Origin of the sequence: Thauera aminoaromatica, assembly GCF_000021765.1 — a bacterium.
GTDB classification, from domain to species: domain Bacteria; phylum Pseudomonadota; class Gammaproteobacteria; order Burkholderiales; family Rhodocyclaceae; genus Thauera; species Thauera aminoaromatica.
The window spans coordinates 229840-284857 of the sequence record NC_011662.2; the positions used below are offsets into that span (position 1 = coordinate 229840).

Here is a 55018-nt window from a genome sequence, read left to right on the forward strand (position 1 = left end):
GTGGGATGGATCAATATGAAGGGATCTGCATAGGATGGAGGGCCGCAGCGGCGTGGATGCCGCCGCGCACCACGGACATGGACCAGAGCGCATGAAGAGCCGCGTGATCGAACGCTGGGTCGAGGCCCACCTCGCCGGACGGCGCATCAGCGCCAACTCGCTGATCATCTCGGTGTATGGCGACCTGATCGCGGTGCACGGCGGCGTGGTGTGGCTGGCCGACCTGATCCGGCTGATGGCGCCCTTCGGGCTCAACGAGCGCGTGGTGCGCACCAGCGTCTATCGGCTGGTGCAGGACGACTGGCTGGAGTCGGGACAGGTCGGCCGGCGCAGCTACTACCGCCTCGCCGCATCCGGCATGCGCCGTTTCGCGCCGGCGTGGCGGCGGATCTTCGAGCCCGAGGGGGAGGGCTGGAGCGGGACCTGGCAGGTGGTGATGCTGCCCTCCGCGCTCGAGGCGCGGGTGGCGGACAACCTGCGCCGGGAGCTGTCTTGGGCGGGCTACGGGGCGCTCAACGCCGGCGTGCTGTTGCGCCCGACCGACGACGCCTCGACCCTGCGCAACATCCTCGACGGCTGCGGCCTGCGCGACCGCGTGGTGCCGCTCACCGCGCGCGGCCTGGACGGGGTGACCGGCGCGGCCACCGACGAGCTGGTGCGCGAGTGCTGGGACCTGCAGGCGATCGCCGCCACCTACGACGGCTTCATCGAGCACTTCCGGCCGCTGCTGCGCGCCTTCGGTGCGGGCGAGGCCGAGCCGGAGCAGGCCTTCCTGGTGCAGACCCTGTTGATGCACGAGTTCCGCCGCGTGCTGCTGCACGATCCGCAGCTGCCGGTGCAGGTCATGCCCAACCGCTGGCGGGGGGACGCGGCGCGCGAGCTGTGCGCGCGACTGTATCGGCTGAGCTGGCGAGCGGCGTGCCGGCACCTGCAGGCGAGTTGCGCCACGCCCGAGGGGCCGCTGCCGCCGCCGTCGGCGCAGTTCTTCCGCCGCTTCGGCGGTCTGGAGCTGCCGCCGGCGGCGACGGACGAGGTCGCGGCCGAGGGCTGAGCGGGCGCTGTGAGGCGCCCGCCCGCATGGCCGCTCAGGCGTTGCCGAGGCGGGGTGCGCTGGCGAGGCCGGCGGGCTTGCCGCCGCGCACGGGGTGATGCTTGAGCGCGATGCCCTGGGTGAAGGCGGCGCGACGGATCAGGGTGTATTTGAACCACCAGCCGGCGCCGGCAGCCAGCAGACCCGCCGCGGCGAGCGCGCTGCCCGCGCCGGGCACGCCGGCGAGGATGCCCGCCGCGGCGAGCAGCGCGAGCCCAGCCGGCAGCAGGTGGCCGACGCGCACCATGCGCGCCGCGATCGCCTCGAAGGCCTGCACGCTGGGGGCCGGGGCGCGATCGGCGCGCAGGCCGTCGAGGTAGCGTCTCCACAGCAGCAGGCGGGCGCACAGGGCGAGCACGAGGGCCATCGCGGCGGCGATCTGCAGCCCGCCCGCCAGGGTGGTGGCGATCAGGCCCGCGCCCTCGGCCAGTCCGGTGCCCAGTACCAGCGGCGCGCAGCGCGCATGGCGCCAGGCGGGGATGCCCTTGTCGGCGGCGAGGATGCGCGCCTGGGCGTAGACGAAGGCGAGGCCGCACAGCCCGGCGAGTGCCTGCGCGGCGGGGTGGGCGGTGTAGAGGGCGAGCACGCCCGCGCCGAACAGCGCCAGTGCGACCGAGGCCTCGCGCGTCATCCACGAGCTGCGGATGTGACGGAAGACGTTGAGCGCGCGCCACGGTCGGCCGATCTCGAACCAGACGCACAGCAGCCCGAGGGCGACGAGGAGCAGGCCGGCGGCGAGTTGCGGGCGCACCTCGACACCGGCGAGGCCGGCGAGCCCGGCGAACAGCACGAGCCCGCCGCCGCTGCCGCCGCAGATGAAGTTGCCGGCGGCGCGCCAGTCCCAGTGCTGCTGCAGGCGGGGTGCGGGCTGGCCGGGGAGGGGGGAACGGTTCGGTTTCATCAGGCGTGATCCCAGATGTAATAGACGCTCGGCCCGGTGCCGAGCTCCTCGTGCATGTGGAAGTGCTGGGTTTTTGCGAGCAGGCGGCTGACCGCGCTGTCGGGGTCGTCGATGTCGCCGAAGACCATCGCGCCCGAGATGCAGGAGTTGACGCAGGCCGGGGTGACCTCGGGGTCGCGCCCGGGGATGCGTCCGCTCGCCGCGGCGGCGTCGATGCGTTCCTTGCAGAAAGAACACTTGGTCGCCACCGAGATGCGCGACGGGTCGAAGCGGATCGCCTCGGAGGCGATCGGCTGCTCGCCGTAGGCGAAGCGCGCTTCGTGCACGATCGAGCGCGCCTCGTAGGGACAGGCCATCACGCAGTTGGCGCAGCCGATGCACACGTCGTAGTCGATGGTGACCAGGCCGTCGCGGCGCTTCTGCGTCGCCTCGGTGGGGCAGACCGCCGCGCACGGCGGCTCGGCGCAGTGCATGCAGGCCGTCGGCAGGAAGCTGCGGCGCACGTCGGGGAACTCGCCGGTCTCGAGGTCGAGCACGCGGCGCCACTGCACGCCGGGCGGGGTGGCGTTGGCGTTCTTGCACGCCGCGGTACAGGTCTGGCAGCCCACGCAGCGGCGCAGGTCGATGCTCATCACATAGCGGGTCATTGCACGGTGCTCCCTTCGAGACGGCGGATCGCCACGCGCACGATGTCGGCGCCCGAGCCGGTGGCGTCGGTGAGTTCGAGCGACATCGGCGCCACGGTGTTGAGGCTGGGCATGCCGAAATCCTTGGCGACCGGGGTGGCCCAGTGGTCGAACTGGCCCGGGATGACCAGGGTGTCGGGGCGGATGCCGTGGGCGAGCACCGCCTTGCCGTAGGTGGCGCCGATGTGCGAGCGGATCTCGACGCGGTCGCCGTCGGCGATGCCGAGGCGCCTGGCGGTGTTGGCGTTCATGATCACCCCGGCGTGGCCCCGCACGTTCTGCGCCACCTCGCGCATCAGCGCGATGCTGACGTTGCCGCCGGTGTGGTACTGCATGCTCTTGGTGGCGAGCAGCCACAGCGGGTAGTCCTCGGGCTTCGCGCCGCTGTCGACCAGGGCCTGCTCCCAGCGCCCGGGAACGTCGTGCCATTCGGGCAGGGCGGTGTATTCGGAGAGCTGGGTGTCCCACCAGTGCATGTCGTGCTCGTGCAGGCGGTTGCCGAGCTCGCGGCCGATGCGCAGCAGGCGCTCCTGGTAGGGCAGCTCGTAGCGCAGGCCCTTCTCGGCCAGGGTGGGGGTGAGGTACCACGAGCGCTGCGGCATCGGCACGGTGTAGAAGCCGTGCTCCTTGAACCAGGCGAGGTCGTGGGTCTCCTGCCCCTGCGAGAGATCGGTGCTCGCCGCGCGGCAGATGGCGTCCCAGATCGTGTCCACGTCGTGCGTGCGCGTGGGGTCGAGGCTGAAGTCGTAGCCCTCGCCGGCGAGCGGCGAGACGCCGCCGGCGCCGCGGTTGATCGCCTTGTTGTAGGGCTCGAGCAGGCCGGTGCGGCGCGCCAGCTCGGTGCTGATCCAGGTGAAGTCGCGCGCCTCGCCCTGCGGCTCGACCGCCGGCTGGCGCAGCACCACGCCGCGCGCGGTCCAGAACTGCTCGACGAACTTGGTGCCGCCGACCTTGATCATCTGCAGGGATTCGAGGTCGGTGGCCTCGGGCAGCAGCAGGTCGGCGAAGAAGTTGGTCTCGTCCACCGTGTAGGCGAAGGACACGGTGAAGGGGAAGGTGGCGATCGTCTCCACCAGGCTGGGCGTGTCCCAGAACGAGATCGCCGGGTTGGAGCGGTAGATGAACCAGATGTCGGGCAGGGTCGGCTTGGGCATGTTGAAGTCGCGCGGCACCTCGCGCTGGAACATCCACGCCAGCTGGGTGGGGCCGAGCGCCTGGCTCCATGCCGAGTTGCCGACGATCGGCACCAGGGTGCGGTGGGCGTTGCGGCCGGTGGGCCGGGCGACCCAGTGCTCCTTGTCGGTGGGGTTGAATTTCTGCGCCATGAAGCCGTCCTCGCCAGCGGCGACGCTAAGGTGGCGGTCGTCGTGCGGGCGGTTCAGCCGCACCGTGGTGCCGAGGGTACCGCCCGGCACCTCGAGCGCGCCCACCAGGGTGGCGAGCACCGTGCGCGCCCAGCAGCACTCGAAGGCGCCCCAGCCGTTATTCACCGACTTGCCGAGGGTGACCGCGACCGGGCGCAGCGGCAGGGTGGCGCCGTCCACCTCGATGGTGGCGCCGACCTGCGCGTTCTCGAGGTACTCGCCCGCGATGCGGCGGATGGTGGTCGCGGGCACGTCGCAGATGCCCTCCGCCCACTCCGGCGTGTATTTGCGCATGTGCTCGACCAGCATCGTGTGGGCGGGCGTGCCCTCCACGTCGACGAGCGCATGGCGGGCGTCGTCGGCATCCACGGTCACCGCCGCGGCGACGCGGAAGCGGCCTTCGAGCGCGGGCTCGACGCCCGGGGTGTCGAAGGGCACGGCGCGGCCGGCGGCGGGATCCCACACCAGCGGCTTCGCGCTGTCGGGGGCGCGCAGATAGAGACCGTCGGGGCCGACCAGGTAGGGCGAGGACGTGCGGTCGCGCAGGAAGGGCAGGTCGAGCTGCCCGAGGCCGTGCTCGCACACCAGCACGTGGATCAGCGCGAACATGAAGGCGGGGTCGGTCTTGGGGCGGATCGGCACCCACTCGGACGCACAGGCGCCGGTGATCGACAGGTGGGGCTCGACCTGCACGCGCTTGTAGCCGCGCACGCGCGCGTCGGCGTGGCGGGTGACCGCGCACGGGCCGCCGGAGGCGTCGACGTTGCTGCCGATCGAGATCACGTAGCGGCAGTTGGGCGTGTCGGCGGCGACGGTGAAGGCGCGGTGCCAGAACTCGCCGTAGAGGTGCTCGGAGTGCACGCACTTGACGCCCTGGCCGGAGCCGAAGCTGAAGTCGATCGGCCCCCAGGCGGCGAGGAAGGCGGGCAGGGTGCCCATGTACATCGCCGGCGTGCCGCCGTGGCCGAAGCTGGCCGCCACGCGCGGCAGGCCGGAGTCGTCGACGAGGCCCTTCTCGCGCACCCCGGCGAGGCGGGCGGCGATGGTGTCGAGGGCCTCGTCCCAGGAGATCGGCACGAAGCCCGGATCCTCGTTGCGCCCCTTCTTCGGGTTGGTGCGCTTCATCGGCTGCAGGATGCGGTGCGGGTTGTAGGTCTTCTGCACCAGGCCGTGCGCCTTCACGCACACGCGGCCGCGTGCGGGATGAACCTCGGCGGCGGCGAAGTTTGGTTCGATCTCGGTGGCCACGCCGTCGATCACCTTGACGGTCATGAAGTCGGGGCCGGCGACGCAGTTGTAGCAGTAGCTCGGAATCTTGCGTTCGTTGCGGGCGGTGGCGGCGGTCATCGCGGACTCCTCGCTCAGTGCATGCGTTGCGGGTGGGTGTAGACGCTGTGGCGGTGGCCGCGCGCGAAGCCGACCAGGGTGACGCCCGCGGCCTCGGCCAGGCGCACCGCCATGCCGGTCGGCGCCGAGAGCGCGGCGATCGCGGCGATGCCGACGGTGGCGGCCTTCTGCACGATCTCGTAGCTGGCGCGGCTGGTCATCAGCACGAAGCCGTCGTCGAAGCCGCAGCCGCGCGTGGCGATCGCGCCGATGAGCTTGTCGAGCGCGTTGTGGCGGCCGACGTCCTCGCGCACCAGCGCGACGCTGCCGTCGCGCCGGCACCACGCCGCCGCATGCACCGCGCCGGTGAGCTGGAACAGCGGCTGCAACGCGGCGAGCTCAGCCTGGGCGCGCTCGAGCGCGCCGGGCTGGATCGCGGTGTCGGCGAGGCGGGCGGGCGGCAGCGGGCGCTGCAACTGGGCGAGGCTCTCGATGCCGCACAGGCCGCAGCCGGTGCGCCCGGCGAGCGCGCGGCGGCGTTCGCGCATGGCGGCGAAGCGCTCGCTGGCGAGCGCCATGCGCACCTCGCAGCCGAGGGCGTGCTCCACCACGTCGATGTCGTGGAGCTCGCGCGCGCTCGCGGCGATGCCCTCGCTGAGCGTGAAGCCGAGCGCGAAGTCCTCGAGATCCTGCGGGGTGGCGAGCATCACCGCGTGGGAGAAGCCGTTATAGACGAGGGCGACCGGCGCCTCTTCGGCGACCGCGTCCTCGCCGAGGATCGCGGAGTCGGTGCCCCGGCGTTCGACGCCGTAGCTGCGGTGCGCGCCGCTTGCGGGGGAAGGGTGGTCGAGCATGGGGACCTCCTGTCGGGAAGGAGCCGCAAGAGGGTCGTGCAGCGGCTTGACTTAATGATACAAAAAAATATCAAGAAATCAATATCTGCGTATCACAAAATTATAAAGTCAAGTTAAATCATGACGTTGCAGATAGTTAGATATCCACGAATAAGATTGCTCGTGTTGCTTCGCTATGGGGGATTTTGCATAGGATGGGTGCGGCGGGAGCCCGGGCGGTCCGTGCTTGCCGTGCGAGGGGCGGGCGTTCAGTGGCTGCCGAGGCGGTGATTCACGGCGGCCAGGTCGGACGGCGTGTCGATGTCCAGCCAGCTGGCGTCGTTGTCGACAGCGAGTTCGACCAGCGCCCCACGGTGGCGAGCGAGCAGTGCGCGTGCGCCTTCGTCGCCGGCGAGGGCGCGCAGCTCGTCACCGAAGCGCGCGGCGAAGCCCACCGGATGGCCGCGGCGGCCCCGGCAGACGGGGGCGGCGATGGCGGCGCCGGCGCGCAGCGCGTCGGCGACCAGGCGGTGCTGGGCGGTGGGCACCAGCGGCATGTCGCCAAGTGCGACCAGCCAGCCTGCGGCATCGGCGGTGGCGGCCACGCCACAGGCGATGCTGACGCCCATGCCGGGGTGCTCGGCGCCACAGCGAACCACCTCGGCACCCGCCGCACGCAGCTCGTCCTCAAGCGTGCCGGGCTGGGCGGGAACGACCGCCACCACCAAGTCGACGGCCGGCAGCAGGCGGGCGCAGGTGGTCGCGGCCACGCCGCGGCCGTCGGCCAGGCGGGCGACGAGCTTGCCGCCGCCGAAGCGGCTGCCGGCACCGGCGGCGAGCAGGATGCCGACGATCAGGCCGCGCGTGCGAGCGGGCATGCGGCGGACTCCGTCGCCGGGCGTGCGACTGCGGCCGTCAGGCTCGTGCCGTTGCGGCGCGCGGTGAGGTCGGCGACGATCGCGAGCGCGATCTCGGGCGGTGTGCGGCTGCCCAGCGGCAGGCCTGCCGGTGCATGCAGGCGGGCGATCTGCGCGTCGCCGAGGTCGAACAGGCGCAGGCGCTCGCGGCGGGCGGCGCTGGTTGCGCGCGAGCCCACTGCGCCGATGTAGAAGGCGTCGCTGTGCAGCGCGTCGATGAGGGCGAGGTCGTCGAGCTTGGGATCGTGGGCGGCGGCGAGGATCACGCTGCGGCGGTCGGGGCGCATCGCGGCGACCGCGTCGTCGGGCATCTCGGTGGTGATCTCCACGCCGGGCAGCGTCCAGCTCGCGCGGTATTCCTCGCGCGGCTCGCTGAGCGTGACGCGGTAGTCGAGGGCGAGCGCGAACTGGGCGAGATAGGCGGAGAGCTGGCCGGCGCCGACGATCAGCATGCGCCAGCGCGGCCCGAAGGCCGCGGTGAGCCGGGAGCCGTCGAACACCACCGCGGTGTCCGGGACGGAGTCGAGCAGCTCCACGGCGCCCGTGGCGAGGCTCAGCCGGCGTGCGAGCAGTTCGCCGCGCTCGATGCGCGCGAGCGTCTCGGCGAGCCGGCTGCCGGCGTGCAGCGGCTCGAGCACCAGGCTCAGCGAGCCGCCGCAGGGTAGCTGGAAGCGCCGGGTCTGGTCCGCGGTGATGCCGTAGGTGACGAGCTCCGGGCGCTCGAGCCATTGCGTGCGCAGGCGATCACTCAGGTCGTCCTCGATGCAGCCGCCGGAGACCGAGCCGGCCAGGCGTCCGTCGCCGCAGATCGCCAGCAACGCGCCTTCGGGTCGCGGCGAGGAGCCCCAGGTGCGCACCACCGTCGCGAGCGTGACCGGCAGTCCGGCCGCCTGCCAGGCGACGGCCTGGCGCAAGGTCTCGAGATTGACGCTGTCCATGTCGGTTCCTCGGGAAAGGAAAATGTTAGGCACGCTAACTATTGGAGTTCAAACAATTACACTTCGAAGTGTAGCAGGGTGCCGGGCCCTTGCAAATTGAAAGGCACAGCAGCGGGACGTCCGGTTTCGTCTCGGCCAGGCCTTATGCCCCGGGGGCGCGGGCTCGCCGCGGACGACGCGCTTGCGCTAACCTCGCACGAGGCCGTCACGATGGCGGCAGACACGGAGAGCGGACGGCAGATGCGCAGGATCAGGCTGAACTACGTACTCGGCGCGGACACGGGGTCGGCGCCGCTCCACAATCCCCTGCTCGACCTCCTGCAGGCGGTGCGCGAGCAGGGCTCGATCTCCGCCGCCGCGCGTGTGCTGGACCTCTCCTACCGCCACGTTTGGGGCGAGCTCAAGCGCTGGGAGCTCGAGCTCGGCCAGCCGCTGATCCTGTGGGAGAAGGGCCAGGCCGCGCGCCTGTCCGAGTTCGGCGCCAAGCTGCTGCTCGCCGAGCGCCAGGTGCAGGCTCGCCTGTTGCCGCAGATCGAGGCGCTGCGCGCCGACCTCGAGCGCGCCTTCGCGATCGCCTTCGACGATTCGGTGCATGTGCTGTCCTTCCACGCCAGCCACGACGAGGCGCTCGCCGCGCTCGGCGAGGAGGCGCGGACCCGCGGCCTGCACCTGGACATCCGCTTCACCGGCAGCGTCGATGCGATCCGCGCATTGAACGAGGGCCGCTGCACCATGGCCGGCTTCCACGTGCGCCTGCCGGCGGTGCCGGGCTCGCGGGGGTCGTCGTCACACTCGCAGCGCACCTACAAGCCGCTGCTGCGCCCCGGCCTGCACAAGCTGATCGGCTTCGCCCGCCGCAGCCAGGGCCTGATCGTGGCACGCGGCAATCCGCGCGGCCTGCACGGCCTCGCCGACCTCGCGCGCCCCGGCGTGCGCTTCGTCAATCGCGCGCGCGGCACCGGCACGCGGGTGATTTTCGACGAGCTGCTCGGCGAGCTCGGCCTCGCGCCCGCCGCGATCGAGGGCTACGCCAATGACGAACCCTCGCACGCCGCGGTCGCGCAGGCGGTGGCGAGCGGTCAGGCCGACGCCGGCTTCGGCATCGAGGCGAGCGCGCGCGGCCGCGGACTGGACTTCGTGCCGCTGGTCGAAGAGGCCTACTTCCTCGCCTGCCTCAAGTCCACCCTGGAGCACGACGCCACCCGCGCCCTGCTCGCGCTGCTGCGCACCGCCGCATGGCAGCAGCGCCTGGCCGACCTGCCCGGCTACGCGCCGATGCAGAGCGGCGAGGTGCTGTCGATGAGCCGGGTGCTGCCGTGGTGGCGCTTCGGGGGGCGTGGAAACGCTCGCGAAGGAAAGCAATAAGCTGATGTTTGAATTGCAATTTTCCGTGAAACATTAGCGCGGAACCTGGCCGCTCGCGTCCGAAGCGCGTAGAATCCTGCCCCTTGTTCACGCATTGCAGCACGGAGCGCGCCATGCTCTATCCCACCCGTTTCGATGTCATCGTGGTCGGCGGCGGTCACGCCGGGACCGAGGCTGCGCTCGCCGCGGCGCGCATGGGCGCGGCCACGCTGCTGCTCACCCACAACATCGAGACGCTCGGGGCGATGAGCTGCAACCCCTCGATCGGCGGCATCGGCAAGGGCCACCTGGTGAAGGAGGTCGATGCGCTCGGCGGCGCGATGGCGGCGGCCACCGACGAGGGCGGCATCCAGTTCCGCATCCTCAACGCGTCCAAGGGCCCGGCGGTGCGCGCCACCCGCGCCCAGGCCGACCGCGTGCTGTACAAGGCGGCGATCCGCCGGCGGCTGGAGAACCAGCCGAACCTGTGGCTGTTCCAGCAGGCGGTGGACGACCTCACGGTGGTCGGCGACCGCGTCACCGGCGTGGTCACCCAGATCGGCCTGTGCTTCGAGGCGCCGACGGTCGTTCTGACCGCGGGCACCTTCCTCAACGGCCTGGTGCATGTGGGGATGCAGAACTACTCCGCCGGGCGCGCGGGCGACCCGCCGGCGATCTCGCTCGGTGCGCGGCTCAAGGAGCTGGCGCTGCCGCAGGGGCGCCTGAAGACCGGCACGCCGCCGCGGCTGGACGCGCGCACGATCGACTTCTCGGTGATGACGGTGCAGCCGGGCGACGACCCGGTGCCGGTGTTCAGCTTCCTCGGCCATGCCTCGCAGCACCCGCGCCAGCTGCCGTGCTGGATGACGCAGACCAACGAGCGCACGCATGACGTGATCCGCGCCAACCTCGACCGCTCGCCGATGTATTCCGGCGTGATCGAGGGCGTGGGGCCGCGCTACTGCCCGTCGATCGAGGACAAGATCCACCGCTTCGCCGACAAGGACAGCCACAACATCTTCCTCGAGCCCGAGGGCCTGGAAACGCACGAGATCTACCCTAACGGCATCTCCACCTCGCTGCCCTTCGACGTGCAGCTGCAGATCGTGCGCAGCATCCGCGGCCTGGAGAACGCCCACATCCTGCGCCCCGGCTACGCCATCGAGTACGACTACTTCGACCCGCGCAACCTCAAGTCCAGCCTGGAGACCAAGTCGATCGGCGGGCTCTTCTTCGCCGGCCAGATCAACGGCACCACCGGCTACGAGGAGGCCGCCGCTCAGGGCCTGCTCGCCGGCGCCAACGCCGCGCTGCAGGTGCAGGGGCGCGAGCCTTGGTGCCCGCGCCGCGACGAGGCCTACCTGGGCGTGCTGGTGGACGACCTGATCACCCGCGGCGTGTCCGAGCCCTACCGCATGTTCACCTCGCGCGCCGAGTACCGCCTCAGCTTGCGCGAGGACAACGCCGACCTGCGCCTGACCGGGAAGGGCCGCGAGTTGGGCCTGGTCGACGACGTGCGCTGGGCCGCCTTCTGCGCCAAGCGCGAGGCCATCGAGCGTGGCACGGCGCAGCTGAAGGCGGCGTGGGCGCGGCCGGAGGCGATTCCGGCCGAGGACCAGCAGCGCGTGCTCGGCAAGGCGCTCGAGCGCGAGCAGCGCTACTTCGAGCTGCTGCGCCGGCCGGAGACCAGTTACGCCTCGCTGATGAGCCTGCCCGGCGCGCCGGACGAGCGCGAGACCGACGCGCAGGTGATCGAGCAGATCGAGATCGCCGCCAAGTACCAGGGCTACATCGACCGCCAGCAGGACGAGGTCACGAAGCAGATGCAGGCCGAGGCCACGCGCTTGCCGGTTGGCCTCGACTACGCCCAGGTGCGCGGCCTGTCCAAGGAAGTGCAGCAGAAGCTCAACCAGCACAAGCCCGAGACCATCGGCCAGGCCGGCCGTATCCAGGGCGTGACCCCGGCGGCGATCTCGCTGCTGCTGGTGTGGCTCAAGCGCCGCGACTTGGCGGCGCGCGCGGGCGCTGTGGCGCCCGAGCTTGCGGCGCCTGCGGACGCGGGCGACGACGTGGCACGGAGGCCGGCGGCATGAGCGCGCTCGTATGGCGGCCGGAAGGCAAGCGCACAGCTTCCATGGGGAAGAGCTCGCATCGCGACGGGAGAGAATTGCAGTGAGCGGGCGCCTGCAGCCTTACGCCGCCCGGCTCGCCGACGGCATCGCCGCGCTCGGCCTCGCCCTCCCGCAGGAGACCATCGACCGCCTGCTCGCCTTCGGCGAGCTGCTGCTGAAGTGGAACAAGGTCTACAACCTCACGGCGATCCGCTCGCCGCAGGAGCTGATCACTCACCACCTGCTCGACTCGCTCGCGGTGCTGCCGCAGCTGGAGGCGGTGAACCGGCTCGCCGACATCGGCTCCGGGGGCGGCCTGCCGGGCGTGGTGCTGGCGATCGTGCGCCCCGGGCTGGTGGTGTCCTCGATCGAGACCGTGGGCAAGAAGGCGAGCTTCCAGCAGCAGGCGAAGATCGAGCTCGGGCTGGACAACTTCAGCGTGCTGAACCAGCGCGTCGAGCAGGTTCGGCCGCAGTCGCTGCCCGGCGGCGCGCCGGAAGGCGCGATCTCGCGGGCCTTCTCCAGCCTGGCGGATTTCGTCGCGCTGTCCGGCCACCTCGTCGCCGAGGGCGGCGCGCTGTACGCGATGAAAGGCGTGAATCCGGTCGACGAGATCGCCGCGCTGCCTGCGGGCTGGGCGGTGGCGGAGACCCATGCGCTCACGGTGCCGGGGCTGGGCGCCGAGCGTCATCTGCTGGTCATCCGGCGGGCGTGACACTGCGGCCCTGAGAAGCGTCGTGCATGCTGCATCGCCGCATTGAAGTACACTCCAGGGTTTGCACCGTGTGTGCGAGCCTTCCAACCGGAACAGCCTGAACCGACATGGCCAAGATATTCTGCGTCGCCAACCAGAAGGGCGGGGTGGGCAAGACCACCACCTGCGTCAATCTCGCCGCCGCCCTGCACCAGGCCGGGCAGCGCGTGCTGCTGATCGACCTCGATCCGCAGGGCAACGCCACCATGGGCAGCGGGGTCGACAAGCGCGACCTGAAGAGTTCGGTGTATCACCTGCTGGTGGGCATGGTCGACCTCGCCGGGGTGCGGGTGGCCTCGCCCACCGGCGGCTACGACGTGCTGCCGGCCAATCGGGACCTCGCCGGCGCCGAGGTCGAGCTGGTCAACCTCGACCAGCGCGAGAAGCGCCTGCGCAACGCGCTCGCCGCCTTCGTCGACGACTACGACTTCGTCCTCATCGACTGCCCGCCCTCGCTGTCGATGCTGACCCTCAACGGCCTGTGCTGCGCCACCGGGGTGATCATCCCGATGCAGTGCGAGTACTACGCGCTCGAGGGGCTTTCGGACCTGGTCAACACGATCAAGAAGGTGCATGCCAACCTCAACCGCGACCTCAAGATCATCGGCCTGCTGCGGGTGATGTTCGACCCGCGCGTGACCCTGCAGCAGCAGGTCTCGAACCAGCTCGAGGGTCACTTCGGCGACAAGGTCTTCCGCGCCATCGTGCCGCGCAACGTGCGCCTGGCCGAGGCGCCCAGCCACGGCATGCCTGGTGTGGTGTTCGACAAGTCCGCCAAGGGTGCGCAGGCCTACATGGCCTTCGCGCACGAGATGATCGAGCGCGCGAAGATCTTCTGAATTCCGGAGCCGACATGAACAAACCCAGACTCAAGGGCCTCGGCCGCGGACTCGACGCGCTGCTGGCCGCGAACCAGGAAGAGGAGGCCGAGAAGGGCGAACTGCAGTCCTTGCCCACGATCGCCTTGCAGCCCGGCAAGTACCAGCCACGCACGCGCATGGATCCGGGTTCGCTGGAGGAACTCGCGGCCTCGATCAAGGCCCAGGGCGTGATGCAGCCGATCATGGTGCGTCCGGTGGGCGAGGACGCCTACGAGATCATCGCCGGCGAACGGCGCTGGCGTGCTTCGCAGATCGCCGGGCTGGCCGAGGTCCCCTGCCTGGTGCGCGAGATACCCGACGAGGCCGCGCTGGCGATGTCGCTGATCGAGAACATCCAGCGCGAGGACCTCAATCCGCTCGAAGAGGCCGGCGGCATCCAGCGCCTGATCGACGAGTTCGACATGACCCACCAGCAGGCCGCCGACGCGGTCGGCCGCTCACGCCCCGCGGCGTCGAACCTGCTGCGCCTGCTCAATCTCGCCAAACCGGTGCAGGAGCTGTTGATGGCGGGTGACCTCGACATGGGTCATGCGCGCGCGCTGCTGCCGCTCGACGCCGCCAGTCAGATCCAGCTCGGCAACCAGGTCGCCGCGCGCCAGCTTTCCGTGCGCGACACCGAACGGCTGGTACAGCAGATCCTGAACCCGCGCCAGAAGAAGCCTGTGCCGCCGCCCGACCGCGACCTGCTGCGCCTGGAAGAGGAGATCGCGGACGCGATCGGCGCGACGGTCAAGATCAAGGCCAACAAGAACGGTGCTGGCGAGCTCACGATCCGTTTCGGCAGCCTCGACCAGCTGGACGGCGTGCTCGGCAGGCTGCGCTGACTCATCCCGGACGCAGACCGGCGCCGCCCTGCGGCCGGCCTTTCCTCACACTGATCACCGCGTTTGCCGAGGCGGATGCGCGCCCCTCCATGCGTTTCCTCCGGGGCCGCGTGACCGCAATGGCGAAGGCTCGTTATGTTATGTCTTCTATAAGATACAACAGCAATGCATTTACCCTTGTTGCAGCGCATCCAAGGTTTGACTTTGCTGCGGTAAACCCCTACCATCCGCGGGATTTCAGGCGGTCGCCGGCGTCTCAGACGCGCACGCGATAACACCGGATGCTTAAAGCTGTCATACTGCAGGTGATCGCGACGCTCGTCGCAGCGGCCCTATCGGGCGCGCTCTTCGGCGTCAGCGGAGCGGTCTCCGCCGCAGGAGCAGGACTGGCATGCGTGCTGCCGAGCGGTCTGTTCGCGTTGCGCCTCGCGGCGATCACGCGCAGGTCCGGTACGGCGAGTGTGACTGCCTTCGTCGCAGGCGAGTTCCTCAAGATCGCCTCGATCGTGGGATTGTTGGTGCTGGTGTGGGCCGTCTATCCTGACCTCCATTGGGGGGGCATGCTGGTCGGTCTCATCCTGGCGCTTAAGGCGAATTTGTTTGCATTTTTGGTAAAGACCTGACCATGGCTACAGAAGGGCACGCCCCCACCGCATCCGAGTACGTCATTCACCACCTGACGCACCTCAACAACACCGGACACGCGCAAGAAAACATCATCGACTGGAGCGTCATCAACCTCGATTCGATGTTCTATTCGATCGTGATCGGTGCGCTCACCGTCTTCCTGCTCTGGCTTGCCGCGCGCAAGGCGACCTCGGGCGTTCCGGGGCGCTTCCAGGGAATCGTCGAGATCCTAGTCGACATGGTGGCCGACCAAGCCAAGGGTATCGTCCATAGCGCCGAGTCGCGCCGCTTCGTCGCGCCGCTCGCGCTGACCGTGTTCGTGTGGATCTTCCTGATGAACGCGATGGATCTGCTGCCGGTCGATCTGCTGCCGCGCATCTGGGAAGGCATGTACGCCGCCGGTGGTGGCGACCCCGCCCACGCCTACATGCGTGTGGTGGCGACCGCCGACCTCTCCGCGACGCTCGGCATGTCCACCGGCGTGTTGCTGCTGTGTCTCTACTACAACATCAAGATCAAGGGTGTCGGTGGCTGGGTGCACGAGCTCTTCACCGCTCCCTTCGGCAGCCATCCGCTGCTGTATCCGATCAACTTCGCGATGCAGATCATCGAGTTCGTCGCCAAGACCGTCTCGCACGGCATGCGACTGTTCGGCAACATGTACGCCGGCGAGCTGATCTTCATCCTGATCGCGCTGCTGGGCAGCACCGCCACCGTGTTCGGCTTCCTCGGTCACGTGATCGCGGGTTCGATCTGGGCGATCTTCCATATCCTGATCATCACCCTCCAGGCCTTCATCTTCATGATGCTGACTCTGGTGTATGTCGGTCAGGCGCACGAGAGCCACTAAGAGTTTCGGTTTCACCTTCAGCGTAGTACCTGGTTTTTAAACTTACTTCCCCACTAAGGAGTCGTCATGGAAAACGTTCTGGGTTTTGTTGCTCTGGCTGCTGGTCTGATCATCGGTCTGGGTGCGATCGGTGCTTGTATCGGTATCGGCATCATGGGTTCCAAGTACCTCGAGGCGTCGGCTCGCCAGCCCGAGCTGATGAACGCCCTGCAGACCAAGATGTTCCTCCTGGCCGGTCTGATCGACGCCGCGTTCCTGATCGGTGTCGGTATCGCCATGATGTTCGCCTTCGCCAACCCGTTCCAGCTCTGATCGGTTCGAGTTCATCCTTTTTTGAACCAACCTGAGGGCCAAGAACCGTGAATTTGAACGCAACCCTGATAGCCCAGCTCGTTGTGTTCTTCATTCTGGCGTGGTTCACGATGAAATTCGTGTGGCCGCCCATCGTGAAGGCGCTGGACGAGCGTGCGAACAAGATCGCAGACGGGCTGGCAGCTGCGGACAAGGCCAAGGCCGATCTGGCACTCGCCGAGAAGAAGGTCGTCGAGGAACTGCGCAAGGCCCGCGAATCCGCGGGTGATGTGCGGACCTCCGCTGAAAAGCAGGCGAGCCAGCTGATCGACGAGGCCCGCGCCGAAGCCAGTCGCATCATTGCCGCCGCGCGCGAGGCCGCCGAGCACGAAGCCGGTGCCGCCACGCAGCGTGCCAAGGAAGCCCTGCGCGACCAGGTCGCCCATCTGGCCGTCGCCGGCGCGGAGAAGATCCTGCGCCGCGAGATCGACGCCAAGGTGCACGCGAAGCTGCTTGCCAACCTGAAACAGGAACTGCAATAAGTCATGGCCGAGAACGTCACCATCGCGCGCCCCTATGCGGATGCCGCCTTCGAGCTGGCTCGCGGGGCAGGTGCGCTGGGGCCTTGGTCGGAAGCGCTGGATCGGCTTGCCCTCGTGGCGGCCGATTCCGGCATGAAGGCGTGCTTCAACGATCCCAAACTGTCCGCCGAGCAGCTCTGCCAGCTCGTGTTGGGTGTCTCGGGTGACCTGACCGCCGAACAGCAGAATTTCGTCCGCGTCCTCGTGGAAAGCGAACGTCTGCAGGTGCTTCCGGAGATCCGTGACCTGTTCGTTGCTCTCAAGAACGAACACGAAGGCGTCCGGGAGGCGCAAATCGCCTCCGCCTTCCCGCTCGACGATGCCGCTCTGGCCGCATTGAAGGCCGACCTCGAAGCCCGCTTCAAGGCCGCCGTCAATGTCTCCGTCAGTATCGACCCCGAACTGATCGGTGGGGTCCGCATCGCCGTCGGCGACGAAGTCATCGACGCCTCGGTCCGCGGCAAGCTCGCGAACATGGCCGCTGCGCTAAAGAACTAGGAGCATAAATGTCTATGCAACTCAACCCCTCTGAAATCAGCGATCTGATCAAGAGCCGGATCCAGAACCTGCAGCTCGCCGCCACGTCGCGCAACGAGGGTACGGTGGTCTCCGTCACCGACGGCATCACCCGCGTTCATGGCCTGACCGACGTCATGCAGGGCGAAATGCTGGAGTTCCCCGGCAACACCTTCGGCATGGCGCTCAACCTCGAGCGCGACTCCGTCGGCGCCGTGGTGCTCGGCGAATACGAGCACATCACCGAAGGCGACACCGTCAAGGCCACCGGCCGCATTCTCGAAGTTCCGGTCGGCCCCGAGCTGATCGGCCGCGTCGTGAACGCGCTCGGCCAGCCGATCGACGGCAAGGGCCCGATCAACGCCAAGCTTACCGACAAGATCGAAAAGGTCGCGCCGGGCGTCATCGCCCGTCAGTCCGTTTCGCAGCCGGTGCAGACCGGTCTGAAGTCGGTTGACTCGATGGTGCCGATCGGTCGTGGCCAGCGCGAGCTGATCATCGGCGACCGCCAGACCGGCAAGACCGCCGTCGCGGTCGACGCGATCATCAACCAGAAGGGCCAGGACATGTACTGCGTGTACGTGGCCATCGGCCAGAAGGCCTCGACTGTCGCGAACGTCGTGCGCAAGCTCGAAGAGAACGGCGCGATGGAATACACCATCGTCGTCGCCGCCACCGCGTCGGAGTCGGCCGCCATGCAGTATCTGGCTGCCTACGCCGGCTGCACCATGGGCGAGTACTTCCGCGACCGCGGCATGGACGCGCTGATCGTCTACGACGACCTCACCAAGCAGGCCTGGGCGTATCGCCAAGTGTCGCTGCTGCTGCGCCGTCCGCCTGGCCGTGAAGCCTACCCGGGCGATGTGTTCTACCTGCACTCCCGTCTGCTCGAGCGTGCCGCACGCGTCAACGCCGACTACGTCGAGAAGTTCACCAACGGCGAGGTCAAGGGCAAGACCGGTTCGCTGACTGCGCTGCCGGTCATCGAGACCCAGGCCGGCGACGTGTCCGCGTTCGTTCCGACCAACGTGATCTCGATTACCGACGGCCAGATCTTCCTCGAGACCGACCTCTTCAACGCCGGTATCCGTCCCGCGATCAACGCCGGTATCTCGGTGTCCCGCGTCGGTGGTGCAGCCCAGACCAAGGTCGTCAAGAAGCTCTCCGGCGGTATCCGTACCGACCTCGCACAGTATCGCGAACTCGCTGCGTTCGCCCAGTTCGCCTCCGACCTGGACGATGCCACGCGGAAGCAGCTGGAGCGCGGCCGCCGCGTCACCGAGCTGATGAAGCAGGCCCAGTACTCGCCGATGTCGATCGCCGACATGGCCATCGTTCTGTACGCGGTGAACAACGGCTACTTCGACGATGTCGACGTGGGTCGCGTGCTGGCTTTCGAGTCCGCGATGATCCAGTTCGTCAAGACCAAGCAGGCCGCCCTGGTCTCCTCGATCCTGAGCAAGAAGGAACTCGACGCCGAAGGCGAAAAGTCCCTGGCTGCCGCGATCGCCGAGTTCAAGAAGAGCTGGGCTTAAGGCCGGCGAGGGAGACGGAATATGGCTAGCGGTAAGGAAATCCGTACCAAGATCAAGAGCGTGCAAAACACGCGCAAGATCACCAAGGCCATGGAGATGGTGGCTGCATCCAAGATGCGCAAGGCGCAGGACCGGATGCGTAGCGCCCGCCCCTTTGCCGAAAAGATCCGCCGACTCGCCGCGAACCTGTCCCAGGCCAATGTGACCGACTACAAGCACCCCTTCCTGGTCCGCAAGGACCAGGTCAAGCGGGTGGGCCTGATCCTGGTGACCACCGACAAGGGCTTGTGCGGTGGCCTCAACACCAACGTCCAGCGTATTGCGCTCAACGCCATGAAGGACTGGGAGTCCTCGGGCGTGACCGAGATCCGTGCCTGCGCCATCGGCAACAAGGGTCTGGGCTTCATGCAGCGCATGGGCGTCAAGGTGGTGTCGAATGTCACCCAGCTGGGTGACACGCCGCACCTGGAAAAGCTGATCGGTCCGGTCAAGGTCATGCTCGATGCGTTCCAGAACGACGAGCTCGACGCGGTTTACGTGGCTTACACCCGTTTCATCAACACGATGAAGCAGGAGCCGGTGCTCGAGCAGCTTCTGCCGCTCACCGGCGAACAGCTGGGTACGCCGGAGAGCTCCTGGGACTACCTCTACGAGCCGGACCCGCAGGTCGTCATCGACGAGCTGCTGGTGCGCTACGTCGAGGCGCTGGTGTACCAGGCTGTGGCTGAGAACATGGCATCCGAACAGAGTGCGCGCATGGTGGCGATGAAGGCCGCGTCCGACAATGCCAAGAACGTGATAGGCGAACTGCAGCTGGTCTATAACAAGACCCGTCAGGCCGCAATCACCAAGGAGCTGTCGGAAATCGTCGGCGGCGCCGCCGCGGTGTAAGGCATTATTGAATTAAGGATATGACGATGAGTCAAGGTACGATCGTTCAGTGCATCGGCGCCGTGGTGGACATCCAGTTCCCGCGTGATTCGATGCCCAAGGTATATGACGCCCTGAAGCTCGAGGACGTGGCCGACTCCTTCGCCGAAGCGAACCTGACCTTCGAGGTTCAGCAGCAGCTCGGTGATGGCGTGGTGCGCACCATTGCGATGGGTTCTTCCGACGGCCTGCGCCGCGGGATGAAGGTTGCGAACACGGGCACGCAGATTTCCGTGCCTGTCGGCATGGGTACGCTCGGCCGCATCATGGACGTGCTGGGTCGCCCGATCGACGACGCCGGCCCGATCGAGACCGACGAGCTGCGTGCCATTCACCAGAAGGCGCCGAAGTTCGACGAGCTGTCGCCGTCGGTGGAACTGCTCGAGACCGGCATCAAGGTTATCGACCTGATCTGCCCGTTCGCCAAGGGCGGCAAGGTGGGTCTGTTCGGTGGCGCCGGCGTCGGCAAGACCGTGAACATGATGGAGCTGATCAACAACATCGCGAAGCAGCACTCCGGTCTGTCGGTGTTCGCTGGCGTGGGTGAGCGTACTCGTGAGGGTAACGACTTCTACCACGAGATGAAGGACTCCAACGTTCTCGACAAGGTCGCGATGGTGTTCGGTCAGATGAACGAGCCCCCGGGCAACCGTCTGCGCGTGGCGCTGACCGGCCTGACCATGGCCGAGCGCTTCCGGGACGAAGGCCGCGACATCCTGTTCTTCGTGGATAACATCTACCGCTACACCCTGGCCGGTACCGAAGTGTCCGCGCTCCTGGGGCGTATGCCGTCCGCGGTGGGTTACCAGCCGACGCTGGCCGAAGAAATGGGCCGCCTGCAGGAGCGCATCACCTCCACCAAGGTCGGTTCGATCACCTCGATCCAGGCCGTGTATGTGCCTGCGGACGACTTGACCGACCCGTCGCCTGCCACCACCTTCCTGCACCTCGACTCCACCGTCGTGCTGTCGCGTGACATCGCTGCCCTGGGTATCTACCCGGCCGTCGATCCGCTCGACTCCACCTCGCGCCAGCTCGATCCGCTGGTCGTGGGTGAAGAGCACTACAACGTGGCGCGTCAGGTTCAGATGACGCTGCAGAAGTACAAGGAACTGCGCGACATCATCGCGATTCTGGGCATGGACGAGCTGTCGCCGGAAGACAAGCTGTCGGTGGCACGCGCGCGCAAGATCCAGCGTTTCCTGTCGCAGCCCTTCCACGTTGCGGAAGTGTTTACCGGCTCGCCGGGCAAGTACGTCTCGCTCAAGGACACGATCAAGGGCTTCAAGATGATCGTCTCCGGCGAACTGGACAGCCTGCCTGAACAGGCCTTCTACATGGTCGGCAACATCGACGAGGCCATCGAGAAGGCGAAGAAGCTCCAGTAACGAGGCCGCCCGCGCGTCGTGCAAGCGGCGTGCGGGACATCAAGGGGAAACACAATGGCTATGACGGTTCATGTCGACATCGTCAGCGCGGAAGAGCAGATCTTCTCCGGGCTGGCCGAGTTTGTCGCATTGCCGGGCGAAGCGGGCGAGCTGGGCATCCTGCCCGGTCACATGCCGCTGATGACCCGGATCAAGCCGGGTGCCGTGCGCGTGCGTGCCCAAAACGCGACCGAGGAAGAGCTGATCTTCGTCGCGGGAGGCCTGCTGGAGGTTCAACCGGGTCTGGTGACGGTGCTCGCCGACACCGCGATCCGCGGCAAGGACCTCGACGAGGCGAAGGCGCTCGAAGCCAAGCGCAAGGCTGAGGAAACCATGGCGAACCAGACCGCGCGTCTGGACTATGCCAAGGCCCAGGCCGAGCTCATGGAAGCGGTGGCGCAGCTCGCCGCGATCCAGCGCCTGCGCAAGCGCGGTCACTGAGACCGGAGCGCGCCGGTCCGCCGGCGCGTTCGACATCCCGAAAGCAGCTCACCTCGAGCTGCTTTTTTTTGCCGGTTTTCCGGGCTCGGTGCGCGGCGCGGGCTACATGCGAGCCGGGCGCGTACCGCTTGCTCAGCGCCGCTTTTCCAGCCTCGCTACGCGCTTGTCCAGGCGCGCCACGGCGTCGCGCAACGCCACCACCTCTTCGGCGAATGCGGGCAGGGCCTTGCGCGGGACGAGCAGGGTGGATTCCTCGGTAAGGTATTCGGCCACGTTCCCGCTTGCGCGCTCCAGGCTGCGGCGGCCCTCGTCCACGACCTTGCGCCCTCCTTCCACCAGGCGGTGGGCGGCGATGTCGCCGAACAGCCGCGCCAGGTCTTCCTCGGCATCCCAGCGCAGATGACGGAAGACGAAGCCGAGCGCCTCGGCGAGTTCGGCGTTGCCTTCGATGCGCACGTGGCGCATCGCCGTCTCCAGTCCGTCCACCAGCAGCCGCGGCAGGTCGGCCACCGCGAGGCGCAGGCTCACCTCGGGTGCTTCCTCACCGCTCCACTCGGCGAGCTGACCCTCGTTGGTCACGGAAAAGTCGATCTCGGCCACAGGGCTGAGGACCAGCCGCGCCGTGCGTCCCGCGTGCGGCTGCAGGCGCTGGCGAGCCCAGCCGGCCTGGGACAGCAGATGGTTGGTGGCCGAGAGGAACAGGCTCGAAATCATGATCGGGGCTCCGGAGAAGGGCTGGAGGGAGGTTCGCCAAGGATACGCAGCGGTGAGGCATCCTGTCGCGGGCGGGGCGCCGAAAATGCCGCGGGCCTGCCGATGCCTCCGGGGAGACACGGGCAGGCCCGCGGCAGCGGGGGGACACGAGGCTCGTGACCCCGATCGCTTACTGCGACTGCTGGATTCCCGCGATCAGCCAGCCGCCGCTGCCGGCGAGCGGCTTGCTCAGGTGCCAGATCTCGTCGAAGGCTTCCGGAGCGGCTTCGGCCTGTTCGCGCAGCAGGCCGCTGAAGCGGACGCTGACGACGTAGCGATCGTTCTCCTCGGCGACGTCGATCACCTGGGCGTTCAACTCGACCACGTCCGTACGCTGCCCGGCACCCTTGCGCTCGTTGACCTGCATGCACAGCTCGGCGAACACTTCGGGGGTGGTGAACTCGCGCAGATCGTCCAGGTTGCCGGCGTCGTTGGCAGCCTGCAGGCGGATGAAGTTGAGCTTGGCCTGGCGGGCGAAGCCTTCGGCATCGAAGCCGCTGGCGAGCGCCTTGTCGAGGCCGCTCTGGGCGGAGACACTGCCGCCGGCCAGCGGACGACCGGCCTCGAACTGCTGCGGACGGGCCTGTTGCGCGGCGCCTGCAGGTGCGCCGGCGTACTGCAGGTCGCGCGCGGGCTGTTGCGCGGCCGCGTTCGCTCCGCGCCGGAAGATCAGGCGGAAGACGAAGAATGCCGCCGCGGCGAGGAGCAGGATCATGACGAAGTTGGCGAAGCCTTCGCCGAGGCCCAGGGCCGAGAACAGTGCGGCAAGGCCCAGACCTGCGGCCAAGCCCGCGATCGGACCCATCCACGAACGTTTGGGCTGCGCAGCCGCGGTGGCTGCACCGGCGGCGGGCGCCTGCTGCTGGGTTGCCGAGGGCTGGCGCTGCGCAGGTGGCGTGGCTTGTCGCTGCATGCCGAAGCTGCTGCCACCGCCGAGGCGCTTGGCTTCGGCTTCGGTGGCGACGAAGCCGAAAGACATCACGGCGACGATCAGGGTGAGGAAGAACTGCTTCATCTGTCGGGGTCTCCTGGTTCAGATCTTGTAACCGCGGTGCAGGGCAACCACCCCCGCACTGAGATTGAAGTAATTGACCCTCGACAGGCCGGCTTGTTCCATCATCGCCTTCAATTCTTCCTGGCCCGGATGCATGCGGATGGATTCGGCCAGGTAGCGGTAGCTGTCCGCGTCATTGGCGACCTTCTGGCCCATCCACGGCAGCAGCTTGAAGGAATATAGGTCATAGAGCGGCGACAGCGGTTTCCACACGCGCGAGAACTCGAGCACCAGCAGGCGTCCGCCCGGACGCAGCACGCGCCGCATCTCGGCGAGTGCGACGTCCTTGTGGGTCATGTTGCGCAGGCCGAAGGCCACGGTGACGCAGTCGAACCAATCGTCCGGGAAAGGCAGCTTCTCGCCGTTGCACTGCGCGGCCGGCATCGCGAAGCCGTGGTCGATCATGCGGTCGCGGCCACGAGCGAGCATCGCGTGGTTGATGTCGGTAAGCCAGACCTGGCCGCTGCGTCCGACCTTCTTCGCGAACGCGAGCGAAAGGTCGGCGGTGCCGCCTGCCACGTCGAGTACGCGGTCGCCCTCGCGCACATCGGAGACCTGGATGGTGAAGTGCTTCCACAGCCGATGCAGGCCGAACGACATGAGGTCGTTCATCACGTCGTACTTCTGCGCCACCGAGGAAAACACCTCGGCGACCTTCTTTTCCTTCTGTTCCTCGGCCACGGTCTGGAAGCCGAAGTGGGTCGTCTTGTCGCTCATGATCTGCTCAGTGATGGTGGCCGCAGCCGCCCTTGGGCGGCGGGGGCGGGACCTTGGACGGGTCGCGGGTGCCGCCCGCACGCTCGAGGGCCTCGAGATAGTTGTTCCACAGTTCTTCCTGGTTGCGGCCGATCGCGAACAGGTAGTCCCAGGAGTACAGGCCGCTGTCGTGGCCGTCCGAGAAGGTAGGCTTGATCGCGTAGTTGCCGACCGGCGCGAGGTCCACGATGTCGACGTCGCGCTTGCCCTGCTGCAGGGTCTCCTGTCCCGGGCCGTGCCCGCGCACCTCGGCCGAGGGGGAATACACGCGCAGGAACTCGAACGGCAGCTCGAAGCGGCTGCCGTCGTCGAAGGCGACTTCGAGCGTCTTGCGGTCGCGATGGACGATGATGTCGGTGGGCGTCGGGGTGTTTTCGTCGAGTCCGGCCATGGCGTCGGTCCGCGTGCAGGGGGCCCAATCATACCCGAATCATCGGGGAGCCGTTTCGCTGGCCCGCGGGCGCATCCTCGCTCCCGCGGGCGCTCGGGGCCGCTCGTCGAACAGCCGCGCGAGCTGCTCGAGCAGGGCTGCGCCGAGCGCGTCGGCATCCCGCAGGGTGACCGCGCGGCGGTAATGGCGGGTCACGTCGTGGCCGATGCCGATGGCAAGCAGCTCGACGGGCGAGCGCCGCTCGATCCAGGCGATCACCTCGTGGAGGTGACGTTCCAGATAATCGCCCGGGTTGGCCGCAAGCGTGGCCTCGTCGGCAGGCGCGCCATCCGACACGACGACCAGGATGCGACGCTGCTCGGGGCGGGCGACGAGGCGGCGGTGGGCCCACAGCAGGGCTTCGCCGTCGATGTTCTCCTTGGGGATGCCGTCACGCAGCATCAGGCCCAGGTTCTTGCGCGCACGCCGCCAGGGCGTGTCCGCAGCCTTGTATACGATGTGACGCAGCTCGGCGAGCCGCCCCGGAGCGACGGGTTCGCCCTCGCGCCGCCACTGCTCGCGGGCACGGCCGCCCTTCCAGGTGCGCGTGGTGAAGCCGAGGATCTCGACCTTGATGCCGCAGCGCTCCAGCGTACGGGCGAGGATGTCGGCGCTCATCGCCGCAACGGCGAGCGGACGGCCGCGCATCGAGCTGGAGTTGTCGATCAGCATGCCGACCACGGTATCGCGAAAGCCGGAAGCCTTCTCCATCCTGAACGACAGGCCATGATCGGGACTGACGACGATGCGGTCGAGTCGCCCGGGATCGAGCCAGCCTTCCTCCAGATCGAAGGCCCAGTCGCGCAGCTGGCTCGCCAGCAGGCGTCGCTGCAACCGCTTGGCGAGTCGCCCGACGAGTTCCGGGAGACGCATCAGCTCGCGGTCCAGGCGGGCGCGCAGCGGGTGCAGTTCCGACGCGTCGCAGAGCTCTTCCGCGCCCACGGTCTGGTCGAAGGCGGTGGTGTAGGCACGGTACGACGCGCTGGGCCCCCGCGCAGACGCGGCGTCGCGGACTGCGTCCCCTCCTGCCGCGCCAGTCCGTGCCGGCGCGGCGGCCAAGTCTGCCTGCGCTGCCCGCCCGCCCTCGTTCCGACCGGACGAGGCGTGGCGGAGCGAGGGCTGCGCGTCCCTCGCAGCCGCGCCGCCCGCCCGCGCCTGCTCCGCAGCGTCCTCGTCTCCGGATTCGCCCTCGCTGCGGGCCAGCTTGCGCGGCTCGCGGGCTTCGCTGGTGGGGTTTTCCAGGTCGAGCGCCTCGATCAGTTCATGCAATCCGGCGGCGAACGTGCGTTCGTCGCGCAGGTGCTCGCGTAGGCCGTCGAGGCGCGGGCCGACGTGGGCGTCGAAGTAGGGTCGCCACAGCTCGGCCATGGTCCGCGCCGCCGGCGGGGGAGGCGCGCCGCAGAAGCGTTCGCGGGCGAGGACGTGCAGGGCCTCTGCGAGCGCAACCTGTTCCCGGCTGGTCGCGCGGTCGAGCCGCCTGTCCCGGCAGCGCTGCTCGATGAGCGCGGCGATGTTGGCCGCCACGCCCGGCATCCGGCCCGCCCCCAAGGCCTCGACGCGTGCCTGTGCGATCGCATCGTAGGCCGCGCGTGCGCGCTCGCCCTGCAGATCGTGCAGGGCATGGAGGCGCTCGTCGTGATGGCGCAGGCGCAGGGCCTGCGCGTCGGCCTCGCCGCGCAGGCGGACGATCTCCGCCGTCGTCAGGGCGGGCGGCAGTGCAGCGGTTTCGATGCCGTCGACGCCGGACGGGGCGGACGCGCCGCCGGCGCACCCGGCGATCGCACGCAGGGTGCTGTCGACCGCCCGCAGAAAGACGGCCGTGTTCGCGACTCCGCGCAGGGGCCGGGAGCGGGGGCGTTCGCTTGTCATGAGGCTGCGATCAGCCCGCGGCGGCGCGCGGATCGATCAGCTCCTCGCCGAAACAGCGCTGGTAGTACTCGGCCACCACCGCGCGCTCGATCTCGTCGCACCGGTTCAGGAAGCTGACCCGGAATGCGAAGCGAAGGTCCGCGAAGATCAGCGCGTTCTCGGCCCAGGTCAGCACCGTGCGCGGCGACATGACCGTCGACAGGTCGCCGTCGATGAAGCCGCTGCGGGTCAGTCCGGCCAGCATCACCATGGCGCCGACGCGGGCGCGTCCGGCTTTCGTGTCGTATGCGGGCATCTTGGCGACGACGATCTCCACCTCGGCATCGTGGTCGAGGTAGTTCAGGGTCGCGACGATGTTCCAGCGGTCCATCTGGGCCTGGTTGATCTGTTGGGTGCCGTGATAGAGCCCGGTGGTGTCGCCCAGGCCGATGGTGTTGGCGGTGGCGAACAGGCGAAACGCCGGATGCGGATGGATCACCCGCGACTGATCGAGCAGCGTGAGCCTGCCCTCGACCTCCAGTACGCGCTGGATCACGAACATCACGTCGGGCCGGCCGGCGTCGTATTCGTCGAAGACCAGTGCGCAGGCATGTTGCAGGGCCCAGGGCAGGATGCCCTCGCGGAACTCGGTCACCTGCTTGCCGTCGCGCAGCACGATGGCGTCCTTGCCGATCAGGTCGATGCGGCTGACGTGGCTGTCGAGGTTGATGCGCACGCACGGCCAGTTCAGGCGTGCGGCGACCTGCTCGATGTGGGTCGATTTTCCGGTGCCGTGATAGCCCTGGATCATCACCCGCCGGTTGAAGGCGAAGCCCGCCAGGATGGCCAAGGTCGTATCGGGATCGAAGCGGTAGGTGTCGTCGCGTGGCGGCACATGCTCGCTGCCCCGGCTGAAGGCCGGCACCCTCATGTCGCTGTCCAGCCCGAAGGCCTCGCGCACTGGACATTCGGTATCGGGCAGGGGCGGAAGAGGGCCTGCGGCTGTCATCGGGATTTCGGTCATCGAGGGCTCCCGGGTGTGGAGGAGGCAAGGGCGGTCCTGGCGAATCGGCAAACAATCCAGTTGCAGAAAAAGTTTGTTGGAGCAACAATTGGAACACAAACAATTTGAGGCGCCAATAGCATGCCCCCGGATGATCCGAACCCAGGCAAGCCGGCAGTGGTTTCCCATGGTCCCATGGCCGACGAACTCGGCTTCCACCTGCGCTGCGCGCAGCTTGCCGCGTTCAAGCACTTCGCCCATGCCGTCGGTGCGGTGGAAGGGATCACGCCCGGCCTCTACGGCATGCTCCAGGCGATCGACAACAACCCCGGGCTGAGCCAAAGCGCGCTGGCGGTCGCGATGGATGTCGACCGCTCCTCGATCGTCAAGGTCGTCGATCGGCTGGAGGGGAAAGGCTTGATCGTCCGTGACGCCTCTCCGACCGATCGCAGGCGGTACCGGCTGCACATGACGGCGACCGGCGCGCGGGCGCTACGGCGTATCCAGGACGCCGTGATACGCCAGGACCGGGTCTTCTCGGCGCGCCTCGACGACACCGAGCGCGCCACGCTGATCGCGCTGCTGACCCGACTTTACCGACCAGACAGTGAAACCCCGACCGCTCGCGCGGGAATAGGAGCCGAATCTTGAAGAACATCCTTCGCCTGACCCTCAACGGGCGTCTCCGTGAGGACCTCGTCCCCGACAACATGCTGCTGCTGGATTACCTGCGCGAAGCGGTCGGCCTCACCGGGACCAAGCAGGGCTGCGATGGCGGCGAATGCGGCGCCTGCACCGTCCTGGTGGACGATCGCCCCCGCCTCGCCTGTTCCACCCTGGCCCACCAGGTCGCCGGCCGGAAGGTCGAGACCGTCGAGTCGCTGTCGACCCACGGCACGCTCTCGAAACTGCAGGCCGCATTCCACGAGAAGCTGGGTACCCAGTGCGGCTTCTGCACGCCGGGCATGCTGATGGCGTCCGAAGCCTTGCTGCGCAAGAACCCCGATCCCTCGCGCGAGGAGATCAAGACGGCGCTGGCCGGCAATCTGTGCCGCTGCACCGGGTACGTGAAGATCATCGAGTCCGTGGAGGCCGCGGCGGCGGCCCGGCTGTGCGCGGAGGAGGCGAAATGAACCCGAGGCTCCCCAGGAATGGCACGGTCGGCGCCCGCACGCCCTTGGTCGACGGGGTGGAGAAGGTCACCGGCAAGGCCAAATACACGGCGGACATCGCCGCCCCCGGCGCCTTGGTCGGACGCATCCTGCGCTCGCCGCACGCCCACGCCCGCATCCTGTCCATCGACACCGCGGCGGCCGAGGCGCTGGAGGGGGTGTTCGCGGTCTGCACCGGTGCCGAGACCCCGGTGCCCTACGGCGTGCTGCCGATCGCCGAGAACGAATACCCGCTCGCGCGCGAGAAGGTGCGCTATCGCGGCGATCCGGTCGCAGCGGTCGCCGCGATCGACGAGGCGACGGCGGAGAAGGCCCTCGGCCTGATCCGGGTCGACTACGAGGTCCTGCCCGCGTATTTCACCCCCAAGGCGGCGCGCAAGGCGGGGGCGGTCGCGATCCACGACGACAAGCCCGACAACGTGCTGCGCGAGGTGCACGCCGAGTTCGGCGACGTCGCCGCGGCCTTCGCCGAGGCCGACCTGATCCGCGAGAAGACCTACACCTTCGCCGGGGTCAACCACGTCCACATGGAGCTCAACGCCACCCTGGCCGAGTACGACCCGGTGCGCGACATGCTGACGCTGAACACCACCACCCAGGTGCCCTACTACGTTCACCTGAAGGTGGCGGCCTGCCTGCAGATGGACTCGGCCCGCATCCGCGTGATCAAGCCCTTCCTGGGCGGGGGCTTCGGCGCCCGCACCGAGACCCTGCACTTCGAGATCATCGCCGCGCTGCTCGCGCGCAAGGCCCGGGGCACGGTGCGCCTGATGCAGACCCGCGAGGAAACCTTCATCGCGCATCGCGGGCGACCGTGGACCGAGGTGAAGATGAAGCTCGGCCTCAAGAAGGACGGCAAGATCGCCGCCCTCGCGCTCGAGGCCACCCAGGCCGGCGGTGCGTATGCCGGCTACGGCATCATCACCATCCTCTACAGCGGCGCGCTGATGCACGGGCTCTACCACATCCCGGCGATCAAGCACGACGCCTGGCGCGTGTACACCAACCTGCCGCCGAGCGGCGCGATGCGCGGCCACGGCACCGTGGACACCCGCGCCGCCTTCGAGGCGCTGCTGACCGAGATGGCCGAGGAGCTCGGCATCGACTCGCTGCGCATCCGCCAGATCAACATGCTGCCGGAGATCCCCTACGTCACCATGTACGCCCAGCGGGTGATGAGCTATGGCGTGCCGGAGTGCCTCGAGAAGGTCAAGGCCGCCTCGGGCTGGGAGGAACGCAAGGGCAGGCTGCCCAAGGGGCGCGGCCTCGGCATCGCGCTGTCGCATTTCGTGTCGGGGACCTCGACGCCCAAGCACTGGACGGGCGAACCCCACGCCACGGTCAACCTCAAGCTCGACTTCGACGGCGGCATCACCCTGCTGACCGGCGCAGCCGACATCGGCCAGGGCTCCAACACCATGGCCTCGCAGGTGGCCGCCGAGGTCCTGGGCGTGCGCCTCGACCGTATCCGGGTGATCTCCGCCGACAGCGCGCTGACGCCCAAGGACAACGGCTCGTATTCCTCGCGCGTCACCTTCATGGTCGGCAACGCGTCGATCTCCGCCGCCGAGGAGCTCAAGGGCATCCTGGTCAAGGCGGCGGCGAAGAAGCTCGACGCCCGCGAGGAAGACATCGAGGTCATCGACGAGCTGTTCATGGTGTCGGGCAGCCAGGACCCCGGGCTTACCTTCCAGGAGGTGGTCAAGGCCGCGATGGTCGACTCCGGCACCATCACCGTGAAGGGCACCTTCACCTGCCCGACCGAGTTCCAGGGCGACAAGCGCATCCGCGGCAGCGCGATCGGCGCCACCATGGGCTTCTGCTACGCCGCCCAGGTGGTCGAGGCCTCGGTGGACGAGATCACCGGCAAGGTCACCGCGCACAAGGTGTGGGTGGCGGTCGATGTGGGCAAGGCGCTCAACCCGCTCGCGGTGGAAGGGCAGACGCAAGGCGGCGTGTGGATGGGCATGGGCCAGGCGCTGTCGGAAGAGATCGTCTATGACAAGGGCAGGATGCTGCATGGCAACATCCTGGATTACCGCGTCCCAACCATGATGGAGAGCCCCGACATCGAGGTGATCATCGTCGAGAGCCTCGACCCCAACGGCCCGTTCGGCGCCAAGGAAGCCTCGGAAGGCATGCTGGCCGGCTTCCTCCCCGCCGTCCAGGAGGCGGTATACGAAGCGGTCGGCGTGCGCGCCACCGAATTCCCGCTCAGCCCCGACCGCATCACCGAACTGCTCGACGCCAAGGAAGCCGCAGCATGAACATCCTCGCCGATTTCCGCACCCATCGCCCCGCCACCCTGGCCGACGCGGTCAGTGCGCTGGCCGCCGACGGGGCCGTTCCCCTGGCTGCCGGCACCGACCTGCTGCCCAATCTTCGTCGCGGCCTGGGACAGCCCGCCGTGCTGGTGGATCTGACCGGAATCGGGGGCCTGGAGACGATCTCCATCCTCGCCGACGGCAGCCTGCGCATCGGTGCCGGCGCCACGCTGGAGGCCATCGCCGAGCACGGGCTCGTCCGCAACGCCTGGCCGGCACTGGCCGAGGCGGCCGCGGCGGTCGCGGGTCCGACCCACCGCGCCGCGGCCACTTTGGGCGGCAACCTGTGCCAGGACACGCGCTGCATCTTCTACAACCAGAGCGAGTGGTGGCGTGCCGGCAACGGCTACTGCCTCAAGTACCAGGGCGACAAGTGCCACGTCATCGTCAAGAACGATCGCTGCTACGCCACCTACCACGGCGACGTCGCCCCGGCGCTGATGGTGCTGGGCGCGCGTGTCGAGATCGCGGGGCCCGCGGGCAGGCGCAGCCTCGCGGTGGAGGAATTGTTCCGCGAAGACGGGGCGGGGCACCTGAGCCTCGGACGGGGCGAACTGGTCGTGGCCGTGGAGGTTCCCCCCGCCAGCGGCTGGAGGACCGTCTACGCCAAGGCACGCATCCGCGACGCCGTCGATTTTCCGCTCGCGGGGGTCGCCGTCGCCCTGCGCCGTGACGGAGACCGGGTCGCCGGCCTGAAGGTAGCGATTACCGGCACCAACTCCGCCCCGCTGCGCGTGCCCACGGACGAGCTCGTGGGAGGGCGCTGGGATGCCGCCGCCGCCGAGACCCTGTCCCAGCTGGTGCGCAAGACCTCGAACGTGCTCAAGACCACCGTCACCGGCGTCGGCTATCGGCGCCGGGTGCTGCTGGCGCTGGCGCCGCGGACGGTCGACGCGCTCTGGCAGGGAGGCTGAATCCTTGTAGCCTGGTGTTCCGTTCGCCCTGTGCCGCGCCCTCTGCGAGGGGGCGACCGCAAGCATCCTGCCCGCGTGGCGCCCCACGATGGCGCGCTTCGCCCGCCCCGCACGCCTCTTGTCCGGCCTGGACGGAGGCGCGCGGGGATTGTGCATTGCGCTTCGATGACGTGTCATCAAAGCTTCAAGGAGCTGCAATACACTTCACGGGCATTTTTCAGGGAGCACAGGCATGCCAGCGAACATATTGCTCGTGGAAGACGAGCCGGCGATCCAGGAGCTGATCGCGGCCAACCTCGCCCGCGCCGGCCACCACGTGGTGCGCGCCAACGACGCCGAGAGCGCGCAACGCATCGTGCGCGAGGCGCTGCCCGATCTGGTGCTGCTGGACTGGATGCTGCCCGGCGCCTCGGGCGTCGAATTCGCCCGCCGGCTGCGTGCCGACGAGCGCACCCGCGACATCCCGATCATCATGCTGACCGCGCGCGGCGAGGAGCAGGACAAGGTCACCGCGCTCGAGGTCGGTGCCGACGACTACGTCACCAAGCCCTTCAGCCCGCGCGAGCTGGTCGCGCGCATCAAGGCGGTGCTGCGCCGGCGTGCGCCGCAGACCACCGAGGACGTGGTCGAGCTCGGCGGCCTGCGCCTGGACCCCGCCACCCACCGTGTCAGCGCGGGCGAGACCGCGCTCGCGCTCGGACCGACCGAGTTCCGCCTGCTGCATTTCCTCATGACCCATCCCGAGCGCGTGCATTCGCGTGCGCAGCTGCTCGACCAGGTGTGGGGAGACCATGTCTTCGTCGAGGAGCGCACGGTGGATGTGCACATCCGCCGCCTGCGCTGCGCGCTCGAACCCAGCGCGCACGACGCGCTGATCCAGACCGTGCGCGGCAGCGGCTATCGTTTTTCGGTGCACACCGCGCAAGCCGCGGCCGCCTCCTGAGCGCACCCCCGATCCGTCCCGTGATCCGCTCCCAGTGATCCGCCGCCCGCTCAGCTACGTCGCCCTCGTCATCGTCCTGCCGCTGGGGACGCTGATGGTCCTGGCGGCCCTGGCCGCCGCCTACCGCGGCAGCGATGCCGCACTCGCCCTGCTGGTGGTCGGGCTGGTCGGCTGGACGATCATGCTGGTGCACAACCTGCGCCAGCTCGTCATCTGGGCGCGCCAGCCGGTGGGCACCCCGGTGCCGCAGGTCGAGGGCCTGTGGGGGCGGATCTTCGCCGAGATCGGCGACCGCATGCAGAGCGAGTGCGAGGTCAAGGAGCGCCTCTCGGCCGAACTCGGCCGCTTCCAGCAAGCCGCGCTGGCCATGCCCGACGGCGTGATCTACCTCGCCGAGGACGACACCATCGAGTGGATGAATCCGATGGCCGAGCAGCACTTCGACCTCGACCGCCGCAAGGACCTGCGCATGGCCTTGCCCGGCCTGGTGCGCCAGCCCGAGTTCGTCCGCTACCTTGCCGGGCGCGAGTATGCCGAACCGCTGGTGATGCGCTCGCTGCGCCGGCGCGAGCGCAGCCTGCAGGTGCAGGTCATCGGCTTCGCTGGCAACCGGCGCATGGTGCTGTCGCGCGACGTCTCCCAGCTCGAGCGCCTGGAGACCATGCGGCGCGACTTCGTCTCCAACGTGTCGCACGAGCTGCGGACCCCGCTGACCGTGGTCTGCGGCTTCCTCGAGACCCTGATCGACGGCCTCGACGACTTCGGGCGCGACGAGGTGCTGCAGTACCTGAGCCTCGCCAGCGAACAGTCCTCGCGCATGCAGCGCCTGATCGAGGAGTTGCTGACCTTGTCGGCGCTCGAGACCGGGGCGCCCGCGCCGGCGGAAGAGCAGGTGGATGCCCAGGCGCTGGTGCGCGACGTCGTGCGCGATTGCGAACTGCTCTCCGCGGGCCGTCACGAGGTGCGCCTGGTGCTCGAGGGTGGCGGCGAACTCCTCGGCAGCCACAAGGAATTGCGCAGCGCCTTCTCCAACCTGGCCAGCAACGCGGTGCGCTACACGCCGGCCGGCGGCCACATCGAGATCGGCTGGCGCAGCGGTGCGGGTGGTGGCGAATTCTGGGTCGCGGACGACGGCATCGGCATCGACTCGGCGCACATCCCGCGCCTGACCGAACGCTTTTACCGGGTGGATCGCGGGCGGTCGCGCGAGACCGGGGGCACAGGGCTGGGGCTGGCGATCGTCAAGCACGTCACCACGCGCCACCAGGGCGAACTCGCCATCGAGAGCGAACCGGGGCGGGGCAGCCGCTTCACGCTGCGCTTCACGCCGGCACGGGTCAGGCCGGCCTGACTTCCTGCTCGACCGGCACGAAGCTGCACTGGTCGAAGTTCGCGCCACGCATCAGCACCTTGAGCAGGCGCACCTGCTGACGCTCCTCGCCGTCCCGTACCTCGACGATGCGGTCCTTCTTGAACCAGGCGGGCGGCAGCACGAGCGCGCCTGCGGTCTTGAGCGCGGGCGAGGGCGGCAGCACGAAGGCCTGGTGGAAGGGTTCGCGCGCTCCCGTGCGTGCAGCCGTGCGCCGCACCCCGACCACCCGCGGTACGCCGGGCAGCACGTTGACGCCGACTTCCAGCGTGCCGTCGGTGCGGTACATCAGCCAGCTCAGATCGGCGATCAGCAGCTGATCGGCGTCGGGCGGGCGGATGCCGACGAGCTGGTGGTGGTCCAGGCGCGCCCCGTTGCCGCTGCGGCGCAGGCGGAAGCCGCCCACCGACTGGTCCATCAGTTCCCAGCGCTCGCACTCCATGCCCAGGTCCGCGGCCTGCGCCTCGCGTCGCCGGCTCTCCGAGGTGCTGCCATCGACCGTGGCCACGCGCTCGCCGAAGGTGAGCAGGGAGATGTCGTCGCGGAAGGCGCGCGCCCGTTGCTCGCCGACGGGTTGCTGGAAGAGCTCGCCCTTGATCGCGTAGCCGATCGCGAGCCAGTCGCCGGTGAAGTCGATCGCTCCGGCTTTCTGCCGGCGCGGGAAGCGCCGCCCGGAAGCCGCCAGTCCCCACGGGCGGTAGAGCGACAGCAGCAGGCGCGCGCTGGAACTGGCCGAGCAGTCGTTGCCGAGCCCGAGCGAGGCGGGCGTGACACCACGCTTGAACTGCGCGAGGACGGCCTGGATCTGGGTGGCGAGCCCGCTGCCGTCGAAGCGCAGCACGGTGGGCGTGCGCGCGAGCAGCCCAAGGGGGCGCAGGCCGCTGTCGCCGTCGGTGTCGATGCCGTAGGTGCTGGGCTTGTGTCCCTCGATGCCGGTATCGAGCGTGCAATAGGGCGCAAAGCGCTGCGCCCAGCGCACGACCCAGTTCAGTTCGCGCTCGCCGCGGCCATAGGGGTTGGCGAGCTCGGCGAGCAGGGTGGCGACGTAGGCTTCCTGGGCACTCTGTGCACGCCAGACCTCGTTGAGCGGGTCGGTCACGCGTACCTGTGCGAGTCCGTTGCGCACGGCATCGTTGTAGGCGACATGCACCGCCCGCCACAACCCTTGCGGCAACTCGAGGTGGGCGCGGTAATACTCCACCAGCACGAGGCCCTCGTAGAACACCCGGCGCTGGGCGAGCAGCGCACGCTGGTCCTCGAGCGTGCCTTCGCGCGCGTCGGCGTCGGCGATGCGTGCGTAGGAGCGCGCCACCGCCTTCCACAGCGAGACCACGCGCTCGAGCGCGCCGCCCTCCTGGTTGCGCGCCGGAGGTTGCGGGTGGATCGCATAAGCGTGCGCCATCTCGCCCTGCACGAAGGCGAGCGTCTCGCGCGCGGCCTCCAGCACCTCGAGGTGCTGGTTGGGCGCCGGGGAGGCCTCCAGCAGGCCGTTGACGATGCGACCCAGGCTGGCATGCGTGGCGCGGAAATCGGTCGGGTGCAGCTTCTGCAGCAGGGCGAGGCAGACCGCGGGCTGGCTGTAGTCCATGGCTTCGCGCGTCCTCAGTCCGGTCCGCTCGGGTGCAGCGCGCCGTCGATCGCGCGTGCGAGGGCGACCGCGTCGGCGGCGGGGTGGATCACGCCGTCGCGCTGCGGTGCGCCCCACACCGACTCGGGGAAGTGGCGGTCGTCGCGGTAGCGCGGGATCACGTGCCAGTGCAGGTGCGGCACCATGTTGCCGAAGCTGGCCAGGTTGATCTTGTCCGGGTCGAGCAGATTGCGCAGCGCCGCCTCGGTGGCCATCACCACATCCAGAAGATGACGGCGATCGGCCGGCGAGAGGTCGGTCATCTCGCCGACGTGCTCGCCCCACACCACCCGGCAGAAGCCCGGGTGGGCGGCGTCATCGACGCGGATGACGCGGCAGCGCTCGTCTTCCCAGAGGACGAGTTCGGACGGCAGGGCGCACAGGGGGCAATCCATGAGGGTTTCTCGGTCGGCTGCGGAGGGTTCGACGGATTTTCAATCTAGGCCCGACGCTGCGGGCGGGCGAGGAACTGTTACGCACTCGGAGCCTTGTCGATGCCCCGGCGCGGGTAATCCTGCGCCACGGTGGCGGTTTCCCCGAGCGCGATCGTGTCGCCGTCGCGGAAGGCGACCAGGTTGCCCGGCGCGATTTGCGTCCAGTGCTCGTTATCGGTGAGCGGCGTGGTGGCGATCACCGCGACGCGGTCCTGCGGACCGGTGAGGCGGCGGAAATCCACCGTGAGGTCCTCGTCGGCCAGGTGGGCCTCGGCGAAGGGCGCGCGCCGGACGATGTAGCACAAGCGCGACGAGCAGTGCGCGAACAGCCAGTCGCCGTCCGAGAGCAGGAAGTTGAACTCGCCGCGGCTGCCGATCTCGCGCGCGAGCTCGCGCAGCGCCGCGTGCAGTTCCGCGGGCGCAGGCTTGCCCGCGGGAAAGCGCGCGGCCAGCGTGTCGAGGATGTGGCAGAAGGCGAGCTCCGAGTCGGTGCTGCCGACCGGCAGAAAGCGCCCCGAGAGCGGCGGCGCGAAGTCCTTCAGGTTGCCGTTGTGGGCGAAGATCCAGTAGCGTCCCCACAGCTCGCGCTGGAAGGGGTGGGTGTTCTCGAGCCGGATCTCGCCCTGGGTGGCCTTGCGGATGTGGGCGATGACGTTGAGCGAGCGGATCGGGTAGCGATTCACCAGCTCCGCCACCGGCGAATGCGCGCTCGGCGCCGGGTCGAGGAAGACGCGCACGCCGCGGCCCTCGAAGAAGGCGATCCCCCAGCCGTCGCGGTGGTGGTCGGTGAGCCCGCCGCGCGCGCGGAAGCCCGCGAACGAGAAACAGATGTCGGTCGGCACGTTGCAGTTCATGCCCAGCAACTGGCACATCGTGAAACCCTCCGTTCGCGGCCGCTTTCCCGCTCAGGCGCCGAGCTTCTTCCTCAGCAGCGCGTTGACCTGGGCAGGGCCGGCCTTGCCCTTGCTCGCCTTCATGACCTGGCCGACCAGGGCGTTGAAGGCCTTCTCCTTGCCGGCGCGGAATTCCTCCACCGATTTCTGGTTGGCCGCCAGCACCTCGTCGATCATGGCCTCGATCGCGCCGGTGTCCGTCACCTGCCTGAGGCCTTGCTTGTCGATGACTTCGTCCGCCGTCGCACCCTCGCCGTTCCACAGCGCTTCGAACACCTTCCTGGCGATGGCGTTGGAGATGGTGTTGTCGGCGATGCGCGCCACCAGGCCGGCGAGCTGCGCCGGCGACACCGGCGAGGCGGCGACGTCGAGCTCGGCCTTGTTGAGGCGGGCGGCGAGTTCGCCCATGACCCAGTTGGCGCAAGGCTTGGCGAGCGCGGCCCCGGCCGCCGACACCGTGGCCTGGTAGAAGTCGGCGACTTCCTTGGAGGCGGTGAGCGTGGTCGCGTCGTAGGCCGACAGCCCCCAGTCGTCCATGAAGCGCCCCTTCATCGCCCCCGGCAGCTCAGGCATCTCCGCCTGCACGCGCGCCTTCCACTCCGGCGCGATCATCAGCGGCAGCAGGTCGGGGTCGGGGAAGTAGCGGTAGTCGTGGGCGTCTTCCTTGCTGCGCATCATGCGCGTCTCGCCCGTGTCCGGGTCGAACAGCACGGTGGCCTGCTCGATGCGGCCGCCGTCCTCGAGGGTGTCGATCTGCCACTGCACCTCGTAGTCGATCGCCTGCTGCAGGAAGCGGAAGGAGTTGAGGTTCTTGATCTCGCGCCGGGTGCCGAACTCGGTCGCGCCCTTCCTGCGCACCGAGACGTTGGCGTCGCAGCGGAACGAGCCTTCCTGCATGTTGCCGTCGCAGATGTCGATCCAGCGCACCAGCGCGTGCAGCGTGCGCGCATAGGCCACGGCCTCGGCGGACGAGCGCATGTCGGGCTCGGAGACGATCTCGAGCAGCGGCGTGCCGGCGCGGTTGAGGTCGATGCCGGTCATGCCGTGGAAGTCCTCGTGCAGGCTCTTGCCCGCGTCTTCCTCGAGGTGGGCGCGGGTCAGGCGCACGGTCTTCTCATACGCCGACTCGCCCTCGCCGACGCGGATGGTGATCGTGCCGCCGACTACCACCGGCAGGTCCATCTGGCTGATCTGGTAGCCCTTGGGGAGGTCGGGGTAGAAGTAGTTCTTGCGCGCGAACACGCTCTTTTCCGCCACGTGGGCGCCGATCGCCAGCCCGAAGCGGATCGCGCGCTCGACCGCGCCGCGGTTGAGCACCGGCAGCACGCCGGGGAGCGCGATGTCCACCGCGCTCGCCTGGCGGTTGGGCTCGGCGCCGAAGGCGGTGCTGGCGCCGGAAAAGATCTTGCTGGCGGTGTCGAGCTGGGCGTGGACTTCCAGCCCGATGACGACTTCCCAATCGGATCGGCTCATGGTGTGTTCTCGTGTTGCGTGCAGCCGGCCACCGGGGTCAGTGGCACTGGCCGTTGGTCCGATCGACGAGGATCGGCCACAGGTAATCGGAGGCGCCGCGGGTGCAGCGGCTGGCGCAGTTGGCGAAGCCGACGGTGACGGCCTTGCCCTGCTCGAAGATGTCCACCGTGCAGCCGTCGGGCGCGCGCAGCTGCACGCTCGGCTTCTCGCGCGTCTGCGTGAATGGGCCGTGGAAGCTGCAACTGCCGCGGCGCGGGATGTCGACGTCGGCGTTGAAGGCGTTGACCTTGGACTGCGCGATGTCGAGCGTGATGCGCGTGGTGTAGCCGGCCTCGTCGCGGAAGCGGCAGTCGGCGCGCACGTCGAGCGGCCGCCACGGCATCGGGCGCAGGTGCTTGCCGGCCGAGCTCGGACTGGCCAGCACCTCGTCGCTGATCGGCGCGTCGGAAGGCGGCAGCACCGGCAACGCGCAGGCCGACAGCAGCACCGCCGCCGCCAGTGCGGCGAGGCGGCCGTGGAGCGGGCGCAGCGTCGGGCGGGACAGGGCGCTCACTGCGTGGAACTCACGCGGCGCACGCCGGCCGGCGCGCGTGCCAGTCGGTGGCGTGCTGGAAGCGGTGTGCGGCGTGCAGCAGGCGGGATTCGGCGAAATAGTCGCCGATCAGCTGCAGGCCCACCGGCAGGCCGTCGGCGCCGAAGCCCACCGGGTGCGACAGTCCGGGCAGGCCGGCGAGGTTCACCGCGATGGTGTAGATGTCGGACAGGTACATCTGCACCGGGTCGTCGGCCTTCTCGCCGAGCGTCCAGGCCGTGGTCGGCGTGGTCGGTCCGGCGATCAGGTCGCAGTGTTGCAGCGCGGCCTGGAAGTCCTGCGCGATCAGGCGGCGCAGGCGCTGCGCCTGCAGGTAGTAGGCATCGTAGTAGCCGTGCGAGAGCACGTAGGTGCCGACCAGGATGCGGCGCTTGACTTCGGCGCCGAAGCCCTCGGCGCGGCTCTTCGCGTACATGTCGGCGAGGTCGCCGTAGTCGGCGGCGCGGTGGCCGTAGCGCACGCCATCGAAGCGACTGAGGTTGCTCGAGCATTCCGCCGGCGCGATCACGTAGTAGGCCGGGATCGCCAGCTTCGCGTTGGGCAGCGAGACCTCGACCGTGGTGGCGCCGAGCACGCGGTACTGCTCGACCGCCGCCTCGACCGCGGCGCGTACGTCGTCGGACATGCCCTCGGCGAAGAACTCGCGCGGCAGGCCGATGCGCAGGCCTTCGAGCGGGCGGGCGCAAGCGGGGCCGGCGAGCGCGGCGGCGTAGTCCTCGGTCGGGCGCTCCAGGCTGGTGGAGTCGCGCGCGTCGAAGCCGGTCATCGCCCCGAGCAGCAGCGCGCAGTCCTCGGCGCTGGCGCCGAAGGCGCCGCCCTGGTCGAGCGAGGAGGCGTAGGCGATCATGCCGTAGCGGCTCACCAGGCCGTAGGTGGGCTTGATGCCGGTGATGCCGCAGTAGGCTGCGGGCTGGCGCACCGAGCCGCCGGTGTCGGTGCCGGTGGCGATCGGCGCCAGGCGCGCCGCCACCGCGGCGGCCGAGCCGCCGGACGAGCCGCCGGGGATGCGGCCGAGGTTCCACGGGTTCTTCACCGCGCCGAAGTACGAGCTCTCGTTCGACGAGCCCATGGCGAACTCGTCCATGTTGGCCTTGCCCAGGCTTACCGCGCCGGCGGCCTCGAGCAGGCTCACCACGTGGGCGTCGTAGGGGCTGACGAAGTTGGCCAGCATCTTCGAGCCGCAGGTGGTGAGCACGCCCTCGGTGCAGAACACGTCCTTGTGCGCGAGCGGGATGCCGGTGAGCGGCCCGGCGCTGCCGGCGGCGATGCGCGCGTCGGCCGCGCGCGCGGCGGCGAGCGCGCCTTCGCGGTCGACGGTGATGAAGGCGTTGAGCGCGGGGTTGAGCGCGTCGATGCGGTCGAGGAACAGGCCCGCGAGTTCGACGGCGGAGATCTGCCGGGCGTCGAGCGCGCGGCGCAGTTCCGGGAGGGAAGCGTTGATCATTTTACGGTCGGGCAGGTTGGCGCAGCGGCGCGCTCCGGGCGGACGGGCGCGGGCGCAGCGACGGGAACGGTGGCCGCGGAGCGGATCATTCGATGACTTTCGGCACCAGGTAGAGGCCGGCCTCGGTTTGCGGCGCGACCTTCTGGAAGGCGTCGCGGCGGTCGGTCTCGGTGACGACGTCGGGACGCAGGCGGGTGGGAAACTCCTGCGGGTGGCTCATCGGCTCCACGCCGGTGGTGTCGACCGCCTGCATCTGCTCGATGAGGCCGAAGATTCCGTCGAGCTTGGCGCGCGTGGCTTCGAGTTCCGTGTCGGAAAGCGCGATGCGCGCGAGGCGGGCGATGTGCCCGATCTGGTCATTGGAGAGCGACATGGCGTAACAAAACCTGCTGAATCCACAAAGGTTTGTAGGTTATCATAATCGTCTTTGCCCCGCCCGGGGCTACACCGCTTCGCGGTAGCGGGCGGGGTTTTCGTGTTGCAGCGCGCCCAGGGCGCCGACTGCGCGCGGCTCGACCACTCCACCGGTTTCGGAAGGCTTCATGTTCGGTTTCCTGCGCTCCTATTTCTCCAACGATCTCGCGATCGACCTCGGCACGGCCAATACCCTGATCTACGTGCGCGGCAAGGGCATCGTGCTGGACGAACCCTCGGTGGTGGCGATCCGTACCGAGGGGGGGCCCAACGCCAAGCGCTCCATCCAGGCGGTCGGCCACCAGGCCAAGCAGATGCTCGGCAAGACGCCGGGCAACATCACCGCCATCCGGCCGATGAAGGACGGCGTGATCGCCGACTTCGTCGTTACCGAACAGATGATCAAGCAGTTCATCAAGAAGGTGCACGACTCCCGCCTGCTTTCGCCGTCCCCGCGCATCATCATCTGCGTGCCTTGCGGCTCGACCCAGGTCGAGCGCCGCGCGATCCGCGATGCGGCCCTGGCGGCCGGCGCCTCGCAGGTCTTCCTCATCGAAGAACCCATGGCCGCGGCGATCGGCGCCGGCCTGCCGGTGTCGGACGCGACCGGCTCGATGGTGGTCGACATCGGCGGCGGCACCACCGAAGTCGGTGTCATCTCGCTCGGCGGCATCGTGTACTCCGGCAGCATCCGTGTCGGCGGCGACAAGTTCGACGAGTCCATCGTCAATTACATCCGCCGCAACTACGGCATGCTGATCGGCGAAACCACCGCCGAGAAGATCAAGAAGCAGATCGGTTCCGCCTTCCCCGGTTCCGAGGTGCGCGAAATGGAGGTCAAGGGCCGCAACCTGGCCGAGGGCATCCCGCGCAGCTTCACGATCTCGTCCAACGAGATCCTCGAGGCGCTCACCGAGCCGCTCAACCAGATCGTCTCCGCGGTCAAGATCGGCCTCGAGCAGACGCCGCCCGAGCTCGGCGCCGACATCGCCGAGCGCGGCATGATGCTCACCGGCGGTGGCGCCCTAGTGCGCGATCTCGACCGCCTGCTGATGGAAGAGACCGGCCTGCCGGTGGTCGTGGCCGAGGAACCGCTGACCTGCGTCGCGCGCGGCTGCGGCATGGCGCTCGACAAGATGGACAAGCTCGCCTCCATCTTCACGTCCGAGTGACGCTCTCCGGCCCCGGTGCGCGCGCCGGGGCGCGTTTCTCCTCTCCACCCGACGGCCCTGGTTCGTAGCGGATGTCTCTCGTCGGCCATCAGCCCCCTCCCATCTTCCGGCGCGGCCCGGCACCCTTGGCGCGCCTGTTCGTGTTCGTCGCGCTGTGCCTCGTGCTGCTCGTGGCCGACCTGCGCTTCCGCTATCTCGAGGTGCTGCGCAACGCGCTGTCCGTGGTCACCTACCCGCTGCAGATGGCGGCGTCGACGCCGGCCGACGTGGTGCGCAACGCCTCGCGCTATTTCGGCACCCTGGTCGATGTGCAGCTCGAGAACGCAGAGTTGCGCCGCCACCAGCTCGGCGCCGGCGAACGCCTGCTGCGCTTCGAGCAGCTCGAGCAGGAGAACCTGCATCTGCGCGAGCTGCTGCAGATGTCGCAGCGCGTGCAGACGAAGAGCATCGCCGCCGACATCCTCTACAACGCGCCCGACCCCTTCGCGCGCAAGGTGATCCTCGACCGCGGCACCCAGCAGGGTGTCGAGGCCGGTCTCGCGGTGCTCGACGCCAACGGCGTGATCGGCCAAGTCACCCGCGTCCATCCGGTCCAGTCCGAAGTCACCCTGCTCACCGACCGCAACCAGTCGATTCCGGTCAGCGTGGTGCGCAACGGCGTGCGCGGCGTGCTCTACGGCGTCGGCCGCGGCATGCTGGAGATGCGCCACGTACTCGCCGAGGTCGATATCCAGCCCGGCGACCGCCTCGTCACCTCGGGCCTCGACGGCATCTTCGTGCCCGGCCTGCCGGTGGCGACGGTGACCCGGGTCGATCGCGACCAGGACGCCTTCGCGCGCATCGAATGCGAGCCGCTGGCGGCGATCGAGCGCAGCGTGCAGGTGCTGGTGATCGGGCGCGCCGCGTATCCGCCGCCTCCACCGCCGCCCGAACCCGCGGGAGGGCGCTGAACCATGCACCCCACCAACCGTTCCAGCCGCATCCTGCAGCCGGTCAAGCTGTGGTTCGTCTACCTGAGCCTGTTCGTCGCGCTCGGCCTGGAGTACATCCCCACCGGACGCACGCCCGGCCTGCCCGACTGGGTAGCGCTGGCGTTGGCCTTCTGGTGCGTGCGCGAGCCGCTCGCGATCGGCATGGGCGCGGGTTTCGCCTTCGGCCTGCTGATGGACGTCGGCCTCGGCGCGGCGATGGGGCAGCACGCGCTCGCCTATGTCGTGCTGGCTTATCTGGCCAACGCGCTCGCCCGCCGCGTGCTGTGGTTCCCCGCCTGGCAGCAGGCGCTGCACGTGTTGCCCCTGCTGCTGCTGGCGCAGGCGATCATGGCGCTGGTGCGCCTGGTGGCGGGGGCGGAGTTCCCCGGGTGGGCGTATTTCCTGTCGAGCTTCGGCAGCGCGCTGCTGTGGACGCCGCTGTCCTTCCTGCTGCTGCTGCCGCAGTACCAGCCGGACGAGCGCGATGACAATCGCCCGATCTGAGGCGGGCGGGCGATGACCGAGTTTCGTGCGCCCGCGGTCGAACTGGCCCGCTTCCGGCTTCGCGTCGTGGTGGCGGCGGTGTTCGTGCTCGTCTGTTTCGGTCTGCTCGCGGCGCGCTTCCACCACCTGCAGGTCAAGCGCCACGACTACTTCCTCACCCGCGCCGAGGACAACCGCATCGCGTTGCTGCCGGTGGTGCCGCACCGCGGCACCATCGTCGATCGCAAGGGCGTGGTGCTGGCGCGCAACTACGCCACCTACACGCTCGAGATCACCCCCTCGCAGGTGCGCGACCTCGACGCCACGCTCGACGAGCTCGCCAGCCTGCTGCCGATCGACGGACGCGACCGCCGCCGTTTCCGCAAGCTCTACGAGGAGAGCCGCAACTTCGAGAGCGTGCCGCTGCGCAGCCGGCTCACCGACGAGGAGGTCGCACGCGTGGTCTCGCAGCGCTACCGCCTGCCCGGCGTCGACGTGAAGGCCCGCCTGCTGCGCGACTACCCGCAGGGAACTACCGCATCGCATGTGATCGGCTACATCGGCCGCATCACCGAGCGCGACGTCGAGCGCATCGAGGAGGCCGGCAACGCGGCCAACTACCGCGGCAGCCAGCACATGGGCAAGGCCGGCCTGGAGCAGTCCTACGAGCACGAGTTGCACGGCACCACCGGCTTCGAGCAGGTCGAGGTCAACGCCGGCGGGCGCGCGGTGCGCGCGCTGTCGCACACTCCGGCGACGTCGGGCAACGATCTCGAGCTGACCCTCGACATCGAACTGCAGAAGGTGGCCGAGAAGGCCTTCGGTGATCGCCGCGGCGCCCTGGTGGCGATCGAGCCCTCGACCGGCGGCGTGCTCGCGCTGGCGTCGATGCCGACCTACGACCCCAACCTCTTCGTCGACGGCATCTCGACCCAGGACTGGAAGGCGCTCAACGATTCGCCCGACCACCCGATGCTGCACCGCGCGATCTATTCCACCTATCCGCCCGGCTCCACCTTCAAACCCTTCATGGCGCTCGCCGGCCTCGAGACCGGCAAGCGCACCGCGCGGCAGGCGATCCACGACGTCGGCTACTTCAACTCCGGCGGCCACCGTTTCATGGACGACAAGATCGGCGGCCACGGCATGGTGGACCTGCACAAGTCGATCGTGGTGTCGTGCAACACCTATTACTACCAGCTCGCCAACGACCTCGGCATCGAGGGCATCGCCGGCTTCATGGCCCCCTTCGGCTTCGGCGAGCGCACCGGCATCGACCTGCCCGGGGAGGCCACCGGCGTGCTGCCCTCGCCGGAGTGGAAGCGCAAGCGCTTCAAGAAGGCCGAGCAGCAGCGCTGGTTCGGCGGCGAGACGATCTCGGTGGGCATCGGCCAGGGCTACAACGCCTACACGCCGCTGCAACTCGCCAACGCGCTCGCCGCGCTGGTCAGCCGGGGCCGTCTGTACCGCCCGCATGTGGTCAAGTACGTGGTCGATTCGCGCACCGGCGAGCGGCGTGCGGTCGAACCGGAGCCCCTGCGCCAGATTCCGCTGCGGGATGCGCACCTGAGGGCGGTGCTCGACGCGATGGTCGACGTCAACCGCACGGGCACCGGCAAGCGCGCGTTCAAGGGGGCGCCTTACACGGTCGGCGGCAAGACCGGCACCGCCCAGGTGTTCTCGCTGCGCGGCCAGCGCTACGTCGAGGGCCGCGTGCGCGAGCGCCTGCGCGACCACTCCTGGTTCGTCGCTTACGCCCCGGCCGAGAATCCGAAGATCGCGCTCGCGGTGCTGGTCGAGAACGGCGGCTTCGGCGCCCAGTCGGCGGCGCCGATCGCGCGCCAGGTGATCGACTACTACCTGCTCGACCAGCGTGCCGGCGCGCCGGCCGCCGAGGACGAGGAGGGCGCCGAGAGCGAGGAGGGCGCGGAGGGCGGCGGCGAGGCGTCGCCGGCGACGCCGGCGGTGGAGTCCGCGACGCCGGCGGAGGAGCCGACCGCGCCCCCGCAGCCGCGCCCGGTGCCGCAGCCCGCGGCGGTGCCCGCGCCGCAGCCCGGCGTGGCGAGGAGCACACGATGAACGACAACCGCTTCAACCCGCTCGCGCTCGTCCTCGGCTTCCTGCGCCCGCTCGACCCCCTGCTGCTGCTGCTGCTCGCCGTCCTGCTCGGCTACGCCCACGTGCTGATGCAGAGCGCCTCGCCGGAGCGCCTGGATTCGCAGATCACCCATATCGGCATCGCGCTCGCCGGCATGTGGCTGCTGGCCTGGCTCAAGCCGCAGCGCCTGCTGTCGATGGCGGTACCGCTCTACCTGCTCGGCGTGGTGCTGCTGCTGGCGGTGGAGCTGTTCGGAGAGATCTCCAAGGGTGCGCAGCGCTGGCTCGATCTCGGCGTGGCGCGCATCCAGCCCTCGGAATTGATGAAGATCGCGATGCCGCTGATGCTGGCCTGGTTCTTCCAGATGCGCGAGGGCCAGACCCGCCTCGTCGACTTCATCCTCGCCGGCGTGCTTCTGCTCGTGCCGGTGGGGCTGATCCTGATCCAGCCCGACCTCGGCACCAGCCTGCTTGTGGCCGCATCCGGCATCTACGTGATCTACTTCGCCGGGCTGTCGTGGAAGCTGCTGATCCCGATCGTGGTCGCGGGCGTGATCGGGCTGGGCTCGATCGTCGCCTTCGGCGACACCCTGTGTCAGCCCGATGTGGACTGGCAGGTGCTGCGCGAATACCAGAAGCAGCGCGTGTGCACCCTGCTCGACCCCACGCGCGATCCGCTCGGACGAGGCTTCCACATCATCCAGTCCACGATCGCGATCGGCTCCGGCGGGCTCACCGGGAAGGGCTGGATGGACGGCACCCAGACTCATCTCGCCTTCCTGCCCGAGCGCCACACCGACTTCATCTTCGCCGTGCTCGCCGAGGAGTTCGGCCTCGTCGGCGCCGTGCTGCTGCTGGTCATCTACGTGCTGCTGCTGCTGCGCGGCTTCCACATCGCCGCGAATGCGCCCACCCACGCTTCGCGCCTGCTCGGCGGGGCGATCACGATGATCTTCTTCACCTATGCCTTCGTGAACATGGGCATGGTGAGCGGCATCCTGCCGGTGGTGGGGGTGCCGCTGCCTTTCATCAGCTATGGCGGAACCGCGCTCGTCACGCTCTGTCTGGGGATCGGCATCCTCATGAGCATCCAGCGCAGCCGCTTCGCGGAAAAGACCTGAGAGAACCCCGACCGACCATGACGCCAGTTCCTCCCGTGCTTCCCGCAGCCTTCGCAGCCCGCCCGCAGGCAGCGCGGGCGCCGCGTGCCCTGGTGGCGGCAGGCCTCGCCTGCGCCGTCGCGCTGCTCTCGGCCTGCAGCTCCGCGCCCAAGCGCGAAGGACCGGTCGCCGAGGTGCCGGCGCAGGCCGGAAAGCCCGGACGCAGCCCGGTGCGCGGTGGCGGCTACTACAAGGACGACGGCCCGGGCGACGACATCCCCGACAACCTCGACGCGATCCCCGACGCGGAGCCGCGCGACGAGCCCCTGCATCGCTTCGCCAACCGCCCCTACCACGTCATGGGGCAGAGCTTCGTGCCCGCCACCGAGCTGCGCCCCTTCCGCCAGCGCGGCCACGGCAGCTGGTACGGCCGCCGCTTCCACGGCAACCCGACCTCGAGTGGCGAACCCTACGACATGTACGCGATGACGGCCGCGCATCCGACCCTGCCGATCCCGAGCTACGCGCGCGTGACCAACCTCGCCAACGGCCGTTCGGTGGTGGTGCGGGTGAACGATCGCGGCCCCTTCCTGCGCGGCCGGGTGATCGACCTGTCGTATGCCGCGGCGCACAAGCTGGGCTATGTCAACGGCGGCAGCGCCGAGGTCGAGGTCGAGCAGATCCTGCCCGGCGAGGCGCCCCTCGTCGCCATGGCGCGCCCGGTGCCGCCGCTGCCGGCGCGCGCCAACGAGGGCCTCATGCCGGGGTCGGGGCCGGCGACCGGGATGAAGGCACTCGCGCCCTTGCCGGTGGCGCAGGCTCCGCTGCCCGCGCCGGTCGCGAGCCCCCCGCGGGCAGCCGGCAGCGCGATCGCCCTCGCCCCGCCCGAGTGCGAGGAAGGCCCCGTCTGCGGTGCCGCGGGCGGCTTCGCGCCGCCGGTCGCTTCGGCGAGCGCGGGCATCTTCCTGCAGCTCGGCGCCTTCTCCTCGTTCGCCAACGCCGAAGGCTTTCGCGACACGGTGCGTAGCCAGGCCTCGGATCTGGCCGAGCGTTTCGAATTGTTCGCCGATGGCGAACGTTTCCGCCTCCACGCCGGTCCCTACGACACGGTCGAGGCGGCGCGCGATGCGGCCGAGCGCATGGGCAACGTGCTCAAGCTCAAGCCCTTCGTGGTGGTGCGCTGACCGTCGCGCACCGCGCCCGGGTTGCAACAAAGGCTTTCCATTTTTTGCCCGTCCATGCGCGGCGCCTATAATCCGCCGTTCCCATTCCCGCTTCTCCAGGTTTTCCCGATGCGTTTCCTCATTGCCGTACTCGTCTCGCTGTTCTCGCTGTCCGCGCTCGCGCAGACGGTGCCGCCCCCCGCGCTGGCCGCCAAGGCCTGGGCGCTGGTCGACCATGCCACCGGGCAGACGCTCGCCGAGAAGGACGCCGACGCCCGCATCGAGCCGGCCTCGCTGACCAAGCTGATGACGGCCTACATCACCTTCTCCAAGCTCAAGGAAGGCTCGCTCAAGCCCGACCAGGTGGTGCCGGTCTCCACCAAGGCCTGGCGCATGGAAGGCTCGCGCATGTTCATCGAGCCCAACAAGCCGGTCAGTGTGGATGAGCTCATCCGCGGCGTGATCGTGCAGTCGGGCAACGACGCCTGCGTGGCGCTCGCCGAGACCATCGCCGGCAGCGAGGAAGCCTTCGCCGCGCTGATGAACCGCGAGGCGCAGCGCCTGGGCATGACCAACACCCACTTCACCAATTCCACCGGCCTGCCCGATCCGCAGCTGTACACCAGCGCGCGCGACCTCGCCGTGCTGGCGAGCGCGATCGTCCGCGACTTCCCCGAGTACTACGGCCTGTATTCGCTCAAGGAATTCACCTACAACGGCATCAAGCAGCCCAACCGCAACCGCCTGCTGTACATGGACCCCTCCGTCGACGGCATGAAGACCGGCCACACCAGCAGCGCCGGCTACTGCCTCGTGTCCACCGCCCGTCGCGGCGAGCGCCGCCTGGTCTCGGTGGTGCTGGGTGCGGCCTCGGACTCCGTGCGCGCGCAGGAGTCGCTCAAGCTGCTCAACTTCGGCTACCAGTTCTACGAGACGGTCAAGCTCTACTCCGCCGACGAGGCGCTGTCGAAGTTCCGTGTCTGGAAGGGCAAGCTCAACGAGCTGCCGGTCGGGTTCACGAAGGACTTCGCGCTCACCGTGCCCAAGGAGGCGGCAAACAAGATCCAGGTCAGCCTGGAGAGCCGCCAGCCCCTGGTGGCGCCGCTGCAGCGCGGCCAGGAGGTCGGCACCCTGACGGTCGCGGTCGACGGCAAGCCGCTCGGCCAGTACCCGGTGGTGGCGCTGCAGGACGTCGAGGTGGCGGGCTTCTTCGGCCGCCTGTGGGATGCGATCGTGATGTTCTTCAAGAGCTTGTGATGCGCGCTCCGGACCGCGAATCCACGAATACGGTGATCCGCCATGGCTGACCAGCAGGACGCGCAGACGCGCCAGAGCCTGATCGAATATCCCTGCGACTTTCCCATCAAGGTGATGGGCGCGCGGGTGGACGGCTTCGCCCAGGCGGTGATCGACGTGGTGCTGCGCCACGCGCCCGACTTCGAGCCCGCCGGCGCCGAGATGCGGCCGTCGAGCAAGGGCAATTACCTCGCGGTGACCTGCACCTTCCGTGCGCTGTCGCAGGTGCAGGTCGATGCCATGTATCGCGAGCTGACTGCCCACCCGATGGTCAAGGTGGTGCTGTGATCGTCAAGCGCCTCGGCCTGGTGGAGTACGCGCCGGCGCTCGAGGCCATGCGTGTGTTCACCGCCGCGCGCGGCGCCGACACGCCCGACGAGCTCTGGCTGCTGCAGCACCCGCCGGTGTACACCCTCGGCCAGGCCGGCAAGCCCGAGCACCTGCTGCAGAACCCGGCCAACATCCCGCTGGTGCGCATCGACCGCGGCGGCCAGATCACTTACCACGGCCCCGGCCAGCTCGTGGCTTACCTGCTGCTGGACCTGCCGCGGCGCAGGCTCAAGGTGCGCGAGCTGGTGCATCTGATGGAGCAGGCGATCATCGACACCCTGGCGGATTACGGCCTCGCCGCAGAACGCAAGGATGGCGCGCCGGGCGTCTACATCGCCGGCGACAAGATCGCCGCGCTCGGCCTGCGCGTCCGCAACGGCTGCAGCTATCACGGCCTGGCGATCAACGTGGATGCCGACCTCTCGCCCTTCGGCTGGATCAACCCCTGTGGCTACGAGGGGCTGAAGACGATCCGCATGAAGGATTTCGGCATCGATGCAAGCGTGGACGGGGTCGGCGAGCGCCTGCTCGGCCACCTGCAGGCCCTGCTGCCGCCCATCGGCACCGCCGATGCGGCGGATCAGCCGCCGGGGGCTGCCGCGGGCGCACGCGCCGGGCCATAATCCGCCCAGCGGCGCCGCAGAGCGCCAGCGCCCGGGCCGATCGCTCGCGCACCCCGAGCGGATGGCGCCCGCCCTTACTCCCGCACCTTTTCCCACCCGGAAACCCACAGAGACCCGCGAACATGGAAACCCCCGCTCGCAAACAGCGCGGCGCCGACAAGACCGCCCGCATCCCGATCAAGATCGTCCCTGCCGAACGCCTCAAGAAGCCCGAGTGGATCCGCATCAAGCTCGGCGCCGGCATGGAGGCCGAGCGCTTCAACGAGATCAAGGCCACGCTGCGCGACCACAAGCTGCACACCGTGTGCGAGGAAGCCTCCTGCCCGAACATCCACGAATGCTTCGGCAAGGGCACGGCCACCTTCATGATCATGGGCGACATCTGCACCCGGCGCTGCCCGTTCTGCGACGTCGGCCACGGCCGTCCCGAGCCGCTCAACCCCGACGAGCCGCGCGACCTCGCCAAGACCATCGCCGCGATGCGGCTGAACTACGTGGTGATCACCTCGGTGGACCGCGACGACCTGCGTGACGGCGGCGCCCAGCACTTCGTCGACTGCATCCGCGAGACCCGCGCCGCCTCGCCGAGTACCCGCATCGAGGTGCTGGTGCCCGACTTCCGCGGCCGCATGGAGATCGCGCTCGACATCTTCGACGCCGCCCCGCCCGACGTCATGAACCACAACCTCGAGACCGTGCCGCGCCTGTACAAGCAGGCCCGCCCGGGTTCGGACTACGCGTATTCGCTCGAGCTGCTCAAGCAGTTCAAGGCCCGCCATCCGGACGTGGCGACCAAGTCCGGCCTGATGGTGGGCCTGGGCGAGACCGACGACGAGATCCTCGAGGTCATGCGCGACCTGCGCGCGCACGACGTCGAGATGCTCACCATCGGCCAGTACCTGCAGCCCTCAGGCGGCCACCTGCCGGTGCTGCGCTACGTGCATCCGGACACCTTCAAGATGTTCGAGACCGAGGCGCTGAAGATGGGCTTCAGAAACGCCGCCTGCGGCCCGATGGTGCGCTCGAGCTACTGGGCCGACCAGCAGGCGCACGGGGCCGGGGTGGTCTGAGAAGACTCCCGCGGCTGGCCGGGCGACGGCTTCGCGCTGACGCAGGTCGGACCGGGGCGCCAACCCCCGCGGGTGGCGTGGCCCCGGGGTTTTCGCTGGCTCGGGGCGTCGCGGCTTCGCTCCGCCCCGGGGCTCGCTGCGCCGGGGCTTTCGCGGCTCCGGTCCGGCCTTGGGGCCGGGGTGGCGCTCGCCGCCTGCACTCGCGGCCCCTCGCTTCGCTCGGGGCTGCCCTCGGCGGCGGACGCCGCGGGGGCGGCGACGCAAACTCGTCGCTGCGCTCCTCGGACATGCGTCGCCTTGTTTCCCCCGCGACGCCCTCCGCCTCGGCGCTCCTGAAGTTGGCGAGCGCCACCCCGGCCCCAAGGCCTCGCGCCTGCGCGCATCAGGGCGCCGAAAAACCTCGCCGATCAGAAGTCATCACGCTTCCGAAGCCGCGCCGTAGGAGCGACGCAAGTCGCGATCGCGGCCGCCGGTCGACCGCCGCGCGCGTTCCCGGCGCCGCCGTCGCCGTGGAAGCCCGCGTCGATCCGTCCCGACCTGCGAGAGCCCCGCCTACGGACAGCCCTTGCACCCGTCCGTCTGCGCGTTGAGGAAGATCGCCTGATCCAGGTTCGCACCGGTGAGGTCCGCGTTGCTGAGCTGGGCGCGGGTGAAGTTCGCCCCCAGCAGGTTGGCGCCGACAAAGGACGCGCCCGCGAGCTTGGCGGCGCGCAGGTTGCTGCGGGTGAGCTCGGCGCCATCGAAGCGGCTGCGCTCGGCGCGGGCGTTGGTCAGGTCGGCGCCGCCGAGCTGGGCGGCGGTGAGATCGGCGTCGTGCAGGTCGGCGTTCTGCAGGATGGCGTTGCGCAGGTCGGCTTCCTTGAAGCTGGCGCCGGTCAGGCGTGCGCCACGCAGGTTGGCGCGCAGCATCGAGGCCTTGTCCAGCGTCGCGCCTGCCATCTCGGCCTGGGAGAAGTTGGCTTCGTTCAAGGTGGCGCCGCGCAGGTTGGCGCCGGACAGATCCGAGCGGGTGAACTGCGAGTTGGCCAGATTCACCCCTTCGAGGTTTGCCCCGTTGAGGTTGAGGTTGGTGCACAGCGTGCCGCGGCGGATGTCGCAGCCGCCGATGTTGCCGGCGCGCTGGGCGTGGGCGGGCGGGAGCAGGGCGAGCAGCAGGCTGGCCGCGAGGGTGGCGTGCAGTGTGGCGCGGATCGTGGGCATGGGGTGCGTGGGCTTCCCGGTCAGGCGGGTTCGGTGAGAAGCTGTTCGAGCAGGCCGTGCAGCTTGTCGAAGTCGGGTTCGCCGAGGATCTTCTGCACGATCCTGCCGTGCTTGTCGAGGACGTAGCTGGTCGGGGTCAGGCGCACGCCCTCGAAGCCGCGCGCGATGCTGCCGTCGCGGTCGAGCACGAAGGTGAAGGGCAGGGCGCTGCGCTCGACGAAGGCGGCGACCTGGGCAGGCGGGTCGTAGTCCATCGCCACCGCCACGGTCCGGTAGCCGCGCGCCTCGAACTTCTCCTGCGTCGCCTTCAGCGCCGGCATCTCCTTGATGCAGGTGGTGCAGGTCGTGGCCCAGAAGTTCACCAGCACCACCTTGCCGCGCAGGTCGGCGGTGCGGAAGCTCTGTCCCTGCAGCGTGGAGAAGGCCACGTCGGGCGCGGCCGGCTTCTGGGTGAACACGAAGAAGCCGGCGACGGCGAGGACGAGGACCGCGACGGCGGCGGCGATCTTGAGCTTCATGGCAGGGTCCGGAACGGTTGAAGTGCGCGGCGGCAGGCGTTTTGCGGGCGATTTGCGGGCGATTTTGAGCGAGCCACCCGGGCTTGTCACCCTCGCGCTGTCGGACAGGCGCTGCCTGCAAAGGTGCCCGGCTTGCTAGACTTCAAGCATCGGGGACGCGCGACCGGCGTCCCGGCGCTTGTTTTCCCCACATTCGATCCGAGGTAAGACCGCAATGAGCAACCCGCCCGTGTTCACCTGGAGTGACCGTTTCCTGCTCGGGCACCGCACGATCGACGACACCCACCGCGAGTTCGTCGATTGCGTGGATGCGCTGCTGCGCGCGCGTGACGCGGAGATCCCCGCTGCGCTCGACGCCTTCGCCCGCCACGCCGAGGCGCACTTCGCGCAGGAGGACGCCTGGCTCTCCGCGGCCGATTTTCCCACCGGTGGCGACTGCCACATCGACGAGCACGCCAAGGTGATGGCCTCGGTGCGCGAGGTGCAGGAGCTCGTCGCCAAGGGCGAGGTGGAGATCGCGCGCGAGCTCGCGCAGGCGCTGATGGACTGGTTCCCCGGCCACGCCGACTACATGGACTCGGCGCTCGCCACCTGGCTGGTGAAGAAGTCCCACGACGGGCGTCCGCTGGTGCTGCGGCGCAAGGAAAACCTGTGAGCGCCGCGCCGGCCGGGCGCACGCCGCCTCGCACCCCGCGCAGCGCGGCCGACGCCGGCCGGCCCGGACGCGCGATCGGCTAGAATCGGCCCCCACGCCGCCCGGCCGGGCGGCTTTGCTTTTTTGCGATCCAGCCCACGATGTCCGCCCTCCTCAACGCGCCCCAGCGCGAAGCGATCCGCTATCTCGACGGCCCCTGCCTGGTGCTGGCCGGCGCCGGCAGCGGCAAGACGCGGGTGATCACGCACAAGATCGCGCACCTGATCAACGAGTGCGGCATCAGCCCCAACAACATCGCTGCCATCACCTTCACCAACAAGGCCGCCAAGGAGATGCAGGAGCGCGTCGCCCACATCATGGGCGGGCGCGTGCCGGGTGGGCTCACGGTGTGCACCTTCCACGCGCTCGGCGTGCGCATCGTCCGCCAGGAGGCCAAGCACTGCGGCTTGAAGCCGCAGTTCTCCATCCTCGACGCCTCCGATACCGTGCAGATCGTCTCGGACGTGGCCGGCGACAGCGACAAGGGCATCGCCAAGCAGATGCAGTGGCAGATCTCGTCGTGGAAGAACGCGATGATCACGCCCGAGGAGGCCGCCCAGCTCGCCGACAACGAGATCGCCTCGGTCGCCGCCAGGCTCTACAAGGAATACGAGCGCACCCTGCGCGCCTACCAGGCGGTGGATTTCGACGACCTCATCGCGCTGCCGGTGCGCCTCTTCGACGAGCATCCGGAAGTGCGCGAGCGCTGGCAGAACAAGCTGCGCTACCTGCTGGTGGACGAGTACCAGGACACCAACCGCGCCCAGTACCGCTTGCTGAAGCTGCTGTCCGGCGTGCGCGGCGCCTTCACCGCGGTGGGCGACGACGACCAGGCGATCTACGCCTGGCGGGGCGCCGACGTCGAGAACCTGAAGCTGCTGCAGCAGGACTACCCCAAGCTCAAGGTCATCAAGCTCGAGCAGAACTACCGCTCCTCGCGCCGCATCCTCGAGGCCGCCAACACCGTCATCGCCAACAACGAGAAGCTCTTCGACAAGCGCCTGTGGTCCGAGCACGGCCAGGGCGAACAGATCGTCGTCACCAACTGCCGTGACGCCGAGCACGAGGCCGAGTGGGTGGCGACCAAGATCACCGCGCACAAGTTCGAGCACCGCACCCGCTTCAAGGACTACGCCATCCTTTACCGCGGCAACCACCAGGCCCGCCTCATCGAGCAGCAGCTGCGCAACCACCGCATCCCCTACGTGATGTCGGGCGGGCAGAGCTTCTTCGACAAGGCCGAGATCCGCGACCTCATCGCCTGGCTGCGCCTGCTGGTGAACGAGGACGACGACCTCGCCTTCATCCGCGCCATCACCACGCCGCGCCGCGGCATCGGCGCCGCCACCATCGAGGCCCTCGGCGCCTACGCCGGCCATCGCCACAGCAGCCTGTTTGCCGCGGTGTTCGAGGAGGGGCTCACCCAGCATCTGAATGCCAAGCAGCTGCAGGGCGTGCAGGAGTTCGCCGCCTACATCAACCGCCTGCAGTACCGCGCCCCGCGCGAGCCCGCCGCGCAGCTACTCGAAGACCTGCTCGGCGCGATCCGCTACGAGGCCTGGCTGTTCGAGCACTGCGACACGCGCGAGGCCGAATCCAAGTGGAGCAACGTGCGCGACTTCGTCGGCTGGCTCGGCCGCAAGGGCGAGGAGGACGGCAAGAACCTGCTCGAGCTCACCCAGACCATCGCG

54 protein-coding genes (1 of these 54 cut by a window edge) are annotated in these 55018 nt (G+C 68.9%); 33 read left to right on the forward strand and 21 right to left on the reverse strand.

Annotated elements, in window-relative coordinates; all coding sequences use genetic code 11:
- The first annotated feature begins 91 nt into the window (after nucleotides 1-91).
- A complete protein-coding gene (paaX, locus tag TMZ1T_RS00920) occupies nucleotides 92-1051 on the forward strand; it encodes a phenylacetic acid degradation operon negative regulatory protein PaaX (RefSeq protein WP_004324810.1) in 960 nt (319 codons plus the stop codon).
- A 34-nt stretch (nucleotides 1052-1085) separates the two neighbouring features.
- Here paaX and TMZ1T_RS00925 read toward each other — a convergent pair whose 3' ends face one another.
- The 6 genes from TMZ1T_RS00925 to TMZ1T_RS00950 form a co-directional block, all read right to left on the reverse strand.
- A complete protein-coding gene (locus TMZ1T_RS00925; RefSeq protein WP_012584298.1) occupies nucleotides 1086-1991 on the reverse strand; it encodes a DmsC/YnfH family molybdoenzyme membrane anchor subunit in 906 nt (301 codons plus the stop codon).
- A complete protein-coding gene (locus tag TMZ1T_RS00930) occupies nucleotides 1991-2638 on the reverse strand; it encodes a 4Fe-4S dicluster domain-containing protein (RefSeq protein WP_004301603.1) in 648 nt (215 codons plus the stop codon). Before TMZ1T_RS00930 ends, TMZ1T_RS00925 begins: the two co-directional genes overlap by 1 nt.
- Nucleotides 2635-5388, reverse strand: coding sequence for a molybdopterin-dependent oxidoreductase (locus tag TMZ1T_RS00935; RefSeq protein WP_012584299.1), 2754 nt, complete (start codon nucleotides 5386-5388; stop codon nucleotides 2635-2637). Before TMZ1T_RS00935 ends, TMZ1T_RS00930 begins: the two co-directional genes overlap by 4 nt.
- A 14-nt stretch (nucleotides 5389-5402) precedes the next feature.
- Nucleotides 5403-6221, reverse strand: a complete 819-nt coding sequence (fdhD, locus tag TMZ1T_RS00940; RefSeq protein ID WP_004301608.1) for a formate dehydrogenase accessory sulfurtransferase FdhD — start codon at nucleotides 6219-6221, stop codon at nucleotides 5403-5405.
- A gap of 248 nt (nucleotides 6222-6469) precedes the next feature.
- A complete protein-coding gene (locus TMZ1T_RS00945) occupies nucleotides 6470-7078 on the reverse strand; it encodes a nucleotidyltransferase family protein (RefSeq protein WP_004301609.1) in 609 nt (202 codons plus the stop codon).
- On the reverse strand, nucleotides 7054-8055 hold the full coding sequence (locus tag TMZ1T_RS00950) for an XdhC family protein (RefSeq protein WP_004301614.1): 1002 nt from the start codon (nucleotides 8053-8055) through the stop codon (nucleotides 7054-7056). Before TMZ1T_RS00950 ends, TMZ1T_RS00945 begins: the two co-directional genes overlap by 25 nt.
- A 240-nt stretch (nucleotides 8056-8295) precedes the next feature.
- Here TMZ1T_RS00950 and TMZ1T_RS00955 point away from each other — a divergent pair, with 240 nt between their 5' ends.
- From TMZ1T_RS00955 to TMZ1T_RS01020, 14 genes are all read left to right on the forward strand, one after another.
- On the forward strand, nucleotides 8296-9420 hold the full coding sequence (locus tag TMZ1T_RS00955; RefSeq protein ID WP_004301616.1) for a substrate-binding domain-containing protein: 1125 nt from the start codon (nucleotides 8296-8298) through the stop codon (nucleotides 9418-9420).
- 113 nt (nucleotides 9421-9533) lie between these two features.
- Nucleotides 9534-11492: a tRNA uridine-5-carboxymethylaminomethyl(34) synthesis enzyme MnmG gene (gene mnmG / locus TMZ1T_RS00960; protein ID WP_004301618.1), complete on the forward strand. Its 1959-nt coding sequence runs from the start codon at nucleotides 9534-9536 to the stop codon at nucleotides 11490-11492.
- 79 nt (nucleotides 11493-11571) lie between these two features.
- Nucleotides 11572-12225 (forward strand): 16S rRNA (guanine(527)-N(7))-methyltransferase RsmG, encoded by a 654-nt coding sequence (rsmG, locus tag TMZ1T_RS00965; RefSeq protein ID WP_004301620.1) that lies wholly within the window; start codon nucleotides 11572-11574, stop codon nucleotides 12223-12225.
- 107 nt (nucleotides 12226-12332) lie between these two features.
- Nucleotides 12333-13103: a ParA family protein gene (locus TMZ1T_RS00970; RefSeq protein WP_004301621.1), complete on the forward strand. Its 771-nt coding sequence runs from the start codon at nucleotides 12333-12335 to the stop codon at nucleotides 13101-13103.
- Nucleotides 13104-13117: 14 nt separating this feature from the next.
- Complete coding sequence (locus TMZ1T_RS00975; protein WP_004301623.1) at nucleotides 13118-13969, forward strand: ParB/RepB/Spo0J family partition protein; 852 nt, start codon at nucleotides 13118-13120, stop codon at nucleotides 13967-13969.
- 281 nt (nucleotides 13970-14250) lie between these two features.
- Nucleotides 14251-14592, forward strand: a complete 342-nt coding sequence (locus tag TMZ1T_RS00980) for an ATP synthase subunit I (protein WP_004301624.1) — start codon at nucleotides 14251-14253, stop codon at nucleotides 14590-14592.
- Nucleotides 14593-14594: 2 nt separating this feature from the next.
- On the forward strand, nucleotides 14595-15446 hold the full coding sequence (gene atpB / locus TMZ1T_RS00985; protein ID WP_004301627.1) for a F0F1 ATP synthase subunit A: 852 nt from the start codon (nucleotides 14595-14597) through the stop codon (nucleotides 15444-15446).
- Between the two features lie 66 nt (nucleotides 15447-15512).
- Nucleotides 15513-15758 (forward strand): F0F1 ATP synthase subunit C, encoded by a 246-nt coding sequence (gene atpE, locus TMZ1T_RS00990; RefSeq protein WP_002925444.1) that lies wholly within the window; start codon nucleotides 15513-15515, stop codon nucleotides 15756-15758.
- A gap of 47 nt (nucleotides 15759-15805) precedes the next feature.
- Nucleotides 15806-16279, forward strand: coding sequence for a F0F1 ATP synthase subunit B (locus tag TMZ1T_RS00995; RefSeq protein ID WP_012584301.1), 474 nt, complete (start codon nucleotides 15806-15808; stop codon nucleotides 16277-16279).
- Between the two features lie 3 nt (nucleotides 16280-16282).
- On the forward strand, nucleotides 16283-16816 hold the full coding sequence (locus tag TMZ1T_RS01000; RefSeq protein ID WP_004301629.1) for a F0F1 ATP synthase subunit delta: 534 nt from the start codon (nucleotides 16283-16285) through the stop codon (nucleotides 16814-16816).
- A gap of 14 nt (nucleotides 16817-16830) precedes the next feature.
- Nucleotides 16831-18369 carry a F0F1 ATP synthase subunit alpha gene (atpA, locus tag TMZ1T_RS01005; protein ID WP_004301630.1) on the forward strand — a complete coding sequence of 513 codons (1539 nt, stop codon included), beginning with the start codon at nucleotides 16831-16833 and terminating at the stop codon, nucleotides 18367-18369.
- 21 nt (nucleotides 18370-18390) lie between these two features.
- Entirely contained in the window at nucleotides 18391-19260 is an 870-nt protein-coding gene (gene atpG / locus TMZ1T_RS01010; RefSeq protein ID WP_004301632.1) for a F0F1 ATP synthase subunit gamma, read from the forward strand.
- Between the two features lie 26 nt (nucleotides 19261-19286).
- On the forward strand, nucleotides 19287-20687 hold the full coding sequence (gene atpD, locus TMZ1T_RS01015) for a F0F1 ATP synthase subunit beta (protein ID WP_004301634.1): 1401 nt from the start codon (nucleotides 19287-19289) through the stop codon (nucleotides 20685-20687).
- 54 nt (nucleotides 20688-20741) lie between these two features.
- Nucleotides 20742-21167 (forward strand): F0F1 ATP synthase subunit epsilon, encoded by a 426-nt coding sequence (locus TMZ1T_RS01020; protein ID WP_004301635.1) that lies wholly within the window; start codon nucleotides 20742-20744, stop codon nucleotides 21165-21167.
- Nucleotides 21168-21299: 132 nt separating this feature from the next.
- On the opposite strand, the gene TMZ1T_RS01025 is transcribed toward TMZ1T_RS01020, so the two are convergent.
- From TMZ1T_RS01025 to cobS, 6 genes are all read right to left on the reverse strand, one after another.
- Complete coding sequence (locus TMZ1T_RS01025; protein ID WP_004301636.1) at nucleotides 21300-21881, reverse strand: ubiquinone biosynthesis accessory factor UbiJ; 582 nt, start codon at nucleotides 21879-21881, stop codon at nucleotides 21300-21302.
- A gap of 169 nt (nucleotides 21882-22050) precedes the next feature.
- A complete protein-coding gene (locus tag TMZ1T_RS01030) occupies nucleotides 22051-22935 on the reverse strand; it encodes a Tim44 domain-containing protein (protein ID WP_004301637.1) in 885 nt (294 codons plus the stop codon).
- 18 nt (nucleotides 22936-22953) lie between these two features.
- Nucleotides 22954-23691 carry a bifunctional demethylmenaquinone methyltransferase/2-methoxy-6-polyprenyl-1,4-benzoquinol methylase UbiE gene (ubiE, locus tag TMZ1T_RS01035; protein ID WP_004301638.1) on the reverse strand — a complete coding sequence of 246 codons (738 nt, stop codon included), beginning with the start codon at nucleotides 23689-23691 and terminating at the stop codon, nucleotides 22954-22956.
- A gap of 7 nt (nucleotides 23692-23698) precedes the next feature.
- Nucleotides 23699-24121, reverse strand: a complete 423-nt coding sequence (locus TMZ1T_RS01040) for a gamma-butyrobetaine hydroxylase-like domain-containing protein (RefSeq protein ID WP_004301640.1) — start codon at nucleotides 24119-24121, stop codon at nucleotides 23699-23701.
- A 39-nt stretch (nucleotides 24122-24160) separates the two neighbouring features.
- On the reverse strand, nucleotides 24161-26029 hold the full coding sequence (locus tag TMZ1T_RS01045) for a cobaltochelatase CobT-related protein (protein WP_012584303.1): 1869 nt from the start codon (nucleotides 26027-26029) through the stop codon (nucleotides 24161-24163).
- Between the two features lie 10 nt (nucleotides 26030-26039).
- Nucleotides 26040-27032, reverse strand: coding sequence for a cobaltochelatase subunit CobS (gene cobS / locus TMZ1T_RS01050; protein WP_012584304.1), 993 nt, complete (start codon nucleotides 27030-27032; stop codon nucleotides 26040-26042).
- A 174-nt stretch (nucleotides 27033-27206) separates the two neighbouring features.
- Between cobS and TMZ1T_RS01055 the strand changes: the two genes are divergently transcribed.
- From TMZ1T_RS01055 to phoR, 6 genes are all read left to right on the forward strand, one after another.
- Nucleotides 27207-27662 carry a MarR family winged helix-turn-helix transcriptional regulator gene (locus TMZ1T_RS01055; protein ID WP_004301646.1) on the forward strand — a complete coding sequence of 152 codons (456 nt, stop codon included), beginning with the start codon at nucleotides 27207-27209 and terminating at the stop codon, nucleotides 27660-27662.
- A complete protein-coding gene (gene hcrC, locus TMZ1T_RS01060; protein ID WP_004301648.1) occupies nucleotides 27659-28144 on the forward strand; it encodes a 4-hydroxybenzoyl-CoA reductase subunit gamma in 486 nt (161 codons plus the stop codon). Before TMZ1T_RS01055 ends, hcrC begins: the two co-directional genes overlap by 4 nt.
- The gene (gene hcrA / locus TMZ1T_RS01065) at nucleotides 28141-30450 is read left to right on the forward strand and encodes a 4-hydroxybenzoyl-CoA reductase subunit alpha (RefSeq protein WP_012584306.1); all 2310 of its coding nucleotides are present in this window, start codon (nucleotides 28141-28143) and stop codon (nucleotides 30448-30450) included. The genes hcrC and hcrA overlap by 4 nt, the downstream gene beginning before the upstream one ends.
- Nucleotides 30447-31421 carry a 4-hydroxybenzoyl-CoA reductase subunit beta gene (gene hcrB / locus TMZ1T_RS01070; protein WP_004301651.1) on the forward strand — a complete coding sequence of 325 codons (975 nt, stop codon included), beginning with the start codon at nucleotides 30447-30449 and terminating at the stop codon, nucleotides 31419-31421. The genes hcrA and hcrB overlap by 4 nt, the downstream gene beginning before the upstream one ends.
- A gap of 232 nt (nucleotides 31422-31653) precedes the next feature.
- Nucleotides 31654-32364: a phosphate regulon transcriptional regulator PhoB gene (gene phoB / locus TMZ1T_RS01075; protein ID WP_004301653.1), complete on the forward strand. Its 711-nt coding sequence runs from the start codon at nucleotides 31654-31656 to the stop codon at nucleotides 32362-32364.
- Nucleotides 32365-32398: 34 nt separating this feature from the next.
- A complete protein-coding gene (gene phoR / locus TMZ1T_RS01080) occupies nucleotides 32399-33715 on the forward strand; it encodes a phosphate regulon sensor histidine kinase PhoR (protein ID WP_004301655.1) in 1317 nt (438 codons plus the stop codon).
- Here the strand turns inward: phoR and TMZ1T_RS01085 are convergent.
- The 7 genes from TMZ1T_RS01085 to gatC form a co-directional block, all read right to left on the reverse strand.
- Entirely contained in the window at nucleotides 33702-35321 is a 1620-nt protein-coding gene (locus TMZ1T_RS01085; protein ID WP_004301661.1) for a hypothetical protein, read from the reverse strand. The genes phoR and TMZ1T_RS01085 overlap by 14 nt on opposite strands.
- Before the next feature lie 14 nt (nucleotides 35322-35335).
- Nucleotides 35336-35755, reverse strand: a complete 420-nt coding sequence (locus TMZ1T_RS01090) for an HIT family protein (RefSeq protein ID WP_004301666.1) — start codon at nucleotides 35753-35755, stop codon at nucleotides 35336-35338.
- A 77-nt stretch (nucleotides 35756-35832) separates the two neighbouring features.
- Nucleotides 35833-36666: a class II glutamine amidotransferase gene (locus TMZ1T_RS01095; protein WP_004301668.1), complete on the reverse strand. Its 834-nt coding sequence runs from the start codon at nucleotides 36664-36666 to the stop codon at nucleotides 35833-35835.
- A 33-nt stretch (nucleotides 36667-36699) separates the two neighbouring features.
- The gene (gene gatB, locus TMZ1T_RS01100; RefSeq protein WP_004301670.1) at nucleotides 36700-38160 is read right to left on the reverse strand and encodes an Asp-tRNA(Asn)/Glu-tRNA(Gln) amidotransferase subunit GatB; all 1461 of its coding nucleotides are present in this window, start codon (nucleotides 38158-38160) and stop codon (nucleotides 36700-36702) included.
- 37 nt (nucleotides 38161-38197) lie between these two features.
- Nucleotides 38198-38713 (reverse strand): hypothetical protein, encoded by a 516-nt coding sequence (locus TMZ1T_RS01105; RefSeq protein ID WP_004301672.1) that lies wholly within the window; start codon nucleotides 38711-38713, stop codon nucleotides 38198-38200.
- Nucleotides 38714-38723: 10 nt separating this feature from the next.
- Complete coding sequence (gene gatA, locus TMZ1T_RS01110) at nucleotides 38724-40196, reverse strand: Asp-tRNA(Asn)/Glu-tRNA(Gln) amidotransferase subunit GatA (protein ID WP_004301674.1); 1473 nt, start codon at nucleotides 40194-40196, stop codon at nucleotides 38724-38726.
- A gap of 85 nt (nucleotides 40197-40281) precedes the next feature.
- A complete protein-coding gene (gene gatC / locus TMZ1T_RS01115; protein ID WP_012584307.1) occupies nucleotides 40282-40569 on the reverse strand; it encodes an Asp-tRNA(Asn)/Glu-tRNA(Gln) amidotransferase subunit GatC in 288 nt (95 codons plus the stop codon).
- Nucleotides 40570-40738: 169 nt separating this feature from the next.
- On the opposite strand from gatC, the gene TMZ1T_RS01120 reads away from it, so the two are divergent.
- The 10 genes from TMZ1T_RS01120 to lipA all read left to right on the forward strand — a co-directional run bounded on the left by TMZ1T_RS01120 (nucleotide 40739) and on the right by lipA (nucleotide 50915).
- Entirely contained in the window at nucleotides 40739-41782 is a 1044-nt protein-coding gene (locus tag TMZ1T_RS01120) for a rod shape-determining protein (RefSeq protein WP_004301678.1), read from the forward strand.
- Between the two features lie 71 nt (nucleotides 41783-41853).
- The gene (gene mreC, locus TMZ1T_RS01125) at nucleotides 41854-42732 is read left to right on the forward strand and encodes a rod shape-determining protein MreC (RefSeq protein ID WP_012584308.1); all 879 of its coding nucleotides are present in this window, start codon (nucleotides 41854-41856) and stop codon (nucleotides 42730-42732) included.
- A 3-nt stretch (nucleotides 42733-42735) separates the two neighbouring features.
- The gene (gene mreD / locus TMZ1T_RS01130) at nucleotides 42736-43257 is read left to right on the forward strand and encodes a rod shape-determining protein MreD (protein ID WP_004301680.1); all 522 of its coding nucleotides are present in this window, start codon (nucleotides 42736-42738) and stop codon (nucleotides 43255-43257) included.
- A 12-nt stretch (nucleotides 43258-43269) separates the two neighbouring features.
- Nucleotides 43270-45315: a penicillin-binding protein 2 gene (gene mrdA / locus TMZ1T_RS01135; RefSeq protein WP_012584309.1), complete on the forward strand. Its 2046-nt coding sequence runs from the start codon at nucleotides 43270-43272 to the stop codon at nucleotides 45313-45315.
- Entirely contained in the window at nucleotides 45312-46454 is a 1143-nt protein-coding gene (gene rodA / locus TMZ1T_RS01140; protein ID WP_004328740.1) for a rod shape-determining protein RodA, read from the forward strand. Before mrdA ends, rodA begins: the two co-directional genes overlap by 4 nt.
- A gap of 17 nt (nucleotides 46455-46471) precedes the next feature.
- Nucleotides 46472-47617 carry a septal ring lytic transglycosylase RlpA family protein gene (locus tag TMZ1T_RS01145; RefSeq protein ID WP_012584310.1) on the forward strand — a complete coding sequence of 382 codons (1146 nt, stop codon included), beginning with the start codon at nucleotides 46472-46474 and terminating at the stop codon, nucleotides 47615-47617.
- A gap of 108 nt (nucleotides 47618-47725) precedes the next feature.
- A complete protein-coding gene (locus TMZ1T_RS01150; protein ID WP_004322953.1) occupies nucleotides 47726-48853 on the forward strand; it encodes a D-alanyl-D-alanine carboxypeptidase family protein in 1128 nt (375 codons plus the stop codon).
- Between the two features lie 42 nt (nucleotides 48854-48895).
- The gene (locus tag TMZ1T_RS01155) at nucleotides 48896-49180 is read left to right on the forward strand and encodes a YbeD family protein (RefSeq protein WP_004322951.1); all 285 of its coding nucleotides are present in this window, start codon (nucleotides 48896-48898) and stop codon (nucleotides 49178-49180) included.
- Nucleotides 49177-49845 carry a lipoyl(octanoyl) transferase LipB gene (gene lipB / locus TMZ1T_RS01160; protein ID WP_012584311.1) on the forward strand — a complete coding sequence of 223 codons (669 nt, stop codon included), beginning with the start codon at nucleotides 49177-49179 and terminating at the stop codon, nucleotides 49843-49845. Before TMZ1T_RS01155 ends, lipB begins: the two co-directional genes overlap by 4 nt.
- 122 nt (nucleotides 49846-49967) lie before the next feature.
- Complete coding sequence (gene lipA / locus TMZ1T_RS01165; protein WP_012584312.1) at nucleotides 49968-50915, forward strand: lipoyl synthase; 948 nt, start codon at nucleotides 49968-49970, stop codon at nucleotides 50913-50915.
- 552 nt (nucleotides 50916-51467) lie between these two features.
- Here lipA and TMZ1T_RS01170 read toward each other — a convergent pair.
- Both TMZ1T_RS01170 and TMZ1T_RS01175 read right to left on the reverse strand, forming a co-directional pair.
- The gene (locus TMZ1T_RS01170) at nucleotides 51468-52115 is read right to left on the reverse strand and encodes a pentapeptide repeat-containing protein (protein ID WP_012584313.1); all 648 of its coding nucleotides are present in this window, start codon (nucleotides 52113-52115) and stop codon (nucleotides 51468-51470) included.
- A 20-nt stretch (nucleotides 52116-52135) separates the two neighbouring features.
- The gene (locus tag TMZ1T_RS01175; protein WP_004322943.1) at nucleotides 52136-52633 is read right to left on the reverse strand and encodes a TlpA disulfide reductase family protein; all 498 of its coding nucleotides are present in this window, start codon (nucleotides 52631-52633) and stop codon (nucleotides 52136-52138) included.
- A 214-nt stretch (nucleotides 52634-52847) separates the two neighbouring features.
- Here TMZ1T_RS01175 and TMZ1T_RS01180 point away from each other — a divergent pair, with 214 nt between their 5' ends.
- Both TMZ1T_RS01180 and TMZ1T_RS01185 read left to right on the forward strand, forming a co-directional pair.
- The gene (locus tag TMZ1T_RS01180; protein WP_012584314.1) at nucleotides 52848-53288 is read left to right on the forward strand and encodes a bacteriohemerythrin; all 441 of its coding nucleotides are present in this window, start codon (nucleotides 52848-52850) and stop codon (nucleotides 53286-53288) included.
- Between the two features lie 140 nt (nucleotides 53289-53428).
- Nucleotides 53429-55018: the 5' portion of a UvrD-helicase domain-containing protein gene (locus TMZ1T_RS01185; protein ID WP_012584315.1), read on the forward strand. Its footprint extends 402 nt past the window's final position; only the first 1590 of its 1992 coding nucleotides appear in the window; it begins with the start codon at nucleotides 53429-53431; its stop codon lies beyond the right edge, outside the window.

Excerpts from the sequence above, each read along its gene's own strand:
- atpB (WP_004301627.1), top strand. The coding sequence starts at position 14,595 with ATGGCTACAGAAGGGCACGCCCCCACCGCATCCGAGTACGTCATTCAC.
- TMZ1T_RS01180 (WP_012584314.1), top strand. The coding sequence starts at position 52,848 with ATGAGCAACCCGCCCGTGTTCACCTGGAGTGACCGTTTCCTGCTCGGG.
- TMZ1T_RS00955 (WP_004301616.1), top strand. The coding sequence starts at position 8,296 with ATGCGCAGGATCAGGCTGAACTACGTACTCGGCGCGGACACGGGGTCG.
- TMZ1T_RS01120 (WP_004301678.1), top strand. The coding sequence starts at position 40,739 with ATGTTCGGTTTCCTGCGCTCCTATTTCTCCAACGATCTCGCGATCGAC.
- mreC (WP_012584308.1), top strand. The coding sequence starts at position 41,854 with ATGTCTCTCGTCGGCCATCAGCCCCCTCCCATCTTCCGGCGCGGCCCG.
- TMZ1T_RS00925 (WP_012584298.1), bottom strand. The coding sequence starts at position 1,991 with ATGAAACCGAACCGTTCCCCCCTCCCCGGCCAGCCCGCACCCCGCCTG.
- gatB (WP_004301670.1), bottom strand. The coding sequence starts at position 38,160 with ATGAGCCGATCCGATTGGGAAGTCGTCATCGGGCTGGAAGTCCACGCC.
- TMZ1T_RS01025 (WP_004301636.1), bottom strand. The coding sequence starts at position 21,881 with ATGATTTCGAGCCTGTTCCTCTCGGCCACCAACCATCTGCTGTCCCAG.
- atpE (WP_002925444.1), top strand. The coding sequence starts at position 15,513 with ATGGAAAACGTTCTGGGTTTTGTTGCTCTGGCTGCTGGTCTGATCATC.
- TMZ1T_RS00930 (WP_004301603.1), bottom strand. The coding sequence starts at position 2,638 with ATGACCCGCTATGTGATGAGCATCGACCTGCGCCGCTGCGTGGGCTGC.
- gatA (WP_004301674.1), bottom strand. The coding sequence starts at position 40,196 with ATGATCAACGCTTCCCTCCCGGAACTGCGCCGCGCGCTCGACGCCCGG.
- rodA (WP_004328740.1), top strand. The coding sequence starts at position 45,312 with ATGAACGACAACCGCTTCAACCCGCTCGCGCTCGTCCTCGGCTTCCTG.
- TMZ1T_RS01000 (WP_004301629.1), top strand. The coding sequence starts at position 16,283 with ATGGCCGAGAACGTCACCATCGCGCGCCCCTATGCGGATGCCGCCTTC.
- phoB (WP_004301653.1), top strand. The coding sequence starts at position 31,654 with ATGCCAGCGAACATATTGCTCGTGGAAGACGAGCCGGCGATCCAGGAG.
- TMZ1T_RS01150 (WP_004322953.1), top strand. The coding sequence starts at position 47,726 with ATGCGTTTCCTCATTGCCGTACTCGTCTCGCTGTTCTCGCTGTCCGCG.
- lipA (WP_012584312.1), top strand. The coding sequence starts at position 49,968 with ATGGAAACCCCCGCTCGCAAACAGCGCGGCGCCGACAAGACCGCCCGC.
- mrdA (WP_012584309.1), top strand. The coding sequence starts at position 43,270 with ATGACCGAGTTTCGTGCGCCCGCGGTCGAACTGGCCCGCTTCCGGCTT.
- atpD (WP_004301634.1), top strand. The coding sequence starts at position 19,287 with ATGAGTCAAGGTACGATCGTTCAGTGCATCGGCGCCGTGGTGGACATC.
- TMZ1T_RS01045 (WP_012584303.1), bottom strand. The coding sequence starts at position 26,029 with ATGACAAGCGAACGCCCCCGCTCCCGGCCCCTGCGCGGAGTCGCGAAC.
- paaX (WP_004324810.1), top strand. The coding sequence starts at position 92 with ATGAAGAGCCGCGTGATCGAACGCTGGGTCGAGGCCCACCTCGCCGGA.
- TMZ1T_RS01175 (WP_004322943.1), bottom strand. The coding sequence starts at position 52,633 with ATGAAGCTCAAGATCGCCGCCGCCGTCGCGGTCCTCGTCCTCGCCGTC.
- TMZ1T_RS01145 (WP_012584310.1), top strand. The coding sequence starts at position 46,472 with ATGACGCCAGTTCCTCCCGTGCTTCCCGCAGCCTTCGCAGCCCGCCCG.
- TMZ1T_RS01155 (WP_004322951.1), top strand. The coding sequence starts at position 48,896 with ATGGCTGACCAGCAGGACGCGCAGACGCGCCAGAGCCTGATCGAATAT.
- gatC (WP_012584307.1), bottom strand. The coding sequence starts at position 40,569 with ATGTCGCTCTCCAATGACCAGATCGGGCACATCGCCCGCCTCGCGCGC.
- cobS (WP_012584304.1), bottom strand. The coding sequence starts at position 27,032 with ATGACCGAAATCCCGATGACAGCCGCAGGCCCTCTTCCGCCCCTGCCC.
- TMZ1T_RS01170 (WP_012584313.1), bottom strand. The coding sequence starts at position 52,115 with ATGCCCACGATCCGCGCCACACTGCACGCCACCCTCGCGGCCAGCCTG.
- TMZ1T_RS01095 (WP_004301668.1), bottom strand. The coding sequence starts at position 36,666 with ATGTGCCAGTTGCTGGGCATGAACTGCAACGTGCCGACCGACATCTGT.
- atpG (WP_004301632.1), top strand. The coding sequence starts at position 18,391 with ATGGCTAGCGGTAAGGAAATCCGTACCAAGATCAAGAGCGTGCAAAAC.
- hcrA (WP_012584306.1), top strand. The coding sequence starts at position 28,141 with ATGAACCCGAGGCTCCCCAGGAATGGCACGGTCGGCGCCCGCACGCCC.
- mreD (WP_004301680.1), top strand. The coding sequence starts at position 42,736 with ATGCACCCCACCAACCGTTCCAGCCGCATCCTGCAGCCGGTCAAGCTG.
- ubiE (WP_004301638.1), bottom strand. The coding sequence starts at position 23,691 with ATGAGCGACAAGACGACCCACTTCGGCTTCCAGACCGTGGCCGAGGAA.
- TMZ1T_RS01030 (WP_004301637.1), bottom strand. The coding sequence starts at position 22,935 with ATGAAGCAGTTCTTCCTCACCCTGATCGTCGCCGTGATGTCTTTCGGC.
- TMZ1T_RS00980 (WP_004301624.1), top strand. The coding sequence starts at position 14,251 with ATGCTTAAAGCTGTCATACTGCAGGTGATCGCGACGCTCGTCGCAGCG.
- TMZ1T_RS00945 (WP_004301609.1), bottom strand. The coding sequence starts at position 7,078 with ATGCCCGCTCGCACGCGCGGCCTGATCGTCGGCATCCTGCTCGCCGCC.
- fdhD (WP_004301608.1), bottom strand. The coding sequence starts at position 6,221 with ATGCTCGACCACCCTTCCCCCGCAAGCGGCGCGCACCGCAGCTACGGC.
- TMZ1T_RS01040 (WP_004301640.1), bottom strand. The coding sequence starts at position 24,121 with ATGGCCGGACTCGACGAAAACACCCCGACGCCCACCGACATCATCGTC.
- TMZ1T_RS00950 (WP_004301614.1), bottom strand. The coding sequence starts at position 8,055 with ATGGACAGCGTCAATCTCGAGACCTTGCGCCAGGCCGTCGCCTGGCAG.
- TMZ1T_RS01055 (WP_004301646.1), top strand. The coding sequence starts at position 27,207 with ATGGCCGACGAACTCGGCTTCCACCTGCGCTGCGCGCAGCTTGCCGCG.
- TMZ1T_RS01020 (WP_004301635.1), top strand. The coding sequence starts at position 20,742 with ATGGCTATGACGGTTCATGTCGACATCGTCAGCGCGGAAGAGCAGATC.
- TMZ1T_RS00935 (WP_012584299.1), bottom strand. The coding sequence starts at position 5,388 with ATGACCGCCGCCACCGCCCGCAACGAACGCAAGATTCCGAGCTACTGC.
- TMZ1T_RS00970 (WP_004301621.1), top strand. The coding sequence starts at position 12,333 with ATGGCCAAGATATTCTGCGTCGCCAACCAGAAGGGCGGGGTGGGCAAG.
- TMZ1T_RS00975 (WP_004301623.1), top strand. The coding sequence starts at position 13,118 with ATGAACAAACCCAGACTCAAGGGCCTCGGCCGCGGACTCGACGCGCTG.
- TMZ1T_RS01090 (WP_004301666.1), bottom strand. The coding sequence starts at position 35,755 with ATGGATTGCCCCCTGTGCGCCCTGCCGTCCGAACTCGTCCTCTGGGAA.
- mnmG (WP_004301618.1), top strand. The coding sequence starts at position 9,534 with ATGCTCTATCCCACCCGTTTCGATGTCATCGTGGTCGGCGGCGGTCAC.
- TMZ1T_RS01085 (WP_004301661.1), bottom strand. The coding sequence starts at position 35,321 with ATGGACTACAGCCAGCCCGCGGTCTGCCTCGCCCTGCTGCAGAAGCTG.
- hcrB (WP_004301651.1), top strand. The coding sequence starts at position 30,447 with ATGAACATCCTCGCCGATTTCCGCACCCATCGCCCCGCCACCCTGGCC.
- atpA (WP_004301630.1), top strand. The coding sequence starts at position 16,831 with ATGCAACTCAACCCCTCTGAAATCAGCGATCTGATCAAGAGCCGGATC.